This is a genomic window from Dyadobacter jejuensis (genome assembly GCF_003149085.1).
GTDB lineage: Bacteria > Bacteroidota > Bacteroidia > Cytophagales > Spirosomataceae > Dyadobacter > Dyadobacter jejuensis.
On the sequence record NZ_QGDT01000018.1, the window covers coordinates 1 to 57,671 of the forward strand.

Genomic DNA, 57,671 nt, shown 5'->3' on the forward strand with positions numbered 1-57,671 from the left:
GTAAGGGAGTCGATCAGTATCTTGGAGAATATCGCAGAGATCCGGCCCAACCTTCTGCCTAAATGGATACTGGTACGAATGAAGAAATTTGACGAATCCGGCCAACTTAAAGACCTGGTAGAATAACATGGAACTCGTACTCACAAGACGCTGGAAAGCGACTAGGTCGACTTTAGGCACGTTAAAAGTTGATGGTGAACCGCACCAATTTATTTTGGAAGACCTCGATCGAAGTCTGGACGCATCCTGGCCATTAGAGAAAATCAAAGAAACAAAGGTCTACGGCCAAACGGCCATTCCAACCGGCCGATATCAGGTTGTAATTACTTACTCTGCCAGGTTCAAACGGCAGCTTCCCATTTTGATTGGGGTACCAGGTTACAGCGGGATCCGGATCCACCCAGGGAACCGTCATAATAATACCGAGGGCTGTTTGCTCCCAGGTACGCACTACGGACGTGAAGATGGCCAATATATCGTCATGCAAAGCCGAATAGCCAGCGATCGTCTGCAGAATAGAATTGCTGCAGCTTTGGCAAGGGGGGAGCAGGTATGGGTGACGGTGGAGAGACAGTACTAGGTCAAAAGGCCTGATATTTCGATCGGGCCTTTTGCCGCAGGGTATGCCTTAAGGCATTAACTACCTTTGAGGAGGGTTAGGAGGCTTCTTTTAAGGCCGCCCAATTTTTCATGGTTTTGATCAGGCGCTTCTCTCGAACACGACCATAATTTTTGAGATATTTTGTGCTGGTCAGACCGAGGCATGCAGCAACATCGTCCTGGGTCATCATCATCTCATTAAGTGCAATATCACAAAAAGTTTTACGGGCAATCTTAGTTGTGAGCCTTAAGGGGATCCCCACATACATTGCAATCAACTTCAGGGTGGTATTCCGCTTTTGATTCGATTTTGTGGGAAGCTCCTTCAACGAATTATTATACAATTTCAGGATATTCACGGCGGGTTCCAACAACATAATAGAAAATGGTTTTTTGGTTTTCTTACGCCTTCCACGCAAAAAAAGACAGCCAGAGTAAGGTTCAATATTGAACTCCTTACTCGAATAATCACAATGATGCATACCGGTGAAGCAGTTAAATACAAACGCATTCCGCTCATGAGACAGCATTTGAGCGGTCTGCTCTGTGATCAGTCCACGTTTCTCCAATTCATAAAAGTCGAAGGAGTATAGTTTTTCAAGTTGCAAAATACTGAGGTGGGTGGTATCAATAAAATCCTCGGACTCAGCTGTCCCAGGCATATCATCGTCGAAACATTCTAAATGGGGACACATACCCGTTTTCTTACCCCATTTAAAGGTCTGTTTGGCAAAGGCTACCACCTTTCGCCCCATGCGTACCCCACATCTATTGTTCTCGATCAGAAAGCCATACAACTCAAAAAGGAAACCTGCGGGAATTTGCGTAGGTCTTATGATTCCAGCTTGAGCGCAATAAGCTTTGATATGCCGTGAATAGTTAAGGTTTACGTCATTGGTGCTGTCTGTCAAACCTCCCTGCTGGACCAGTCGCTCGCGAAATTCAAAAAAACGGGAAAAGATCTCGTCGATACTGTACACAAACTTCCGCTTCTGAAGGAAATATTCCTTAACGAGTTTGGGAGTTACGTAATCATATCGTGTGAGCAATAGATCATAGACCCTGGAGAGTGAAGTTCGCTGATCAAGCAGCTTTCGATTGGCCGCTTCATAATTAAAGCACGTGCTCCTAAAACTTTGCCCATGGGCATCCCATTCCGATTTTCGACATTTTAATTGGGTCGATCCAATTTCTAGTTCCAAGCCTTCAATCACAATTCGACATTGAATGGAACCTTGAGGGTTTCCCAGGTCGGAATTCTTAGATTCCGACTTTCGGAACCAGAACAAAATTTTCATGTTAGGGATAATTAACACTATTGGTTGTTTTTGGGTTACTTGGCAAAATCGCCGTAACCGGCAAAAATTGACGTAACCCAAGGCGTAACCTGTGTGATATTTAACTAAAATTTAGTCAAAAAAATAAGAGGATCAATCGGTTACGATTGATCCTCTTAATGAAGATTTTGGCATTTTAGGCCATTCGCAGAGAGGAAGAGATTCGAACTCTCGATGCAGTTACCCACATACACACTTTCCAGGCGTGCTCCTTCAACCACTCGGACACCTCTCTAATTGTGATCAGGGTGCAAATATAGAATTTTATCTCGACTAGGCAATAAAAAATTGCGGAATACCTAGATTTCTAGCGGAGGACTCATCTCTCCACGCAACGAATGCGACAGCAAATGGGTGGTATCGACCTTACCAGACTTGCCAAAAACGTACATCATTTTGGTGATGGCGGCTTCGGCGGTGATGTCTTCGCCACTGATCACCCCCATTTCCTGCATACGCCGGCTGGTTTGGTAACGTCCTAACGACACCCTCCCCCCATCGCACTGGGAGACGTTGAAAACGACGATCCCCCTATTCATGGCCGCTTCGAGTTCGTGCAGGAACCAATCTTCGGTGGTAGCGTTCCCTGCTCCAAAAGTCTCCAAAACGATGCCACGTAGGCCGGGGATATGGCATAGCGACTTCACTACTGGAGGGGTAATTCCCGGAAACAGCTTTAAAAAAGCTACGTTAGGGTCTAGGTGTTGCTGCACAGACAAGCGAGCGCCAGGATTTACTGGCATCATAAAGGGCAGGTTATAGTCGATGCTCACGCCTGCTTTGGCCAAATACGGATAATTTTCGGAATGAAAGGCATCAAAATCGGAGCTCTCTTGCTTCTTGGACCTGTTGCCTCGCAACAGGAAGGAATTAAAATAAACACATACCTCGGTGATCATGGGCCCACCGCTGCTGTTGCGTGCCGAGGCGATTTCTAGAGCAGTGAGGATGTTCTCCCGAGCGTCGGAACGGGCGACCCCGATGGGCAGCTGTGCTCCAGTGAGGATAACGGGTTTCTGTAGGCCTTCCAAAAGAAAACTTAGTGCCGAGGCGGTATAGGCCATGGTGTCGGTGCCATGAAGTACCACGAAGCTATCATAATGCGCATACTGGCTGTCTATGATGTTGGCGAGCTCTATCCATACCTCCGGCGTGATATTGGAAGAGTCGATCGGTTCTTTGAGGGAAAGAAATGTAATCTCTTGATTCAATCGACATATTTCGGGCACTTTGTCGATCAGTTGCTCGAAGTCGAAAGGTACTAGCTGTCCTTTACGGCTTTCGAACACCATACCCAAGGTACCTCCGGTGTAGATCACCAGCACCGATCCGCCTGACTGGTTGGGTGCTTCGGTATTTATTTTTATCGTTGCGTATTCCATATTCTGTGAGGATAGAAATCATTTGAATTATTGCCAGTCCGGCCCTAACATGGCCCGGGCCGTGGTGGTAGTCGTGGCGATTACCTCCTCCACCCTCCGCTGTTGGAGGTCGGCCACCCTAGTGGCCACCAGACTAGTATAGGCTACTTCATTGCGTTTGCCACGGTAAGGAACGGGGACCAGATAGGGGCAGTCGGTCTCGAGTACCAAATGTTCCAGATCCACGTGGGGTATCACCTTGTCGAGTCCGCCATTTTTAAAGGTGGCTACGCCGCCAATACCGAGTTTGAAGCCCAGTTCAATGGCCTTTTGCGCCTCTTCCAAAGTGCCTGTAAAACAATGAAAGATACCAGTAAGACGGGCGTCGCCAAACTTTTCGATCAGCGCCACTGTTTCCCAAAACGCATTACGGCTATGGATGTCTATCCACAAATTGTTTCGTACTGCCAGCTGGCATTGATGGAGAAAGGCTTCTTCCTGCTGTTCCCGGTAGGTTTTGTCCCAGTGCAAGTCCATCCCTATTTCGCCTATGGCCATAAACTTTTCTCTAGAGAGCCAGTCCTCCATGACCTGGAGTTCCTTTTCGAAGTCGGCCTTTACATAACAAGGGTGAAGCCCTATCATGGGCAAACATTGACGGGGATAGGCCTTCGCCATCTGCATCATCGCCGGGATAGTCTCACTGTCGCAGTTGGGCATCCAAATCTGTTCTATTCCTGCTTGCCAGGCCCTTTCCAACATGGCCTCTCGATCGTCGGCAAAGTCGTCGCTATATATATGTGCGTGGGTATCTATCATGATTAATTATCGTATCAATTATTTAAAATTTGAGTGGGGGTCAAGCAAATTCCCTCCCTTTCCAAGCGATGGTGTCGGACCTGAAATAATACAGAACCATCAGACTTAGGCTGATCAGGGAATAGCCCCAGAAAAAGGGGACAAGGCGTACCAGGTCCATTTGGCGCATTCGAAAAACCCCTACAGCTGCAAAACTAGTAAAGATTGTATAATGCAACAGAAAAAACAGCCCGCCTACTATGGGCGTCACCAGCGCCCATAGCAGCAACACAGGGAAAGAAAGTGCTACTACCAGTATGGTGGCTTGGAGGAGCCACGAAGCGTCCTTCACCCCGCGTATCCAACGGATACGCTGGCGTTTCCATTCCAGAAAGGAGGCTGGTGGGATAGAAGACGAGAGGATCGACGGCTGAAAAAGCATGCTAAAGCCGAAACCCCGGTCGACGATGGCCCTAAAAAGGGCATAATCCTCGACTACCGAAAAGCCTATCCGATCATAGCCGCCGACCGACTCATAGGCTCTCCTACTTACGCCCATATTATTGCCCAGGCCGGTGATGGCCACGCCACATAAGGCTGCCAGGTGCATCACAAAGAGGGCAAATAACCATTCTAGAGACAGAAAATCGACTAGGAAATTCCCTTTTTTCATTCGGGTTACCCCTACCACCACCCCCGCTTGAGGGCTAAAGCCAGCTAGCATGGCCTGGCACCAGCCGGGCTGTACGGCGATATCGGCATCGCAGAACAAAAAGTACTCCCCTTGGGCTTGCTGTGCCAGCTGAGCCAGCACATTGGCCTTGCCTTCCAAACTGGGTAGGGCCTGATCGATGCGAAAATATTTGAATTGCGCTTTGTCGCGGATAAAGGCCTTGGTGATAGCGGCTGTAGCATCACTAGAGGCGTCGTCGCCTATACATATCTCCAAGCGGTGCGTAGGATAGTCGAGGGCATCGAGGGCCTGTAAACAACGCAGCATATTGTCCTCTTCGTTGCGGGCTGCCAGAAGTATGCTCACCTTGACGCTTTCCATATTATGAGGCGTTCATGGGAATGGCTTCGAAGCGGTATCCCTTTTCCGAAAAATGGTCTAAATAAGCCGGCAAGGCATGTTGCATATTCCTTGAAGCCTTAATACTATCATGAAACAATACGATAGAGCCTTTTTTGGTATGCCGAATCGACTTCTCCAAACATTGCTGAGGACTTACGTTCGGCGAGAAGTCGCCGCTGAGCACATCCCACATTATAATGCGTTTATGCGTTAGGCTATCGGCTTGGCTACCCTTGATACGCCCATAAGGCGGGCGAAACAAGGAGGTGGTGGCTGGAAGCAAATCGTCGCAGAGGGCTACGTTGTCGAGATAGGCTTGCTTTTCATTTTTCCATCCATTCAAGTGGTTGTAGGTATGATTTCCTACGGAGTGCCCTTGGTCGAGTAGTTTCTGAAATACCTGAGGGTGTTTCCGTACATTATCCCCTATACAAAAAAACGTTGCTTTGGCTCGATATCCCTCGAGGGTGTCCAGTACAAATTCGGTAATATCGGGTATGGGACCGTCGTCGAAAGTCAGATAGATAATCTTCTCCGAGGTAGGAATATGCCAGGTATAGCCCGAGAAATAGGCTTTCAACCAAAAGGGAGAATAATGTAAAAACATAATTGCTATATGAAGTCAAGATGCCCTAGTGGCATCTTCAAAACCGTTTTTGATGGTCAAAGTTAGCAATTATTGTAGAGCCACTGAGTGAAACCCGTATTAAATAGAAGGAAGTCCTGGCTCGGAAGCAAAAAATGGGATCTCCTTTTCAGAAGATCCCATTTTTAATTTATTTATTCTTTAGTCTTATGCGTGAGCAAAAGCGGGGCTCAACATAGATACGGCTTTCGCTTCTAGGAAAGATTCTCCCATCAGATATTCGTCTACGGCACGAGCAGCCTCTCTACCTTCACTAATGGCCCATACTACCAATGATTGTCCACGGCGACAGTCTCCTGCAGCAAAAACTTTTTCGTTGGTAGTGGACTGGTACAAGTGGGTCTTGATATTGCCACGCTCGTCGTAGGCGAGCCCTAAGTCGTTAAGCAATCCCTCTTGCTGAGGGTGTAAGAAACCTGCGGCCAAAAATGCCAGATCACAAGGGATGGTTCGTTCACTTCCTACCACTTCCCTCATTTGCAAGCGGCCCGTTTCTGGGTCTTTTTGCCAATCTAGGTCCACGATCCGTAGTTCTTTCAGATTACCCTCTTCATCGCCTACAAATTCCTTGGTATTGATAGACCAATGCCGATCGGCACCTTCCTCGTGTGAGGTAGAGGTACGCAGCATCATTGGCCAGTTGGGCCAAGGGGTGCTGGCATCACGCTCCTTAGGCGGGATGGGCATCAGTTCGATCTGGGTTACCGACTTAGCGCCATGACGCCCCGAAGTACCTACACAGTCCGATCCGGTATCTCCACCACCGATCACGACCACATGTTTATCGGTGGCCAATATTTGACCATTCACATAGTCCATTCCACGGTGATCGACTACGGGCTCTATACCGGCCACGCGTTTATTTTGCTGACTCAGGAACTCCATAGCGAAATGTACCCCTTTGAGGTTCCGGCCTTCTATTTTCAAGTCGCGAGGGACGGTCGACCCCATCGTCAATACCACGGCGTCAAACTCATTAAGCAGCTCGTCGGCTTTCAGGTCTACCCCTACGTTGACATTGGTACGGAACTCGATGCCCTCTTCTTTCATCACCTCGAGGCGACGGTCTATCACTCTTTTGTCGAGCTTAAAATCGGGGATACCATAGCGCAACAAGCCACCGATCTGGTCGGCACGCTCGATGAGTGTAACGGTATGTCCCGCCTGATTCAGCTGGCTAGAGGCTGCCAGACCGGCAGGCCCTGAGCCTACCACGGCGATCTTCTTGCCGGTACGCTTTTGGGGGATACGAGGCTTCACCAAGTTCAGCTCAAAGGCCTTTTCGATGATCGACTTTTCGATAAACTCTATCGCTACGGCAGGTTTATTGATGCCCAATACGCAAGCAGCCTCACAGGGTGCCGGGCAGATACGCCCCGTAAATTCGGGGAAGTTGTTGGTCGATATCAGAATATCATAGGCCATCTCCCAGTTTTCGTCGTAGACGGCATCGTTAAATTCTGGAATAATATTGCCCAGTGGGCAGCCATTATGACAAAAAGGAATCCCACAGTCCATACAACGTGCAGCCTGCTGTTTCGAGCCGGCATCCGTTGGTGCCGCTTCTATTTCCTTGTAGTCCTTCAAACGTTCATCGACAGGACGTTTCTTGGGTAACTCCCTTTCAAACTCTAAAAATCCGGTTGGTTTTCCCATTATATTGTTTTGCTATAAATTCGTAAAAAATTGAAAAGTTGATCTGGGCCTACAAGTGGGGTACATCCACGACGATATCCTGGTATACCACATTTTTGTCGGCAATCTGCTGGGCAAGAGACACTCCCCTACTATCCAACGCATTCTTAAAGTCGGTGGGCAGCACTTTAACGAAATGCTTCACAGACTCTTCCCAGTTTTGGATCAACTGGAAGGCTACGTTACTAGTAGTATATTGGAAATGCTTGTCAAGATACTCTCTTAAAATCCCCTGATCTTCTTCATTCAATTCATTGAGTGTTACCATTTCCGTATTGACTTTGTCTTGGAAAGTGCCTGCAGCATCCCATACATAGGCTACTCCACCCGACATCCCCGCGGCGAAGTTCTGGCCTGACTCTCCGATGATTACCGCCAAGCCTCCAGTCATATATTCGCAACCGTGGTCACCTACACCTTCTACCACGACCCGCGCACCGGAGTTACGCACGCAGAAGCGCTCTCCTGCAGTACCCCTAATGAAGGCATCGCCCGAAGTGGCACCATAAAAGGCCACGTTACCAACGATGATGTTCTCTTCAGGGTTAAACTTAGAGTCTCTGTCTGGGTATACGATCAGCTCGGCACCACAAAGGCCTTTTCCGAAGTAATCGTTCGCATCACCTTCCAGCTCCAGCCTTAGTCCGGCGGTGTTGAAGGCTCCAAAGCTTTGGCCGGCAGTACCTCTAAACTTAAAGTGGATATTGCCTGCTGGCAGGCCGGCTCCGCCATGTTTCTTCGATATTTCGTTAGAAAGCATGGTACCAACTGAACGGTTCAGGTTGTTGATCACATATTCCTGATACACCTCTTCCTTGTTTTCTAGCGCTGGCGCTGCAGCTTCAATAAGCACCCGGTCGATGATGGTATCGATACCATGATCCTGCTCCTGCTGTTTGTATTGAGCCACCGACAAGTCATTAGATTTGTATAGGATGGCGTCGAAGTTCAGATTTTTATATTTCCAGTGCTTAATATCGTTCCGTAGTTCCAGATACTGAGCCTGACCTACCATTTCGTTGACGGTCCGGAACCCTAGCTGGGCCATAATTTCACGAAGCTCTTCGGCCATAAACCGGAACATATTCACCACATGTTCTGGTTTCCCCGAAAATAGGGCTCTCAGTTCTTTCCGCTGAGTAGCTACCCCTACTGGGCAGGTATTGAGGTGACATTTACGCATCATGATACAGCCTGCTGCTACCAGTGCAGCGGTGGCCACGCCCCATTCTTCGGCCCCCAACATGGCGGCTATGGCCAGGTCACGACCCGTACGAAGCTGTCCGTCGGCTTGCACCGTCACTCGGCCTCTCAACTTATTGCGCACCAAAGTCTGATGGGTTTCAGCGAGTCCAAGCTCCCAAGGCAATCCGGCATGGCGGATAGAACTTAACGGCGAGGCTCCAGTACCACCGTCATAGCCCGAAATAAGGATATGGTCGGCATGGGCCTTGGCCACCCCAGAGGCGATAGTACCTACTCCGGCTTCCGATACCAACTTCACGCTGATACGTGCATCTCTGTTGGCATTCTTCAAATCGAAGATTAGCTGGGCCAAATCTTCGATAGAATAAATATCATGGTGAGGAGGAGGCGAAATAAGGCCTACTCCAGGAGTCGAGTGGCGGGTCCTACCGATCCAGTCGTCGACTTTGGCACCCGGTAGCTGTCCACCTTCCCCAGGCTTAGCTCCCTGAGCCGTTTTAATTTGTAATTCATTGGCATTGCTCAGGTAATGACTCGTCACCCCGAAACGTCCCGAAGCCACCTGCTTGATCTTGGAGATCATCTGGTCGCCGTTAGGTAGCGTCTTATAGCGTAGCTCGTCCTCTCCCCCTTCTCCAGAGTTGGACTTACCGCCTATGCGGTTCATGGCAATGGCCAAGGTAGTATGTGCTTCCCAAGAGATAGACCCGAAGGACATCGCTCCCGTGGCAAAGCGTTTAAATATATTTTCTACAGGCTCTACTTCCGATAATGGAATGGAGCTGCCTTTCTTGAATCGTAGCAATCCACGCAAGGTTAGGGCCTTGTGGGTTTGATCGTCTATCAGCTTAGAGTATTTCTTAAACTGCTCATAATTATCGGTCCGGGTAGACTGTTGCAATAAATGCACCGTCTGAGGGTTGAAAATATGCGCCTCACCTCGTTGTTTCCATTGGTAAAAACCTCCCACTTCCAGTTTTGGATGCTTGTCAGCAGTTTTGTGGTAAGCGACCTTATGGCGTACCAGTATTTCGCGGGCGATCTCATTGAGCCCCATTCCGCTAATCCTAGAGATGGTACCTGTAAAGTAGCGATCGACAACGTCCTTGTTAAGACCTACGCATTCGAATATCTGGGCTCCCTGATACGACTGCAAGGTAGAGATCCCCATTTTCGAGAATATCTTCAGAAGTTCCTTGTTAACCGCCTTAATATAATTGTAGTGTAGTTTTTCGTCGGTAAAGGTACCATCGATCAGCCCCTTCTTGTTCATATAGCTAAGGGTTTCCAAAGCCATGTACGGGCACACGCCAGCGGCACCATAGCCGATCAGCGCTGCCAGATGGTGTGTTTCCCACACATCACCGGCCTCTACCAATATCCCAATTTTCCCTCTTAGTCCCTCACGTATCAAATGGTGGTGAACAGCGGCCGTAGCCAGCAACGATGGAATGGGGGCATGGTCGGAGTCGATAGAACGGTCGGAAAGGATGACGATTTCGAAACCATCTTCAATGGCGTCGACGGCATACCTACAAATACGCTCCAGAGCACGCTCCAGGGCCTCGCCTCCTTGGTCGGCACGGAAGAAAGTGTTCACCGTTTTTGCCTGAAAACCATCCTTGTCTACGAAACGTAGTTTATCAAACTCATGGACGGTCAGTACCGGCTGTGGCAAGGAGATCTGCCGACAGTGGCGGGGAGATTCCTTCAAGATATTATCGGTGGCTCCCACAAAGGAAATCAACGACATAATGGAGCGTTCCCGTATGGAGTCGATGGGTGGGTTGGTTACCTGAGCAAATAGTTGCTTAAAGTAGCTCGCCAGATGTTGGCTCTGGTCGGAAAGAACTGCCAAAGGCACGTCGGTCCCCATGGAGCCGATCGCCTCTACGCCCGTTTGCGACATAGGTGCCAATATCATCCGAAGATCTTCGGAGGTATAGCCAAAAGCCACCTGTCTCTTCACGAGAGCGTCTTCAGTATATGGACGATAGGTCCGGATTGGAGCATCGAGCTCCTCTAATTTCAATTTATTTTCGTCCAACCACTGCTGGTAGGGCTGTGCCGAGCAAATAGACGCTTTCACTTCTTCGTCGGGGATAATCCGACCTTGCTCCATATCGACTACGAACATACGGCCAGGCTGCAAGCGCCCTTTGGTAACGACTCTAGACTGGTCTACATCTAAAACTCCCGCTTCTGAGGCCATAATAATGGTGTCGTCGTCAAGAACCCAGTACCGCGAAGGACGTAAGCCATTGCGATCGAGGGTAGCACCTACCATTTTCCCGTCGGTAAACGAAATAGAGGCTGGACCATCCCATGGCTCCATAATGGCGGCATGGTATTCGTAAAAAGCCTTCCTTTCGGGGCTCATTTGCTCGTTGCCATCCCAAGCTTCTGGTACGAGCATCATCATCACATGAGGCAAGGAGCGCCCCGACAAGTGAAGTAGTTCGATGGCATTGTCTAAGTTGGCGGAGTCGGAATGATTGCGGTCGCAGATCGGCAGCAACATATCCATCTCTTCCTTGGTAAAGAACTCCGAAGAAAACGATGTTTGACCAGCGCGAATCCAGTTCACATTCCCCTTAACGGTGTTGATCTCCCCATTATGGGCGATGTACCGGAAAGGCTGAGCGAGCTCCCACGAAGGGAATGTATTGGTAGAGAAACGCGAGTGAACGACGGCCAATGCCGATACCACTGCCTCATTCTCTAAATCAGGGAAATAATATTTCAGTTGAGCAGTAGTCAACTGGCCTTTATAGGAAATCGTCCGGCACGAGAGTGAAGAAAAATAGAAGCCACCATTAATACCCTTTACGGTATCATTGATCAACCTTGCCGATACCTGACGTAAAACGTATAATTTTCTTTCAAACAGTAGATCGTCAACAATTTCTTCTGAAGTCTTCAAAAACACCTGCTCCACATAAGGTTCTACAGACAGAGAGCCCTCCCCTAGGGTTTCGTTGTAGGTGGGCACCTTCCGATACCCTAGCAATTGCAAGCCCAGTTTCTTAAGCTTACGGTTCAGAATGTCCCGACACTCTTCCCTGGTCTTTTCGTCCTGAGGGAAGAAGATCATTCCTACTCCATATTGCCCTGCATGGGGCAACTGAAAGCCTAATTTCAGACATTCATCTGCAAAAAACTCATGAGGTATCTGGATCAGGATCCCTGCTCCATCTCCTGTGTTAGGATCAAAACCGGTAGCTCCCCTATGTTCCATTCGCTCCAACATATGGATAGCATCAGCCACAATTTGATGTGACTTACGACCCTTAATGTTGGCGCGGAAACCTATTCCACACGCATCGTGCTCAAATTCAGGGCGGTAGAGCCCTTGATTTTCTACCATTGGTTCAGACATTTGCGACATATATCGAAGATTGTAGAGTAATTATAAAATCCTTGTATGGAATTTTTATAAATAAGCCTTTTGAAAAAATTGTAATACCCACCACTGATTACATATTGGGTAAAGTCTCGCAATTTAATCATAAAAAATATTTGGCGGAATAGTGATATGACAAAATTTTATTCCAACACCCTTAATTGGTCATAATTTCACACTTTTTCTGAAAATACTGATAATTTATCAATAATTTCGGCGATAAAATGAAAAATTGGCAACCGTGCCAATCCCTTACCAACTAAGGATATAAGGCTATTTTCAAGATGAAAACAAATAGGTAAGATACTACAAAATTTATTTTATTCCAAGTTTAAATTCTACAGTAGGCCAGTAAGCCAGGGAGAAATCCTTCAATAATGGCTAAAATAGAGCGGGCGCCTGCCTCGATGACCCGGTGTATGGTGCAGTGGCCACTGGAGCTTGAAACGAAGTAGGAGTATACGTATTCAAAAAAATAAAGTGCCACACCGAAGCGTGGCACTTTAAGGGGGCAAGGATACTTAACAACCCAGGATATGCCCGTCTCCTATCCTTATGATACCGTCTGAATTAGGGCTCCGAAGATTCGTTAACGCTATTATAGTCATCGTCATCGTAGTCATCGTCACCGGCACCGAACTCATTCTCCAAACTATGCATAAATACGGCATCTATCGCTTCTTCTTTGGTAGGTAGTATGGTGAGCCCGGGGATGTTCAAGGCCTCAATCATATCCATAAAATCATCGTCTCTGGTCACCAATACCAATAGTCCCAGGTCATTGCCACAGAGCCAGTTGATTTTTTTAATCATAGCAATTCCAGCCGCATCCACCGACTTGGTGATTTCCATATTGACGATCAGATTGTGCAGACCTTCTCGAAAAAGAGTCCGGGCCGTCTGTTCAAATGACCCAGCCACCCCTTCATCAAAGGAAGGCTCTTGCATATCGATATAGGCGTACTGTTCTTTTCTTTCGATTTTATGATTCATTATGATTCGCTTTTATATCACTAAAAAATGTTTAATTAGAGCCAATTAGGCTATGTAGCCAGCAATGGCCTTTTCTATTCGTTCTAATGGGTGGTCCAAATTGTTTTTCTGGAATGTATTTCCAGTAACCTTTTCAAAGAGCTCGATATACCGATCCGAGATCTCCTGAACCTTTTCATCGCTCATCTCAGGAACTTGCTGTCCATCTTTCCCTTGGAAACCATTTTCGATAAGCCATTCCCTAACAAACTCCTTGGAGAGTTGACGTTGAGGAAGCATTTTCTGTTGATTGTCGTCGTATCCTTCCGAGTAAAAATAACGAGACGAATCAGGAGTATGAATCTCATCGATCAGGTAGATCACCCCATCCAACTTCCCAAACTCATACTTAGTATCTACGAGGATGAGTCCTTGTTCGGCGGCCATTTCGGTTCCAACCGCAAATAATGCAAGGGCATAACGCTCCAGGTGCTCGTAGTCATCGAGGGCTATCAACCCCTGTTCCAATATTTGCTCACGCGAAATATCCTCGTCATGCCCCTCATGCGCCTTGGTAGTAGGGGTGATAATGGGAGCCGGCAGCTTGTCGTTTTCCTTAAGTCCTTCGGGAAGTGGCACTCCACAGAGCATTCTTCTTCCGGCAGCATATTCCCGCCAGGCGTGGCCCACCAAATATCCACGTACTACCATTTCCACTGGAAATGCCTGGCAGTTGATCCCCACGCTGACATTCGGATCGGGCACCTCTTGGAGCCAGTTTGGAACGATATCTCTGGTGGCGTTTAGGAAATGTGCGGCAATCTGGTTGAGCACTTGTCCTTTATAGGGGATGGCCCGGGGCAGTATGACGTCGAAGGCTGAAATACGGTCGGTAGCAACCATCACCAGTCGCTCTCCAAAAGCGTACACATCCCTTACCTTACCCTTATAAAAACTGGTCTGACCAGGAAATTGAAAATTTGTTTCGGCTATACTTTTCATCTATGTTCGTTAATTACCATTCTATTTTTTTATTGTCTTTGTTCTGGTCGGCATATTGCGCCCTTCTTAGCTGATAAATATACTGGGACTCATTGGTTTTCATCGCATCCAAAATCGCGCGTGCCTGGTCCTCGGTCATATTAATGGATTTAAGACTCTTTAACAATTGCTCTTTTTTGTTTTGGTGCGACATTTCTTGCTCCCACTGGGGTATACTATCGGGCAGAACCGTATTGTTTTTAAGGGTTTCTACCTGGCTTTTCTGTTTCCGGACTTGGCTTACCTTATCGGGTGTTCCCGCATAGCGTGCCTTCAGAAACATATAATTGGCCTTGGCATTTTTGTTGGCCGGGTCCAATACAATCGCCGCCTTAAAAGACTCCAATGCCGCAGAAGAGTCTGTCTCTAACAAACTAAGCACTCCGAGCTGGCTATTGGCCACCGAAGACAACCGTTCATCCTTTACGCTCTGCAGAAGCTTATATTGACGGATGGCTTTTTTATGCTGGCCATTTTTAAAATACGCATGGGCCAAATTTAACCGAGCCGATGGGCTGGAAAATATAGTCCCATACAGGATTTGTTCATATAGGTTAGCCGACGACTCATAATTTTTGTTCATAAAAGCCTCTTCGGCCATCACCTTTTGTTGGTTGGTTCTGGAAACCGAATCAAAAGATCGGTGGTCCCATACCCACAGCAATACATACAAAAATAAGGTAGTCATACTTACGCATTCACTTTGGCCACAAAAATAAGCATTGATCCTTACAACCTAAATGTCCCAATGGTAATTAACACGTCCATCAGTAGCAAAATAAGGGCTGCCCCCAAAAAATAATAGTATTTATTAGTATCGACCATCATGGTACGGGTATTCACAAACGACCCGGTGGTCGATTTAACGAGCTGAGACATAGTCTCCATGTCATTTTTCACATTATTTAGCGAAAAATACTGCCCTTTTAATTGGGTGCTTATATTTTGCAAAAATTTCTCATCCAGTTTCGCCACTACCAATTCCCCATCTTCGGTACGAAGCAAACCGTCGGCCGTTTTGATACTGGCTCCCGTAGCGGTGCCCACCCCCACTACATTTACTGTAACACCATAGCGTCTTAGGTTATTGAACACCCCACCCCCACAATAACTGGTATGATCCCCATCACTAAAAATCACCATCATTTTCGAACGTTCTTCGGGGCTCTCATTTTGTGACATTTTATCGAAAGCGAGCTCCAATGCCGAACAAACATTGGACCCTTGTCCAGGTACCAAGTCGGTTTGTAAGGACTGGATAAAAGTCTTAAGGGCATCCGAATCGTAGGTGAGAGGAACTTGCACATAGGCCTCGTTGGAGAAAACGATGATACTTATGCGACTGGCAGCTTGGGTGGCCACAAAACGGCTCAACTCAAATTTCACCTTTTCGAGCCTGCTCGGTGTGACGTCGCCCGCCTGCATAGACAGAGATAAGTCTACCAAAACATAGATGTCTTTCCCGATTCCCTTTACCTCCTTTTGAGAGTCCCCAAAAGAAGGCCCCAGCAGACTTACCAAGAGCAAGCCAAATGTTAGGGTACGTAAAATCACTTTTACGATCAGCGACCTAGCGGTGCTTTTTAGTTGATGCGCGATGCGAACCGTCCGTAAAATATACACCACATAGAGTGCGACGAAGAAAAAAATAAAAAAATATTCGGTGGTACCCGGCAAGTAATTCCAGTTCATAATGAACGCATTGTGTATTTTATTTAGGCCAAAAATAGGCATTAAACGATTCTATTGAATATTTTTTTTCTGATTTGTTTGCTTTATTAAATTTCAACCTGCTATATTTGCAACCCAGAACGCAAAGACGGAGGGATGGGTGAGTGGCTGAAACCAGTAGTTTGCTAAACTGCCGTACTCGCAAGGGTACCGCGGGTTCGAATCCCGCTTCCTCTACACGTTTTCTGTACCGGTCCTAGATAGCGATTTAGGTACTTATTTTTCGGGGAGTGGCGCAGCCCGGTAGCGCATCTGGTTTGGGACCAGAGGGTCGCAGGTTCGAATCCTGTCTCCCCGACCATTAGAATAGGCAGATAGCCGTATGCAGTATGATCTGCAATCTGCTGGCTGCCTATTTTTTTGTAAGGTCCCGTAGCTCAGCTGGATAGAGCAACTGCCTTCTAAGCAGTAGGTCTTTGGTTCGAATCCAAACGGGATCACTTGAAAATAAAGCACTTAGAGACTTTTCTAAGTGCTTTATTTTTTTCTTCACACACAATTTGCCCACAATTACGATTTACGGTTATTTTATGGGATCAAGGCAAAAATGTTGGCAAGATAGAAGTAAATTTCAAGGTTTGTACGACTTTGGTTCGACTGCCCTGCAGTCGGAAATTCATCGGTTTTCGGTTTTGCTACAAACGTTAGATGCCGATGGCATCTTTTCCGCAATATTTTCAAAATATTCAATTTGAATTAAAATCCATTGCAACATTATCCCAGCGGGATAAAATGTTTATAGAAATACAAACAATGATTCGTCTAGGACGATGCCGTAGGTATCGAACATCTCAGTTATTTGCTTAACCCATGTTACTCCACAACATTTAGTTTTGATCCGGTTACTGCAGAACGGGATCAATTGCTGGGGACTGCAAAAAAATGTTTCTTTTCGCTATTCAGACTCTTCAGACTGTATGCCTAATTCTATCAGATTAAGCCCCCATAAAAAATGGTTTGATCCCCGAAAGCCAATAGCCGATAACTGACAGCCGAAAGCCACCATACATTCCTTATATGACCGTTCAATAAAAATCCCCAAAGAAACAAGCTATAAAGTTCCATAACCGAATATTACTTAATAACTTATAGTCAGTTAAACTGACTAATCTTGGTGTACCATGGGGCATATTAACTGCATACCGATCGTCGTTTCGTTGTTCCTGCTTCCTATTTGGGTCAATGCACAGGTTTTTCGGGAAGAAAACATCGTAGAAGTAGACCCCATCATGGGCCTCCCCGACAGATCCTTACCCTTCGACCAGCCTTTTATTCTTAAAATACCGACCTCTTCGAGCAAAGTAATAGGCGTTTCCTATTTGAAGCATGTACGACAGCTCGATTTTGGTGCATCCTACCAGCATAGGTATCAAAAAGCCAGCCCACAGAATCGACAATCTAAAATAAAAGGACTGGAAAGCCTTGAGCCTTCCGACTATGAGGTCAAGACCATTGGCAAACAAAACTACCTGTTAATTAGCGTCCGCAACCCTATTTTACTAGATCCAGGAAGCACCTATACGTTTTTCTGGGCCGAAGATGTCTCCCCAAAAATAATGGGCTTATTCGATTTTTATGAAAACTGGAAGATCAACCACGACAGTGTTGGTATTGACAAAGCCCGCAAGGAGTACCAAAAGATAGGGGATCAGATAGAGGCCAAATTCTCCATGCCCTTAAACTGGCCCAATGAGCAGGAAGACATTAGGCAATTGACGCGAATAGCCATGGTTTTCGAAGACGGCAAATTGGGCTTGTATCGGGATTATGCGGCTTTGCGGTCGAAAAATAGGCAGTTGAATGATAAAATTTCTACCCAAACCGTACTTCATAACGACCCTTCTACGGGCTATCTTTTACAACTCATTAAAGCAATCAACCAAAAAGGCCCCCATTTTGACACTGAATTACGTGCCAAGTTTCTGACCGATGAAAGCCTGGCGATAAAACGGCTGTTAAGGCTTCATCAGGTATTCAGTCGGGATGCTTCCCAACGGTTAGGGCTAATGGATGGCACTATTCCCATCGACTGTGAAAGCTGCACCGTTACTCCACCCCAAAGCTACTCCGACAGAGCCGCGAACTTAACCGAGAGTATCGAGGCATTGGATGAACTCGCCTGGATGGCTAAGACACTAAATGTATCCGGACCAACGGACCTCAGTCAAAGTATTGCCCTGATCACCTCCCTAAAAACGGTCTTGGAACAAAACCATGAGGAGTTAACTCCGTTGCTAGCCATACGAGCGAACATAGAAAACAAAATCTACTATCAGGCCTTATCCAACCTCACTTATCTGGGTACCAGTACTTTTATTTATAGCTTCGACACCCGAACTAAGCTGAGTATCACGCCAGACTTTGGCCTGGTTAGCTCCCGCCTATCCGACAAGGGCAACAACCCCTACCCTTTCGTCCCGTATCTGGGCTTCCATATCAACTTCCGGCCCATCAACCGGGATTTGAGCTGGAAATCGTACAAACATAAATGGGGCCATTACTGTTCGCTGATGGTTGGCTACAGCATGGTGCCGCTGGCATCGGGCCCACTCCACGGACCATCCGTAGCGGCCGATTCACTGTCTGGCTTTTTTAAGGACAACTCAACCCTGCTTACAGGCTTAGGCTTCAGGCTCGGCAACGTAATCCGCATCACGGGAGGGAGCATGTGGCACTTCAAAACTACCTCCAACAGTCAACAGGTATACGACCAAAGAAAGTTAAGATCCTGGCTTTTCCTTGGCGTTTCGCTGGATTTGAGCCTAAAAAGCCTTATGAATGGACTATCGGACGCTTTGAAAGGAACCCGGCCCAGGTACCAACCTCCCATGCCCGCTGCAGCCTCCATAGCGGTATCTGAAGAGTAAAACCAACCCCAAACGACCATGAGCAAAAAAAAGAAACCCAAACCGGAGCTAATAAAGTCGCAGCTCACCGATAATGTGCATTCGATCAAGGATGCATTTATCGACAATGTCAATGAGGTCCTTGCTGGCCTGGATACGGACACCGACACCCCCTTGAAGCTCAGCCTGGTCCTCAATACCAAAGGCGTACAGTCGCAAACTACGCTGACTTACGGGCGAAATAAGGAAGGAAAATGTGGTTTCTGGCCCAAAGAACAATGGGTAGGCGCATGCCTCCCTCCCGAGTAGGCGCTCACTCTTCCTGAGTCGGCAATGAAAACAGCAGATGACCAATCGCCCCATTCCAGGCCATTTTTAAGCGATCCACACGCGACTTTTCTTTTATGATTACCGGCTTTTCTGGCACATCGGCCTTTTCTTCATCGGGAAAGAACCCTGCTAGGACTCTGGTAATAGCCCCTAACAAATACGAACATATCGCTATATTGAGCACATAGTTGATGGCCGGATGATAGATAACCGGTAGGGAGCTGGCAATATGGTAAGAGAATAGTCCTAGTAGTGAAAGGAATAGAAGAATCCCGAATAGCACCAAGACATAGGTAAGGCCATTTTCTTTTTTGAGCGAATACGCTACTATCACGTACACGAAGACGGCAATGCCATAGAGGATAAACCAAAAGCCAGACGTTATGACAGTCAGCAGCTTACTGCACGAAACGTGGCTGGTAGGTGGCGAATTAAGGCCTGGATCTTCAAGACTGAGATTCAGCATCACAATCTCTTTTTTGATCATCTCGTTCACAACCGAATCTTTAATAGCCGATTTGTCGGTGGTAGCAGCAAATGCATATAAGGTATTGAGCCGCTGATGAACCTCATCTTTTCTGAAATTTTCGGTGAGTTTCAACCGCTGATCGACGAAGAACAAGGCCACTATGAAAAGCAACAACGTGGTGATTTTATCGGAAACCTGGGATATCCCACTAAAACTTTGAAATAACGTAACCAGTGATTGCATGGTTTACATCTCTTTTAAAAATTCCTGAATATCGAAGGGTGTTGATGAATTCACAACTGTTTTGAGCGACTTAACGAGTCCTGCTCGCACTTCTTTCGAGAGCTTGACCTCTATTGCAGAGGCATCCAATCCCTGTTCCTGCATCTGTTTGGTAAGCAGGTCTATTATTTTTTTGATAATATCTCCCAAATCGGCCTTCTTAATAGCAGAATGAGGAGTCGATACTTTAAAGTTTAGTTTCGAAGGCGTAATATGTAGGTCTTTAGGCCCTAGCCCTTCCACCGACGATTCGGATGGTGGAGGAATAAAAATATCCTTAAATGCGGCTTCCCTACTGATCCCCTCCAAGGCGTTGGTGGAGTCCCCCAATCCCTTTAACTTGATATCGACAGACCATTGGCCGGTATTTACCTTTGTCATACGATAGAATGGTTACGGTTAATGACCACACCAAATTAACATAATTAATTAGATATCAACCCATAAGAAAAGAATAGTTAGTTAACGGTGGCCTATTACTAACTTGCTCTTCGTTAACAATCTGGCGCTGGCCTATAGGAATTAGTAAGCATGGGCCATTACCTCCTGGCAAACTTCATAAACAAATCGGGCAGGGCGTCGGGCTGTCCCTGAGGGAGGGCAAAATAGAAAAATCTGTCGATTGTAAGCCCCGTGACATCGACAATGGTACATTCATTATTCTCTAATTCTTTGATCACCGAATGAACCGACAAAAAGGCCATACTGTCGGAATGTAACATATAGAGCTTCATACTCTCGCTACTGCCCAGCTGCATGTCATGGTGTAAATCGGCGATGCTCAGTCCTATGTCTTTGAGGGCACGGGCTATCACTTCCAGGGTTCCCGATCCCGGCTCACGCAAGAGGAGTGGGATGTTTTTTAATTGATCGGGGCTAATTTCCCCGGTTTTGGCAAGGGGATTGTGCGTACGAGATACCAGGACGATTTCATCCTTTAAAAATTCGGTATACCGGATCGTGTTATTTTTAGAATAGCCTTCAATGAGTGCCAAATCTATCTCCTTCTGCTGCAAGGCCGATTCTATATCTTCCGAATTTCGGATCATGAGGGTCACCTCTATTTCAGAATACTGCCTACGGAAAGCGGCCAAAATAGGGGGCAAAATATACTGGGCCACTGTGGTGCTGGCTCCAAGGCGTAGCTTACCACTATGCCTTTCATTCAGGCCGTTAATCTCGAACTCCAGATTACGATACAACTCAAAGATGGCGTCGGAATATCGGAGCAACAATTCTCCAGCAGCAGTAAGCTTCAAATGAGGGCCGCTCCTATCAAAGAGTTTGGTTTTTAGCTGAGCCTCCAGCTCATGTACATGGCGGGTAATGGCGGGTTGCGATATAAATAGTTCTTCGGCAGCCCGGGTAAAATTAAGTCTTTTGGCTGCCGTATGAAAAACTTGTAGTCTGAAGTCGAATATCATTCTTAATATAGATGAAGGGAAACAGCCTGGGCTTTAGGCCGGAGCTAACCAGAATATCTGGGGTTATTTTACTTCAATATAAGCATATAAAGGTCAATTTCTAATGATTGGCTAGCTTAGGAATATAAATATGAAATTCGGCCCCCTCTCCCAATTGGCTCTGGGCACGGACGTGCCCATCATGGTTGTCTACAATTTTCTTTACAATCGCCAGCCCAATACCCGTTCCATAATATTGGCTGTTAGGGTGAAGGCGTTGGAAAACTTCGAAAATACGATTACTAAATTCTGGCTCGAACCCGATCCCATTATCCTTGATACAGATATGTACGTAGTCGCAGGAGGGCAAAAGCGCCGAGTCGTTTATTTCCAAATAGGGCAGCTCCTCACTGAGTATATGAATGACAGGAGCTTGGTCGGCTTTACAGAACTTAAGGGCGTTGCTTAATATATTATGGAGCAACTGCTTAAATTGGAACACGATAACCTCCATGGAACTAGCGCCAGTCACAACCAACGCTGCCCCTTTTTGGACGATCTCTTCTTTTAGTTCGTTTTCTACTTCCTGTACAAGGTCGTTAAAAATGATAGACTCAAATACCCTTTCTTCCCTATTGGTTCTGGAATAGGACAGCAGATCTTGGATGAGTGTTTGCATTCTATGAGCCGCTCCTTCTATTCGTTGGAAGGCATTTTGACCCCTGACCGACAGCCTGTCGAACTCTCTTTCTCTAAGTTGCGAGGCAAAGGCTTGAATTTTGCGCAGGGGCTCTTGTAAATCGTGACTCGAAATATAGGCAAAGGACTGAAGTTCGGCATTAATTCGTTCCAGCTCACGATTTTTGGATTGAAGTTCCATGGTCCTATCGGCGACTTGTTTTTCTAGTTCTGCCGAAAAGGCCTTTTGATCGTGAATATCCATACAGGCTCCAATAAAGCCTTGAAAGATCCCATCGGCCGTAAAACGCGGGACGCCATTATCAGAAATCCATCGATAATCGCCATCGTGACGCTTGAGTCGGAATTCTACATAAAAAGCCTGTTTTTTATCGAAAGCATTCTGATAGGTATCCAGCAAATGTGCCAAGTCGTAAGGGTGGACCCCGTCTTCCCATCCGCTGCCCAGTTCTTGTTCGGGGCTTCGGCCTGTAAAGTTAAACCATGCCTTGTTAAAGAATATGGACTCCCGGTTGGCCCCCGTCATCCAGATCAAAGCCGGAGCACTATCGGCCACCTGTCGAAAGCGCTGTTCGCTCTCTTCGATTTTCTTGCGGGCCTCTACGCGCTCGGTCACATCCTTAACGGTAATCATAATCCCCGAAACGGTCTTATTGGCGGCCAGTAGGGGCATATACTCATAATCGAGATAGAACTTTTTTGTCCCATCGTCCCCCGAAACATAGGCCAGGGATTCTATTTCCTGATGCCGTTCACCTGTTTGGTATACCCTATTTAGTATCTCCGGATATTTTTGCTGTTCCAATTCTGGAAATATTTCCAGCAAATGCTGTCCCAAAACCTGTTGTTCGGTACGGCGCCAAATATTGGAGAACATAGCCCTGTTCGCCATCTCGATTTGGAATTTTTCACCCCGAACGATCGTCATGGGAATAGGTGAATCCATGACCAAGTCTCTAAACTTTTTCTCACTTTCTAATATAAAATGCTTCGCTTTTACATAGTCCGTCACCTCGGTAGCAGTGGCAATAAGTCCGGATATAGAACCATCTTCCTCAAATAGAGGATGATACGAGAAATTAAAATAACATATACTACGAATCCCATTCCGGATCAGGGGAATGGCGTAATCAACCCCTTGATAAGGAACGCCTGTATTGTACACGGTTTCAAAAAGCCCTTCTACTGACTCTTTCACTTCGGGCAGGGCGTCAAAAATAGGCCTACCGACAAATTCGGCTTCCGATTTCTCAATGATATTCAGATAGGCGTCATTGGCCATCTCAACGATATACTCAGGACCTCGTAATATTGTAATCGCAATAGGGGCCTGTCGGACGGTAGCTCTAAATCGTTTTTCGCTCTCCTGATATTGTGCGCCCGACACCTTCTGAAGCTGGCATAAAAGACCACCGATACCTCCCGACTCCCCCCGTATGGGGCCGGCAAGCAGTTCATAGGCAGACACTTCCAAAATCGGGCTTTCTAACAGATATGGACTAGGAGCCTTATTTCCTGCATATAGGCTATCGAGATAGGGCTTTAAGCTGGACCATTGGGTAAAGAAAACCCTGTCGATAGATTCGCCTAAAGCGGCTTCTGCATCTCCGGTGCCAAATATATCCCAAAAAACATCATTAAATAAAAGCCCGTATTTCGGCCCCCACGCTATGCACATGGGCACGGGACTCTCCAATAGGGTGATGGCGACCTGAAATAAGGAAGGATCCCAACCATCGGGATTACCCAATAATGTCGAACTCCAATCCTTAGCGAGAAAAGTTTTCCCCAATTCCCCGGTTTCCTTCAAAAACTGGAATCTTTTGCCTAATAACTCCATGAAACGGAATGTTATAAAAATATTCAAAAATAAGCACCAATAGACCTATGAATGAATGTATTACAAAGAGGAAAGCATGGGCAAATAGTCCCTAAAGCATTACAGACAACCAGATTACTTCTATGGCTACATGACCAATATTAACAAGACTATGCCAAAGCAATACCGGCCATTCCACAATGTGGAATGGCCGGTATTGCTTTTTTACGCTTATTTGTTATCAGCGTCCCGTCATGGCTGCGCTGTTAGGATTCTCCGAAGGCATGCGGGCACCCGTTTCCTTACGCCAGTCGTCGAGGAGTTTGAGCAATTCTTGAACTTTCTCGGGGTTTGAAGCGGCAAGGTTATTGTTTTCTCCCAAATCATTTTTAAGATTATACAGTTCCATTTCCCTGCCCTTTTCGAACCATTGGATAAGCTTCCAATCGCCTAGGCGTACCGAAGAGCCAGGGGAGCTACCTTGGTTGCCATAATGGGGATAATGCCAAAATACGGCTCCCCTATCCATTTTTTCGCCTTGAAGCAATGGTACCATGCTTTTGCCGTCGACATGCTGCTCTGGCAGCAGAGGCAAGCCAGCCATTTCTAATAAGGTAGGATAAAAGTCGGTACTTACTACATACTGATCGGTCTGTATACCGGCTTTGGTAACCCCCGGCCAAAAGATAACCATGGGCTCCCTTACGCCTCCTTCGTATAACCAGCCTTTACCAGCCTTAAGGGGCAGGTTGGACGTAGGGTGTCCTTCTGAAGTAGACAAACCCCCGTTGTCGGACATAAAGACGACAATCGTGTTCTGATCCAAGTTCTTTTCTTTAAGTGTTTTCAGGACCTTTCCCACGGCGTTGTCCATCGACTCCACCATGGCACCATATACGGGCAGGCATTGATTAAGGCGCACCTTATTATTCCCTTGTTTGCCCCAGGCATCATCCAAGGCCAACCGTTTCTTTTTCTCGGTATATTTGTCTATCAAATCCTGCGGAGCTCCCAAGGGGGTATGCACGGAATAAAACGACAGATAGGCTAAGAAAGGCTTATTGCCGGCCTGTTCAATAAATGAAATCGTTTCGTCTGCGAGGCGATTGGTCAAGTTCTCATTAGGCGGCCCATCCTGCAATTTTGGGTTATTATAGGGAGTAAAATAATGATTGCCACGAGGAGAGCCTGCGTGGTACCCTCCTTTATTGATGTCGAATCCCTGATCTTCGGGATAGTAACCTTCATCGCCCAGGTGCCATTTGCCAGCAAAGAAAGTGCTGTAACCATTAGCCTTAAAAGTTTCGGCTAGGGTTTGTTCTTCGAGGGCCATAAATTCGTTATAAGGAGCCGGCAATAATGGCTTATCCTTGGTCCAATGCTTCCCTACGGTTTCGGGCTGTGGAGCTCCAAACCAGTCGGTGGTACTCGTACGTGCCGGATATTTTCCGGTCAGAATACTCGCTCGAGTCGGTGAGCATACAGGACATGCCGCATAGGCGCTTGTAAACTTCATCCCTTTTTTAGTAAGGGCATCTACATTGGGCGTTTCGTAGAAGCTACTACCAAATTCACCAATGTCGGTCCAGCCGAGATCGTCCACCAAAATAAAGAGGATATTGGGCTTTGAGGCAGTACCCTTTTTCTTCATCCCCCCACAGGCAGTTACTACCAAGGCCAGGATAACGATACCCCAATTAAGTCTTACTTTCATTATAATCTTGTTTATACTTAGAAACATTATTTCTCAATACCTGCTTTTGAACGTACGAGGTCCATGGGCAGGCAAAGGACTATCCTTATAATTTTTACTCAATCAATAACCGTCATTTTGCTTCAAATTAGGATTAGCATCTATTTCGGACTGAGGCAACGGATACAGTACTTGGTGCGGTTGTGCGTTTTTGCCTCTAGCCACTGCATTAGAAATAAATTGCCCCATACGGATCAAATCTTCACGCCGCTTCCCTTCTGTAAAAAATTCCCATCCTCTTTCTTTTAACAAATGGTTCCTTAAGCTTTCTTTCGTTGAAAAATCGGACAAATTCAAATCCAGAATTCCCGCTCTCTGCCTAACCTTATTGATAAGCGCAATGCTCTCTTCGTTTGGACCGTTCATTTCATTCAATGCTTCGGCTCGACTCAATAGTATGTCGGCATAGCGAATCACGGGAATATCATTACCATTATTCTGCGAAATGGCATTGGGGTCGGGCCGGTACTTAAAACTCCGGGCGTTATCCAACGCTTTCCCCGACTCATCTTCCAAGAGTTTCTGCAATACGCCCTTGGTATCTGTATATTCGGTAACAAACATTTTCAAGCGTCGATCCTCAGGAAGAAAAGATTTCACAAAAGCCGTATAGGTTCTAAATTGAGCCCCATAATTGATCCAATTACTCTGAATAGGGTAATTGGGTGGAAAGGCATGGGCCATATATGCATTTCCGGGCCCTTGAGCCAGGCAAGGATAAACATAAATATACTCGTCATTCAATTCGTTCTCGACCGCAAAAAGATCTTCTATGGCAGGAAATAGTTTGTACTGGTTCAGTTCCATGACCTGTAGACTCGTAGCGGCGCTTTTTTCCCATTGTTTGGTGTTCAGATAGAACTTTGTCAATACTGCCAGCGCAGCTCCCTTAGTCGCCTTTCCATACAAATCCTGCTTTACCGGCAAGTCCTTAGCAGAGGCTTCCAACTCAGAAGCAACAAAGCTAACGAAGGCTTCGTCGGTGGGTCGGCTCGGCTGCAAATCGTCGGTCCCAGAGGATACGATCAAAGGGACTGGACCAAAATAACGATACAAATGCGCATATGCTTCGGCTCTTATGAAAGTTCCTTCTGCCTTATATTGAGCCAATCGATCGGCAGGTATGGAGGTGATGTTGTCGATATTTTCAAGTAATACATTCGCATTACGAATAGCCGTATACATATTCGCCCATATAGCCCTTAAAAAGCTCGATGAAGCATCCCATTGAAAGTTAATATAAGGCAGGGCATCCTTTTCAAACTGCCCGCCACTTTCTAGAGTAAGGTCTGTTGGGAACTCCGAAAGCGTAAACTGATCTTCACGCATGCCTCCATTGACTTGCAACTGACTATAAGCACCGACTAAAACCTTTTTTATCCCATCCTCAGTATTCAAAAAGTTTTCTGGATCATACTGGGTATACACCTCTTCTTTTAAAAACTCAGTACAGCTAGTGGGCAATAAACAACCTGTGAATAGTATACAGGCTAATAAATATGTTCTAATATTTTTCATATTGATGTGGAATATTTGAGTTAAAAACCGATATTGACTCCGATACGAACAGTTTTGTTTAGAGGATAACTGTTGTAGCTAGCCCGTTCAACGCCCGTTCCAGATGCATTGGCATCGGGATCGTAGCCCAAGAAATTGGTAATCGTCATCAGATTATCGGCAGCCACATAAAACGATGCCGAATGAAGCGCACGTTGATTTTTGAACTGAAAGTTATACCCCAAATTAACCGTCTTTAATCGGACAAAGGAAGCGTCGGAGATGGTCATCGAATTGATCGCCAAAGCTCCCCCATAGGCACTGGGGTTGACCCCAGATGGGTATTTAGCTCCAGGATTAGAGGGGGTCCATCTATCTAAATAATGCTCCGCAATTCGGTTCCTTTCAAAATTGATCGGATACAGAGACTCCACAATATTATTGTCCAGGGTACTGATTCCGTCTACGGCCGTTACAAGCACGCTCAAATTAAACCCTCTATAAGAAAAATTATTATTCAGGCTGTACAGTCGTTTTGGAAAGGGGCTACCGAGTATTACCCGATCGTTAGGGTCAATTTTACCGTCTCCATTCTCGTCAACAAAACGAGGGTAGCCTGGCTTGGCTGTAGGCTGCGCAGAGTTGGCGATATCATCGGATTCTTGAAACAGACCATCAACTTGGTATCCGTAATAGGACCGCATAGGAGCGCCTTCCCGCACTATGGCATATTGGGCCGTATAACCCACGCCACCCGTGAGCACCTGAGAGATAAAGTCAGGTAATTCCCGTACTCTATTCTTCAAGACAGAAAAGGTGAGGGTAGTATTCCATTTGAAGGCGTTTACCAAATTCCTTGATTCCAACATTAGGTCAAGACCTTGATTTCGAACCTCTCCAAAATTGACTCTAATACTTGAGAAGCCTGAAGTGGTAGGTAAGGGTTTATTAAACAACTGATCACTAGTCGTTTTGATATAATATTCCAATGACCCATTCAATCGACCTCGAAGCACGCTAAAGTCGACGCCTAAGTCCAGCTCCTCGGTCGATTCCCAGCGCAAGTCACTATTTGCAATTCGAGCTGGTTCCACTCCCTGCACGAGTCCGCCCCCCAAAATAGCCCTCCCACCTGCTATAAATGTCTGCAAGGTCTCGAAGTTATTTATTGCCTGATTACCACTTTTCCCATAACTCATCCTTAGCTTAAGATCATTAAAGATTCCAGTCTGTTTGACAAAATCCTCCTCAGACAGGCGCCACCCCAGTGCAAAGGATGGAAAAAAGGCAAATTTGTGAGCATCTGAAAACCTAGATGTGCCGTCCACCCGCATAGATGCCGTAAGCAAGTAGCGGTCTTTTAGCGTGTAATTCACCCTGCCCAAATATGAATTCAATTTATTCGTAAATCGGCTACTGCTTACATTGTCCCCCCTGTCGCCATCGCCACTCGCCAATAAATTGGTAAGGGTAACATCCGATAGGAAACCCATGGATGTGGCACCTACTGAATTAATATCGTACTTTTCCAAAGTTGCTCCTCCTACAAGCGACAATTGATGGATATCGCTAAAGGTGTGGTTATAGGTCGTAAAAAATTCTGAAATCCAGTGTAAATCTTCTGAAGATTGAATGCTTCCATTACCACCGGAAGCCAAGCCGCGTTGCGTTATGGTACTTATATAATTATCGTTTCTATTGTTTGCAATATCCACCCCAACCCGTAAGGTGGCTGTCCAGTCTTTTAGAATGGTATAATCAGTACTTAAAGTACCAAAACTCCGGTTAGATACTTGCTGTTGATCGACTCCATTGATCAACGCAAGCGGGTTCTCCAGGGATATGAGCGGGTTGAAAGGGTACCGACCCGATGCATCAAGACCAACGGGGATGGTAGGATCAAACTGTAATGCCGCATTAATAGGACCGGCATTTTCATTCCCTGAATTGGTTGTTAAAATTTGAGTGTTTCTGCTCCGATTAGAATTCAGACTGAGATTAACCTTTAGTTTTTCAAATGGTTTTACCTCGTAGTTCAATCTTACATTGTACTTTTTAAGGCCCGAGCCCTTCACGACGCCATCCTGATTAAGGAAATTGACCCCCATATAAAAACTAGTTTTTTCGGCTCCTCCAGAGATCGATATTTGATGATTTTGTGCCAAAGCGGTACGGAATATCTGATCCTGCCAATCGGTTCCAGAACCAATGGAGCTGATCTGCTCAGGAGTAAACTTCGGTGCATTTCCTAAATCTGCTGAAATATCATTTAATGTTTGCAAATATTGAGGGGTACTCAGCATATCGATTTTTTTGGCTACCTTTTGCACCCCTAGGTAGGCACTGTAATTGACTCGAGTCTCTCCTTTTTTTCCTTTTTTGGTGGTAATCAATACCACTCCATTTGCCGCCCGAGAGCCGTATATAGCAGCGGCAGAGGCATCTTTTAAGATCTGAATCGACTCAATATCATCAGGACTAATGGCCGTAGCAGAGGCCCCTGGAAGCCCATCGACCACAATAAGGGCACCATTATCACTATTAATGGAACCCGCCCCGCGTATTCTGATCGCTATGCCACCACCGGGTGCTGAGCTCGACTGACTGATTTGCACCCCAGAAGCTTTGCCATTTAATAATTGCAAGGCCGAATTGTTGACCCCTTGGGTAAAATCCTTCTCACCGACCGAAACCACCGATCCAGTCAGATCCGACTTCTTTTGGGTGCCATAGCCTACCACTACCACTTCTTCAAGTGCTTTGGTATCGGCCTTCAGAACGACATCGACCAAGCTTTGATTTTGAAGAACGATTTCTTGGGTGAGATACCCCACATACGAAAAGACCAAAATGGTGTTAGGATCTCCAACAGACTTCTCTGGAACCGACAAACTATACGTACCCTCTAAATTGCTCACCGTGCCTCTTTGGCTTCCTTTCACCACGATACTTACTCCAGGAAGCGCTTCTCCATGCTCACCGACTATCTTACCTTGAATGGTACGGTCAAGCGACGACGTAGGCCGTCCATTCTTGGTTTCCCCTTTTGGGGCCATCGGCTCCTTGGGACTTATGACGACTTGGTTGCCCACCAGCCTATAGTTTAGGTCCAGGGATCCGAGCAGTCCATTCAAAATGGCCGATAAAGGTTCGTTACTGACCTTCACACTAGTTAGTCGGTCAGCTTGAGTAGCCCTGGGGCTATAGACAAACCGGAGTGTGGTTTGTCGCTCCAAATTCGACAATATTACTTTGAGAGGCTGATCTTGCATTCGGACGGTCAATCGCTTGTCCAACAACTCCTGCCCCGAAACCTCCGTAGCATACGTTGCTCCAGCCAACAATATCGCCAATAAACATTGCACCAAGGATATTCTCATAATACGAATTAAAAGACCTTGCGGAATAAAAGGTTTTTCCATAAATTTAGATTGCTGTTTAAACAGCGGTTTTTGTTTAAAAATTGACCAAGAATGAGCAAAAACTCCGCCTTCGCAGCTATGGGGATAGCTGCATTTCAGGCAATTTTGTCGATGGTGTTTGCAGCACCATCGATATTTTTTAACTTATATTGTATTCGCTTAGATGCACCCTCGGGCAGTTATTAAGATTTGCCCATCAACAATCTGATATTTGGCATGGATAGTCTCACAAATCAATTCTAATTTGTCATATAATGATTCGGACGAAAGCGTCGCCGTCAGATTGCATTTCTTCAGCAAATCCTCATCATATAAAATCGTCACCCCGTAAGCCATTTCAAGGTCTTTTAGGACTTGATTCATGGGGCTTTCGTTATAAATGCTAGAGATATTAAGCTCTTCGGGCATCCGGAGAGGCTTCTCGACTAGGGTTTTAACTAGTTTTTTTTCCGTCTTAAAGAAAATGGCCTGCTGGTTAGGCTTCAGTATCAGTTCGTCCGATAGCTCAATTTCTTTATTCGGCTTATCCTGGTATACAGTAACTTTTCCGCTACTCACCGATACTGACACCTTATCCTGGTCATAGCTAACGACCTTAAAAGTGGTCCCTAATACTTTTGTGGTCAACCCATTAGCATACACATAAAAGGGCCTTTTCACATCACGCTGTACCTTAAACTCCGCTGCTCCTTCCAAGATGACTTTTCTTACACTTTGGCCAAAACTTTCATCGACTCTTAAGCTACTTGCCTTTTGAAGCCAGATCTCACTTCCATCCGACAATAATACATACATAGGATCCTGCGCAGTATTCTCGTAATTCTTAACTCCTGCATCGGTCTTCCAGCTATCTACAAGGTAAGTTGGCTGACGGTCTTTCCCATCGGTCAACAGTAAAAAGGATAAGCCAACCGCAAGTAAGGTTACAGCAGCAACAGACAACCAATTTCTAACCCAAAGTTTCCGTTCAGCGGGTAGGTTTATCGCCGCCATGATCGAATTTATACTTTCGGCATCCGCCTGCGGGTTCACATATCCTGGATCGCACTGAAAGGTCTTGATGACCAATGCAGCTTGTTCCAATAAACCCTTTTTCTCAGGATATTTTTTTTGCCAATTTGTCCAAAACTCATCCTCTGGCTCCAGCTGACCTAGCACCCATTGGCGGAAATAGATATCTTGGACGAAATCTTCTAATTGAAATAAATCATATGCTTTCATGATGTGATCATCCATATTTTAGTAACTACCCAGGGTCATGTTGAAAATAAATTCGGGAAGGACCGACATCGAGGCTAAAAACCAGTTCTTTCTCAATAATTTTAATGCCTCATAAATCAAATTAACAGCAGAATGTCTATTGATCTCCATGATTTTTGAAATCTCATCATAGTCCAATTCTTGATAAAACCGCAGGTAAATCACTTCACGTTGCCTTTTTGTCAGCCGATCTAGATTGACTTTTAATTTTTTAAGTGACTCATGCTTGATCTCATTATTGATTAGATAGTGTTCAATTGTGAATTGAACCTCAAAATGATAATCGTCGTTGAGCTCCCTGGCTTCCTTAAACCACCGCAAGCGCTTCGACTCCCGAATTACCCTTCTACGCAAAGAAGCCAAAAGATAGGATTTTAAGTTATGCACCGAATCCAGTTGATATCTTCTGTTCCATATCTCAACAAAAAGGTCGTGCAAACAATCTTTAATAAATTCGGGGTCATCCTTAATTCTAACACCATAGTTCATTAAAACAGGATAATAACGCTCTAATAGGATGCCAAAGGATGCTTGGTCCCCTTCCTTTACCAGCAACCAAAGGGCTTGATCCTCATCATTTCCCATTTGCGAGGGAAGATTATCAAGAAACTTTATCGGCTTACCTAAATGCGTCATCCAATTCTTTATATTTATTCATGATAAAACAAACTTTTCAACCAAGCTACCTAAAGGAGACAATGGCGTGAGAATTATCCTGACTTTTTTTGATTTATTTATAATAACACAGAAAAAAAGCAGCTAAATCACTGATTACCCAGACTTTCACCCACAAAAAAACCTCTGGGTTACCCAGAGGTTGAAGCCTATTAGAAGGTTTCTCGCTTATTTGTCCGTACTAAATACGACGAAAGAGCTCGGGTAACGTACGTCTTCGTCCTTTTCGGCCGTGATAAAAATCTTCTTAGGCTCCTGAGCCGATACCGTACTCAAAGAACCCTTTAGGCCTTTGGAGGAAATCCGCATCAGACCAAGCTTTTTGGCAGAGACATTCTGAGCATCCATCCATACCACGTAATGCGACCTGGAAGGCGTTAGCTGGTCGGGCTGAGCCAGATTCCTGACTTCAACCTCGATCCCATAATTTTTATTCTTATCCTGCTTAACCTTCACCGAGCCTGTAGCGGCCGGAACCACCGATGAGTTGATCAGCTTCATTTGTGATGAACAGGCAAAGGTTAGAAGTGCTACCGTCACTAGGAGTGCCAGTTTGTTGAAAGTTTTCATGTTTGTATTTCGTTTATTGAATACTGCCTGACGATACCATGAATCATCAGAACTACGTCCTCATAAGCCATGCGAAAACCATGCCATGGGGTGTTTTTCTGATGATTATTATAACCTAAATATACCTCTTTTTTCGAATAGATGATGAGTAGGTACAGCCTAACTATTTTGCCCGTGGATTAGGCCGTCATCTTGCCCGATTTTTTAAGATACCTCACGATCAAGTACAAACTTCCAAATACGATCACTGAGGTTATAAAAACCCGCTGTCTGTGGTCGTCCCCTTCAAATAATTCTGGATATCTAAGGCATATAATAGCGGAGATTCCCACCAGCCATACCAAAAGCGTGTTGTACTCTTTGAGAATCCAGCGCTTATAATTGAATTTCATGGCTTGTACGGATTGACCAATGCCCCGAAAATCGATGATCCAACGATTCACTCTTTGGGTATAATTGTCAAAATCCTTACCAAATTTGCCTCTTAAAAAGTTTTCTTCGGCAAGGACAATGGCTTGATATATAAACAAGAATCCAGGGATAACCACCAAAACATATAAAAGGGAATTAGAGAGAATGCCGACGCCTGCTAGCATCAAGATGTTTCCAACATACAGGGGGTTCCGACCATGGTTAAAAATACCTTCGGTGACCAGCTTTTCGGCATACACCTTCTTATCCTTTCCTCCCCTAATGATATACGCCAGGCCAATTGTAATGCCTCGAATAAGCTCCCCAGAAATGGTAACGAATAGCCCGATGAGTAAGGGATATACGTAATAGTTTTCGCCAAAGGCTTCGGCCGTAAACAAGGAAGGAGAAGGGGCAAAAAGTAACAGATACAGGAATATAAAGAGGAAGTTCCTGTATTTAAAAAAAAAGTTTCCTATAGCAATCATTTTTTATATGCGATTAATCCTGAGAAATTATACCATTTGAAGAACATTTCGCAGCCTTCAAATCCTGCGTCCTTAAGCAAACTGTTATTCTCCGAGACGGTGTAGGGTATTAATACATTTTCTAACGCCTCTCGCTTTTGAGATATCTCTAGTTCGCTATATCCATTTCTCCGTTTATAATCGTAATAATATTTGATAAAGTCCCTGTTAAACAGTTGGTGATCGGTCAGCACCTTCTCTACCAAAATAAAACATCCTCCGGGATTTAGGCCTTCATATATTTGTTTCACAATTTTGCTTCGCAGGGTAGGTCTTACGAATTGAAGCGTTAAGGACATGATTACCACCGAGGCATTCTGTACTTGATTCCATTCATTAATATCCCCTACTAACAGCTGATGCGGGCGGCTGATACCCGCCTTTTCAAATTTCAATTTACATCTTTCTATCATTTCGGGTGAGTCGTCGATCCCCACAAAAGTGACATCGCTGGGTACTAAGGGGTCTATGGCAATCATAGAAGTTCCGGTGGAGCAGCCCAAATCGAAAACCGAGGAATTAGGCTTTGCATGGCTGGCGGCCAGCTCGGTGATCATACGCTGAATTTCATCGTAAAAGGGTACGGAACGATTGACCATATCGTCGAATACGCTCACTACTTTTTCTTCAAACTTGAAGTCGGATACTTGTTGAATTTCGGAATCAAAAACTTTATCTACTCGGGTTTCTTCCATCGAATCGTCGTTATTATAAATTGAAAAACTGGGGCATAATTTATAAATAATTTCGATATTTATGAAACTATATTTTACATAATCTCGGAAAAACCAATTTAAACCAAATTCATAACAAGTTTTGGCCAACTTGGTACCCCTATCTCTCGACACTTTCTATTACTCTTCTCCTATACTCCTTTTGAGTTTATCTAAATCCTTAAGTTTTCCATCGATGATCAAGTTCATCTTACTTCCCATAAAGACCTCATTTTCGGATTCCATGGTACTCTTTATATACAAGGTAAAGGGCAGGTCTTTACCTTGACCAATGAGCTGTCCCGCAGTTTTTAATATTTTCCCAAGGTTGACCTCAAAGGGCAATTCATACAGGGAGTCGCTCTTAGCTGGGATAACGGTGAGGCCCGGCTTATGTCCTTCACCAAGGCGTTTCTGATCGCCTACGTCTAATACAAAATAGGGGTCCCGTAATTGGACCGGAAAAACATTTTGATTATTAATCTGAATTTTCAGGCGAATATCTGAATCCCCAAGTCGGAACTTCTCGATATCATAGTCGGCCACCTTTATTTGCAACACCCTATAAAGCGGCATCCGATTGTTACGAACCAGGTGAAGGGTATCTTTGCCTAGGACAGGTTTGGATAGGGTTACGATTGCTTCAAAACGATAATCAGCACTATCGGCTCCTTTCTCGGCTTGGTCCTTGCTTTCCTGTGCCAAATCTCCCAGATTAAAACGGGAAGGGAGTTCTAACATACTACTGTCTCTAGGCAATACCTTGAACCCCTTACCATATCGATCCTCCAACACCGCTACTCCGTTCATATGAATAGAAAAGTCGAACTTTTCCACATCCAGCCCCACGGGCAAGGGGTTATGTATCATTAATCGGAGCGTAAGATCCACCGACTTACCAGTGATATTGTTGATCTTCCCTATCCCCATTTCTATACGGGGTTTAAGGCCCGAAATGGGGTTAGCATATTTCTTTTTATAGTAGACGAAGGCCAAGATGAGTATAACTACAAGGCCCACAATCCACCAAATGATTTTATTACTCTTCATAAAACAGGCGATTTTGCCGGAATGGGCTAGCGGCGATGGAGGATATGAAGGGCCCTGTTTGGAGGACCCTCACTCAATGTAATTCTATGGTACCGTGCTCCCCTTCAGCAGGCTGCTTCCCGGTCACCATCGACTTAAGGAGGGAGAGAAAAACGACCATTTTGGAAGAAGAGGAATCCCAATACGAAGCCTCCTGCGGACATACGCGGATCATCACCAAAGAGGGATCTTCCTTACCAGCCGGAAACCACGCCTTGGAGATGGGATTCCACAAAGATTTCTTTTTTTCCTCATCCTGTACTTGGTGGTAGGACCCCGACACGCTTAAGTAGCTATTTTCCTCGGGGCTAGCGAAAAGTAAGGTAACCTCCTCTTCCCTCATTTGTGAGCCAATATCGGTATCTTTGCTGGTAAAGAACCATATATTCCCATCATCGTCTGTTTCTAAGGCCGTCATAGGGCGCGACACGATCTTTCCCTTCTCGAGGGTGGTGAACATGCAAATTTTTATCTCAGAAGCCAATTCTTTTAACTTCTCTATTCCTTGGCGATCTATTAGGTTCGTTTCCATATTATTATAATGATTTAATAAAATGTAACTAACCTATCAAAAACCGTTCCTTAGGCGCCAACTTCTCCTAGCCTTGGATAAATCTGGATGCATTCGACCCTATCAGAACTTTTTTGGGTTATACCGTCGGCATTCAACTCATGCAACCATGCAAAAAACGGTTGTCAGGCAGAATGGTGATTTCTTTTTCGACATCAAAAATCTACCTGAAAAACCAGGCCTAGTAAGGTCTATTTTATAGGCATAAAATCAATTTAATGACTATACCGGCCATTTCTCCAAGTGGTAGGCACTGTCCCAAAACATATATTCATATTGGGTGGCTTTTCTATAAGCCTGGCGCATGGAGTCGCGCTCGGCAACGGTACTCTGAGCGGCAATGCCATCGACGAGGGCCAGCATTTGGGACACAGATTGGGCAAATTCTTCGCCAGCGTAAGTATTTATCCAGTTCTGGTAGGGATTATTGGCTGCCTGATGGGCCAAAATATGATCGCCGACCCGCTTATAGATCCAAAAACAGGGCAATAGGGCCGCCGCCGATACGGCATAGGGCTTCAGGCTGCTTGTTGCTAGCAAATACTGGGTATAAGCCAAGGCCGAAGGAGACGCCCCCTTCTGATCTTGCTTCGGAAGAGAGTCCATATAATTTTCGTGAAGCAGTCCCTCCACCAATAGGGCATTCTGAGCGAAACTAAGGAAGGTCAGCTTATCTTTTGACACAGGCGCTTTGGTGCCCGTTACGGCCAAGGCGGTCGCAAATTCGTTCAAATAGAGTGAATCTTGATAAATATAGAAGGAGAATCTATCGATAGACAAGCTTCCAGAAGCCAATTCCAAAATAAATGGGTGCTTCAATATTTTTTCATAAATGTCGGCATTTTCCTGCCATAAGGATTCGGTAAACTTCATTATTTCAAATACATTTTTTGAGGTGAGTAGCTATGATTTAATGGTCCGAGGCCATGGCCTGTCACCACATTTTTCCCCGCCTGAATGGCATCAGCAATATAATTTTTGGCCATCAATACCGACTCCATCAAGGACAAGTCTAAGGCCGAATAAGTGGCAATAGCCGAAGAGAGGGTGCAGCCAGTACCATGCAAATTTTTGCTGTCGATATAGGGCGTTTCCAACACCACCGGCTTGCTGTCTTTTTGGGCAAACACATCGTAGAGCTTGTCGGCCACCAAATGCCCGCCTTTTAACAAAACGGCCTGACAGCCCTTATCAATCATCTCTTGCGCCGCAATTTCCATTTCCTTTTCACTATTTATCTTCCTACCCACCAATATTTCGGCCTCATCAAGATTGGGAGTGATTAGATGTACCTTAGGAAAAAGTAAGGCCCATAGGGCTGCCACTGTCTTATCTTCTATGAGTTTGGAGCCACTTGTCGATACCATCACCGGATCGAACACCACGAAGCGGGGAACGTACTTCTCTAAGGCCGCGGCAATTACCTCGGCAGATTCTATGGTATTGACCATCCCAATTTTCACCGAATCGATCAAGAAATCCTGAAAAACGGCCTCTAATTGGCTTTTCAAAAAAGCCCCAGGCACCTTCATGATATCACTTACACCCATGGTATTTTGAGCGGTAAGGGCCGTGATGGCCGACATCCCATAGCCACCCAGAGCGGCCACGGTTTTCAAATCGGCCTGTATACCGGCCCCTCCTCCACTGTCAGACCCTGCTATGGTTAATACAGTTGGATATCGTTTCATAAGTAAAAGTCAGATTAATTTGATGTTAGTTGAGTTTCCTTGCTTCTATTCCCTTATCGAGGGCTACCATCAAGCTTTCGGCAGCCTCCTTGGGGGACTGTGCACTACATATGGCCGAAATTACCGCCACACCGCTAGCTCCCAAGCTAGCACATTGGGTGGCCGTAGGGGGATCTACCCCCCCTATCACCAAAAGGGGGTGTTTGCTATGGGCCTTCACCCACGCTAGCCCCTGTAGCCCCCAGGGCGGGGCAGTATCCGTTTTGGAAGCCGTGGCATACAAGGGACTGACGGCCAAGTAAGTCAATTCAAATGCGTTGGCTTCCAATACATCGGCCTCCGTTTCGGCCGAAAGACCAATAATTTTCCCTTTGGGCAAAAGCTGGTGCAGCAAAGGAATAGGCATATCGGACTGCCCTACGTGCACGCCGTCGGCGTCTACCGCCAAGGCTACGTCCACCCGATCGTTAATCACCAAAGGGACATTCAGTGGCTTTAACATACCTTTCAAGAGTAGGGCCAATTCTATAAATTTCCTAGTCGATAGCGATTTTTCTCGTAGCTGAACCATGGTAACTCCACCCAGCACGGCCTGCCGAACCACCCATTCCAATTCGCGGCCCTTACAAGCCTCCCGGTCCGTAACCAGGCATAGAGGTAAATGCCGCTCCATTAGCCGTTATTTTCAATGGTTATTTGGACCCTTTCATCCAACTCCGCCGGAGAAAGGCTCGATAGCTTGTCGAGAAAGGACATCTGGAAAGACCCCGGCAAATGGGCTCCTTCATAGGCCAGTTCTCCACAAACCCCCATGACGGCGGCTGCAGCCACTGCCGCTTCGAAGGCGTTGGGTGCAATAGCGGCAAAGGCTCCGGCCAGGGCCGAGGCCGTACAACCCATTCCTGTGATACGGGTCATGATCGGGTTTCCATTAGAAATGTAAGCGACACTTTCTGGCCCCACTACCACGTCGGTCTCCCCACTGATGCTCACCACACAGCCAAGCTGTCGGCATAGCATTTGGGCCGACTCCAATCCTTCGGTCGAAAACTGAGTACTATCTACGCCCCTGGTCTGTCCTTGCTGACCGGCCAAAGCCATAATCTCGGAGGCATTCCCTCTAATAATGCTAGGAGTACCAGCAGCTAATAGGCGCAGCAAAGTATCGTTGCGGAAGGTAGTAGCTCCTGCTCCCACCGGATCCAACACCACAGGTTTACCCAGCTGGCAAGCTGCCACCATGGCCTTCTCCATGCCCTCGACCCAGGTAGAGGAAAGGGTGCCAATATTAATCACCAATGAACCGGCCAAACCTACCATCTCTTCGACTTCCTCGGGAGCGTGGGCCATCACGGGTGAGGCCCCAACGGCCAGTAAAGCGTTGGCAGTGTAATTCATCACCACAAAATTCGTGATATTATGAACCAATGGTTTTTGGTTGCGAAGAGACAAAAGGGTAGTTCCTAAGTTCATTTCGATCATTGAGCTACTATTTATAAAAGATTGTATGGAATTCGAATATTACAAAAACAATACCATCAGGGATTCTTTTGAGGAAGTACATGCCTGGCAAACCTCGGAAAGAAACACCGTGGACGGTCTTCTAAACCACCATTCGTGAAATTTGAACGATCGGTCTGCATTTATTAATTGCTAATGTAGTAGATTTGAAAACATAAAAAAACCCAGTCAAAATATATTGCAGCTCATACCACAATTTCCCGCTGTGGTACGGGTAGTTTTAGAAGTTTTAATCCCAAAACGCTACCAGCAGAATAGCATGCTTGTAGCACCTTTGCCATATCTACCCACATGATACAAGCCATAATATTCGACATGGACGGACTGCTGATCGATTCTGAGCCTATATGGCTCGAGGCTGCGCAGCATACCATGAGAAAGATAAATTTTAAACTCACAGAAGAGCTCAAACAACAAACGACTGGATTGGCCTGTCAATTATTTTTGGAGTATTGCCACAAAATTCAACCTTGGGATACCCCCACCTTCGACGAAATGGAGGCCGAGATCATCAGCTATGCCCATGCCAAGATTTTGTCCAGCGCCACCGCTATGCCTGGCGCTATAGACTTGGTGAAAGATCTGCATCGAAGAGGAATGCCCTTAGCAGTGGCTTCGGCATCCCATATGGAGCTGATCGAGGGTGTCTTGGATAGGCTCAGCCTGCGACAATATTTCACAACCTGGCACTCGGGCACTTTAGAGGAATTCACCAAGCCGCATCCAGCCGTATACCTGTCTACTGCTCTAAAACTGGGCGTGCCACCCCAGGCCTGCCTGGCTATAGAAGACTCCCATGCCGGCTTACAATCGGCCCGTTCTGCAGGTATGACTACCATTTCGGTGCCCGCACCGGAGGTGTTCCACCACTCAAAATTCGAAATTGCAGATTTTAAGCTGGCTTCTTTAGCCGAATTTGACTTTGCTTCTTTAGTAGAAGTCGCCTCCAACCGACCCTAGGCTGCAGGACTATTGCCGTCTATTATTTTTATTAAGGCTTGGCAAGTTTGCTCTTACGGTATCCGTAACTAAAATAAATCACAAGACCAATGACCAGCCATATCATAAAAATAAACCAGTTAGAAGAACCTAGCTCGGTCATTAGATAGAGGTTGGTGAGTATTCCCGCTACAGGAAGTAAGGAGAAATTGTATTTAAAGCTAAGTACGGAAAGGGTAATCCATGTCAACCAAAACACGATGGTCAACACTTTATGTTCCAAAATATCCATAAAGGTAAACCCAGCCCATTCGGAGAGCGTGTCTTGCCCATATTGTACCAAAGCCCAAATAGCTACCAAGAGCAGTAGGCCTACTATATATTTACCATTAATATAAGGGACCTTAAATTTGGACTGCTTCGATAAGCCCGAATGATCGAGATACAACACGCCACCACATACCAAAATAAAGGCGAAGAAAGTCCCCACACTAGTAAGGTCTACGAAAAAATCCATCTTAAAAAACAGCGCAGGAATACCGACAACGAAGCCCGTAACGATGGTAGCAAAGGAAGGCGTATGGTATTTGGGATGAATTTTCGAAAACCTCTTCCATAGCAAGCCGTCGCGGCTCATGGTCATCCAGATCCTCGGCTGGCCAAGCTGATATACCAACAAGGCGCTGGTAATGGCGATCACCGAACTTACTGAAATAAGCCCCGCCATAAAGTCGAGCCCAACATACTCAAACACAAAGGCGAGTGGATCACTCACATTCAGCTCTTTATAGTTGACCATACCCGTAAGCACCAGGGTTATAAGAACATACAGGACAGTACAGATAATTAAGCAGTAAATCATGGCCTTAGGCATATCTCTCTGGGGATCCTTACACTCTTCGGCGGTGGTAGAAATAGAATCGAAACCAATAAAAGCGAAGAAAACAGCCGCTACCCCACTCAGCACCCCTTTCACTCCATTGGGAGCGAATGGAGTCCAGTTTTCGGGTTTTACATAAAAGGCTCCAGCTAGAATGACCAATAACACCACCCCAATTTTCAGGACGACCATCAGGTTACTGGCGGTTCTCGACTCCTTGATACCCAAATAGACCAACCAAGTCACTAAGGCGGTAATGATACCGGCAGGCAGGTCAAAAATGATGGGAATACCCGCGATTCGGGGTGCTGCCTCGAAAGCCGCAGCCGCAAATTGTTCGCTGGTCGTTAAGGCCTCGAGCCCTAGGAGTTGCATTTTGGAAAATGCCTCCGAGGCCGACCCCGGATCCATCGTTAAATAACCTGGGATATGGATCCCAAAACCACTGAGCATGGATACGAAATACTCGGACCACGATATGGCCACCACCATGTTAGAAACGGCATATTCGAGGATGAGCGCCCATCCGATGATCCAAGCGAAAAACTCACCAAATGCAACATAAGCATAAGTATATGCACTACCCGAAACGGGAACTGTGCTCGCAAATTGGGCATAGGACAGGGCCGTAAAAACGCAGGCTATCGCCGTAAAAACGAAGAGTAAGGACACTGCCGGCCCTCCGTTATAGCTTGCCAGCCCGATGGTGCTAAAGATTCCCGCTCCTACTATGGCTGCTATTCCGAGGGAGACCAGGTCTCGAACCCCCAACACCTTTTCGAGTCCACTATCAGCATCATGCGCATCTTTTAAAATTTGATCTACTGATTTTTTTCGGAATAGTGAAGAGCTTGGTTTCATTTAATACGAATTCGGTTTACGACTGGTCGCCTTAATTAAAACTTAAAAGTAATTATAAAATTGAATTGATCGTGTGATAGTTTTTAATTTTTAAAAATACCAACCCCATTTTATTCACTTTCACCATAGATTATTTGGCGGCTATCGTTTAAACTTCAATAAGTCATAAATCACCAATATATGATGCAAACCCTATTAGGCAAGGCTGGTCTGGATAGTACTCTGATAAGCATCGAGGTGATCCCACTTGCCCCCCAATGACGCTTAATCACCGAGCGGGATTCGCAACTGGTGCTCCGGCATGATCAGTTAAAAGTGCGGTGCATTGCGATCGAAGCGAATTAAACTTAACTTTACGTATACTATTATCCAAAGACAAATGCGCCCCATTTTTGCCGTAATGCTGCTATACTGGTCTATAATGGCTTGCCCTCATCCGAGTCTGGGGCAACCGGGGCGGAGTTATAGCCCAGCGCAGGGGCTATCAGAAAGGGATCATCTTCAAAAACACCCCTTTACAGAGGCGCATCAACAAGGATTTAAGGCCGTAGAAATGGATCTATTCTACTTTCAAGACACGCTCTACATCGCCGAAAATGAGTCACAGATTAAAGAAGGCCGTACATTGGATAGGCTCTACCTAAAACCACTCCAACGCGCTTTCCCACAGCAAGGACAGCGCTCCACTACGGCTCATTTTCAGTTAATATGTCGTATTCGAAGCCCTTTTGAACCGACTATTGAGGTCCTTACACGGCTGTTGACCTCTATGATTGATCAACTCTCCCCTCAAGGAGGTATTACTATCGTACTAGGAGGAAATATCCCCGATCCCAATGCCTTTCAAAAATACCCCTTATATTTTCATTTCGAAGGCAGGCCCGAAACGAGCTATACGCAGTATCAATTAATGAGAATTGCACTGTTTAGCCCTAACCTTAAGGATTATAGCCGCTGGAACGGGGAAGGGGAAATGTTAAGAAAGGACCGGAAACGTCTTTCCAAAATCATAGAACAGGCCCACCGAATTCAAAAACCGATCCGGTTTAGAAATACACCGGACAATATTAACACCTGGAAAAAACTAATGGACCTACAGGTAGATTGTATTAGCACCCAACGGGTCGTTGAACTGGCTGATTACCTGCGAACCGGACCTTTATAAATTAATTTCAATATATTTTCACTCTAAGCCCACCATCTTACATGTCAGAACAAAGTAAAACCTCTCTAAAAAAAGTACTTAAACCAATTCATTTATGGGCCATAGCGGTCGGCTTGGTCATCTCAGGAGAATATTTCGGATGGAATTATGGCTGGGGCGTTTCCGGAACGGTAGGTTTCCTCATAGCCACCCTGATCGTCACAGTATTGTACATCACCTTCATATATAGCTTTACTGAACTGACTACCTCCATACCCCAAGCGGGGGGCCCTTTTGCATATGCCCATCGCGCCTTTGGCCCTTGGGGAGGGCTGGTGGCCGGCTATGCCACCTTGGTCGAGTTCCTGATAGCCCCTCCGGCCATAGCCTTCGCCCTGGGCAGCTACACCCACTTCCTGTATCCGCAGCTAAGCGTACTTCAGGTGGCCATTGCTTGCTATGTAATCTTTATAGGCATCAATATGCTAGGTATCAAGGAGTCAGCCACTTTTTCCTTGTTTGTCACTATACTGGCGGTTGTGGAGCTGCTCGTTTATATCGGGATTGTCTCCCCGCATTTCTCCTACGACACCTTCGTACAAGATCCTATGCCCTTTGGCTGGCAAGGGATATTTGCCGCTCTGCCCTTTGCGATATGGTTTTACTTGGCCATTGAGGGGGTAGCCATGGTAGCCGAGGAGGTAGAGAACCCCAAAAGAACGATTTCGCTAGGGTATATTTATGGTATCCTGACCTTGGTAATTCTGGCCCTAGCCGTCATGATTGTAACGGGAGGAGTGGCGCATTGGAGTACCCTCAGCACCATAGACTACCCACTACCTGCGGCCTTGTCCATCGTATTGGGCGAAGATAGTGGTCTTACCCATCTTTTCGCTAGTTTAGGCCTTTTTGGACTCATTGCCTCATTCCATGGCACCATCATAGGCTATTCCCGGCAGATCTATGCCCTTGCGCGGGAGGGTTTTTTACCCAAGTTTTTGGGACAAGTCAACGGCCGTTTCCAAACGCCCCATTGGGCCCTATTAGCAGGTGGGGCCATCGGCTGCCTCGCGCTGGTATTGGGCACCACCGACCAGGTCATTATCATTGCGGCCTTGGGGGCCATCGTTATGTATATTGTCAGCATGTTTGCTCTATTCGTTTTGCGCAAGAAAGAACCCGAAATGGAACGCCCCTTTAAGGCTCCATGCTACCCCTACTTTCCGGCCGTTGCCCTTTTATTGTCACTACTATGTCTGGTGGCGATCATCTACTACAATTTCGTTTTGAGTCTCTATTTCTTTGCCGGATTAGCAATTCTGGGTAGTATTTTTACCATAAACCAAAAGTATTTTGCAAAAAATTAATCAATTATAGACTATATTTGAAATCTGATACAAAGCTATCTGGGGTAGTAATTACCCAATACCCGCTACAAATGGTAATATAAATAAGTTGCCTATTCTATCAACTAGGTGATTTTTTTCAGAATCCGACGGATCACCTTTAAGAGTCTTAGGCTCCTTATTGCGAATTAATTGGAATTTAAGAATCTTCTAATTCTAAAGAATGAAAATTTTAATTGTAGAAGACGAGGTAGTTATTGCGAAACATTTGCAGTACACCTTAAAGGGATTTGGATATTCCAACTTTTTTTTGGCCGGCGACTATCACCAAGCCTTAGAAATACTCAATAAGGAGGTGATTCATCTGGCATTATTGGATATCAGCTTAGGAGGGTATAAGACGGGCATAGACCTGGCCGAATACATTCGTGCCAGGTATAATTTCCCCTTCATTTTCCTGACTAGCCACGAAGAGCTTGCCATCGTCAATGCCGCATTGAATACCTCTCCAAATGCATTTTTGAACAAGCCCTTCAAAAATGTATCGGTATATACAGCAGTGAGCTTGGCCATGAAAAACTATAAGGAGAATAGCACCCCCGCTCCCGTCGAACAGGATCAGCCAGCGAAAGAAGAGTCTATTGTGATTCAAGACGCCCTTTTCATCAAGGAGAAAAATATCTTTAGCAAAATCTTCCTCGATCAAATCCTTTTTATACGAAGCGATGACAATTATCTGGAGCTACATACCCCTGACAGGAAGTACACGATTCGGGAGACTCTTAAAAACATGATCAGCCAATTGCCCGACAATCAATTCTTCAGAACGCACAAGTCTTATATCGTCAATCTGAATGCCATCACAGGCATTAACCACATCCATTTGATGATCAACGACATAGAGATCCCCATCACTGCCGACAATCGCTCCGAACTCTTTAAAAAGCTTAATACTTTTACCTAGGTTTCTAATTTCAATAACCCCTCCTTTTAGGTGAGCTTGATAAGGGCCAATCCAACTAACCTCGTTCCAGTTATTGAGGAAATATCGGCTATGCCCTATATAATTCTGCTAAGGATGTTATATTTTGCATCCCTATAGCATTTCGAATATTCAAATTGAAGAGTACAAAAAATTTATTGGTAGGCTTTTGCATTAGCCTAATCGGCTCCTTACCCTTAGGATATATTAACCTAATTGCCTCCGAAATAAACCAAAAACGAGGAAGTGAAGCCTTATATGCCTTTTTATTGGGTGTTGTTGTCGTTGAATTTGTACTCATACTACTAACCCTCCAAGCAGCAGAATGGCTGCTGGCTCAAAAAAAAATGGTTCGCAATATTGAGGTGATGTCTATCATTTTCCTCATCTTCCTGGCGATCTCCTTTTTCTTCAATTCCAAGCCTATCCAGGGAACAGAGCCATCCTTACTCACCAATGATTTTCTGACACAGTATTCTCCGTTTACCCTGGGGCTTATGTTCAACGCCATCAATCTGATGCAAGTACCCTTTTGGGCTGGGTGGAACTTGTACCTGATCAATGAATCCTATATCGATATGGGGCGATATCGAAAATATTGGTATGTAATCGGAACCTCCATAGGCACCTTTAGCGGGATCTACCTATTTGTGCAGTTTCTCAATTACCTGCTTACTGTTCCTATAGGTGCTACCCCTGCCGCAAGCCAATGGATTATCCCAGGTATATTCCTACTTTTGGCCGCCTTTCAAACCTATAAATTTTATAAAAAATACCGTTAGGGGTATAGCAAATACTTCTTCCTTAGTTGTTTGAATGCTTGTAAACCTGGCTCCCACGATTGGCGAATTTCGGACTCGGACTTACCGGCAATAATTTGCTCTCTTAAGTTTTCGGTCCCTGCCAACTTATCGAAGTCTCCCATTTGCCGACTTTGGGTCTTATCAAAAAATTTATTTTTCTGAGGATAGGCCTTATATAGCTCAATTAACCAAGCTATGTTCAGTTGCCCACTCTTGCGGATTTGTTCCACATCGTATTTTCGGAGATCGATTCCATAGCAAGTCTCATTCATATGCAAAGGAGACTCGCTCATCCCTTTGATACTTTTGGGTTCAAAAGAAAAGGAATATTTCCCTTTTAGCAATGGAGCCCCCAACACCGAAAAAGGCATGTAGGTGCCTCGCCCTTGACTAATAATGGTGCCTTCGAACAAACATAAATGGGGGTACAGCATAACCGACTGCTGGGTGTTCAGATTGGGCGAAGGCAGTACCGGCAAGGTATACGCTGAATCGTGGGTATAATGCTCCACTTTTATGATTTTAAGCGCACATTTCATCTTCTGCGGTAACATTCCTTCTCCATTGATCATCTGGGCAAACTCCCCCATCGTAAGACCATGCCCAATTGGAATTTTGTACATGCCTATACCCGAATGCAAATGGTCCTCTAATATCGGTCCATCGACAAGAAATCCATTGGGATTGGGCCTATCCAATAGGAGCAACTCTTTGTTGTTCTCGGCACAGGCTTCCATAACATGCCCCAGGGTATTGATATAGGTATAGAACCGTACCCCTACATCCTGTATATCGAATACCATCAGGTCTATGGAGGCCATCTGCTCCTTGGTTGGCTTTTTCAATTTGCCATACAGCGATATGGCAGGAATCCCCGTTTTGGGGTCTACGCTGTCGGAGACCTTGTCGCCATTGCTGGCTGTCCCTCTAAACCCATGTTCGGGGCCAAAAATAAGTTTAATATCGACGCCCAAGCTCACCAGACTGTCTACCAGGGGCGTATTGCCGATAATAGAGGTCTGATTAACGACCACCCCTACTTTTTTGCCCTTCAGGTACGATAAATATGCTTCCGTTCGGTCGGCTCCTGTCTTAATGGGCCTCACGACCTGCTGCTTCTCCTCTGAAGCCCCCGCCTGTTGATTCGACGTACTCTGGCACGGCCCTTGAAATAAGAGCACTAAACTCAATCCGATCGAAAGATTAAAAGTCATATTCATAAAAATGAGGTAAATATTTTTTATTCGGGCCTCGAGCCTGTTTAAATTTTAATGATTGAATTGTTTATCACTTATTTTTTGTGCGAAACAAGGCAAATTTTGCAGTGATAGCTTAAGCTATCACTAAAAATTTAACGAAGTTGTAGCCAAAAAATAGCATAAACAATCAATTGGTTAATTTTTAAACAGACTCTAAGAATAAGGGAGCGAAATTCCTTCGCCCCCTAGTCGTTTTTTATTTAATATACCTAAAGTCCTCATCGCCTTTCAGACTCAACAACACATCATACATCAATTGTATTACGTTTTGTACGTCGTCCTTATGCACCATCTCCACGGTGGTATGCATGTATTTCAAAGGCAGGGATATCAAGGCAGTAGCTACCCCTTCGGCCGAATATGCAAATGAGTCGGTATCCGTCCCGGTAGAGCGGCTTACGGCTTGTCTTTGGAACGGAAGCGACTTTTGCTCCGCCACATCGATGAGCAGGTCTCTCAAATTGTTCTGAACCGCTGGTCCGTAGCATATCACCGGTCCTGCCCCGCTTTTAAGGTCGCCTTGTTCCTTTTTGTTGTACATGGGCGACTGCGTATCATGGGTTACATCGGTACATATCGCCAAGTCGGGTTTCAATCTTCTTGAAATCATTTCGGCCCCACGAAGCCCTATTTCTTCTTGAACTGCGTTGACCACATAGAGGGTGAAAGGCAATTTGACATTATTCTCGTGCAACATTCGTGCTACTTCGGCAATCATAAACCCACCCATACGGTTGTCCAGGGCTCTTCCGACATAATATTTATCGTTAAGCTCGTCCAAGCCGTCGGCAAAGGTGACCACCGTGCCCACATGAATACCCATTTCAAGCACCTGATCTTTATTTTCGGCGCCTACATCTATAAAAAGCTCGTGTACCTTCGGGGTTTGGTCCTTGGAGGTGTCCCGCACATGGATAGCCGGCCAGCCAAACACGCCCTTCACTACGCCCTTAGCGGTATGCAAGTTTACACGCATTGAAGGTGCTATAGAGGCGTCGGAGCCTCCATTACGGCGCACATGGATATATCCTTCGTCGGAGATATAGTTAACAAACCAGGCTATTTCATCGGAATGAGCTTCAATAACCACTTTATAGTCCTGCCCGGGGCCAATAACCCCAACAGCGGTACCATAAACATCCACGATTTGTTCTTCAATATAGGGCTTAAGGTAGTCTAACCAGATTTGTTGGCCGGTAGACTCGAAACCCGTTGGGGAAGCATTATTCAAATACTTATACAAAAACTCCTTACTCTTGTCAGTCATATGAATTGATTTATAAAAAAAATGCTTGATAAAAAATGGAAAATTTCATTGCCCTACGAACCCCTACTTTAGCGCAGGGTGTGGCCGCCTTTAAGATATCTTAAAAAGGCCCACCGCTTTCGCTGGCTCAAATACCTGGGGTTGGACTCATGTAGGTAGGCTTCCTGCTCAAAAGAGATACTTCTGTAGGCCCTATCATGGTTTCTGAGCGTGATAAGCCTAACCAAATATTCCAAGAGATACCATAAATAAAAAAGAACGATCCCCATTTCTAATTGTTGTACCAAATGTATGCACTCATGATGGAGCAAGGTCTTGTTGGGAGCCTTATGCCGAGTAAAAACGAAAGGGAATATAGCCATCCCTTCCACCCACAAAAAGGAAATACTAACAATGATACCCTTGAACTGCATTTTGAGTCGTCCTTAAAGTAAAACAGCTCACAATATACAGTTAATACTGCTTATTGTGAACTGTTGTATGCAACTAGGTAGGCCTATGCCTTATAACCTACTAATATCCAGGACTTCAAACTCCATAATACCTGCAGGAACCTTAATTTCGGTTGTTTCACCTACTTTTTTTCCAAGCAGACCTTTGCCAATTGGCGAACCTACCGATATTTTCCCGGCCTTAAGGTCCGCTTCCTCTTCCGATACCAGAATGTACGTTACTTCCATTCCGTTCTTACGGTTTTTGATACGTACTTTCGACAGTACCGCCACTTGCGAAGTATCAATAGAGGATTCGTCTATCACACGGGCCGTAGACAATATTTCCTCCAACTTGGCGATCTTCATTTCGTGCATTCCTTGAGCATCCTTGGCGGCATCGTACTCGGCATTCTCACTCAAATCCCCTTTATCTCTGGCTTCGGCTATTTGTTTGGCAATGTCGGTACGGCCCTTGGTTTTCATATCATTTAACTCGGCCTTGAGTTTATTTAAACCTTCTTCTGTATAGTATGAAAATTTAGCCATGATTTAATAAATGGTTTATATATTTTATAAAATTAACAACGGCGTATAAAAAAAAAGAACGGCTCTAAGACCGTCCACATGAGTTTGACAAAACGCATTGCAGAAGGCTAGGAACCCAGATCATTTCGGCACATATGAATAGTTTTCTTTCTCATAATTCTAAAGATGAACGACAAAAATAGCAATATTTGTAAACGCTAACAAACCATTCGCTCAAAAGGATTCAATTAAGATATCAAATATGCTGAGAATAATTTTCATGGGCACACCCGATTTCGCTGTAGCTAGCCTAAAAAGTCTAGTGGAGGCAAAATCTAATATTGTGGCCGTAATTACGGCACCCGACAAACCCGCCGGCCGTGGACGAAAACTCCTGGCCTCTCCCGTTAAAACCTACGCTCTACAGGAAGGCCTGACAGTACTCCAACCCGAAAAACTTAAAAACCCAGATTTCCTAAAGACCCTCGCCGACCTGAAGGCAGACCTCCAGATTGTCGTGGCTTTTAGGATGCTCCCCGAGGTGGTGTGGGCCATGCCTCCTTTGGGCACCTTCAACCTCCATGGATCCCTACTTCCCCAATATCGCGGGGCCGCTCCCATCAACTGGGCGGTGATCAACGGAGAAACTCAAACAGGAGTAACGACTTTCTTTATAGAAAAAGATATAGACACTGGTAAAATTATTTTTCAAGACACGGAGCCTATCCATCCCGACGACACCGCCGGCACCCTCTACGACCGCCTCATGGAAAGAGGTGCCGACCTAGTGGTACACACCGTAAAGGCCATCGAACAAGGACAATATCCACAACAAGCCCAGCAGGAGACCAATGACTTAAAGCTGGCCCCGAAGATATTTAAGGAAACCTGTGAGATAGATTGGCAAAAACCCGCTATCGACTTGGTTAATTTCGTACGGGGACTTTCCCCCTACCCAGCCGCATGGACCGTACTAAACGAGCTAACCTGTAAGGTTTTTAATACACAAATCGTCGATCGACCTGACACGGCTACTCCAGGTTCCTATTTGAGCGATAACAAAACTTATCTGCATTTCCGAGCCGGTGACGGCTGGCTGGCGATTCTCGACTTACAGTTGCAAGGCAAAAAAAGGATGCCTATAGCTGATTTCCTCCGAGGCTATAAATTATAGGTAAACAACGGTTACCCATCAAAATATTTCAGGTGCTAGCCGTTTTTATAAAATTATTTCAAAAAAAATAACCCGATTTTATTCGGTAGTATCGAATAAAAAAACTGCCCATTATGAAACTATCGATCATCGTCGCCGTATCCGAAAATGGTGTAATAGGCCGTGAAAACGCACTTATTTGGAGGCTCCCCGCCGACCTAAAAAGGTTTAAAGCCCTTACCATGGGACACCCTATTATTATGGGAAGAAAAACCTTCGAGTCCATCGGCCGACCGTTACCAGGGCGTAGTTCTATCGTCATTAGTACTCAAGTCGACTATCGACCTGAGGGAGTTTTTATGGTAAAATCAATAGAGGAGGCCATAGCCAAAGCACGAAGTCTGGAAACTGATGAGTCGTTTATTATAGGAGGAGGGGAGATTTACCGACAAACCATGCCGATGGCCGATAAGCTTTACCTCACCAAAGTAAAGACTACAGTAGAAGGAGACACCTTTTTTGAAATTCCTACCAACGCTTCATGGGAAGAGGTATTTTCGGAGAAGCACGTCGCCGACAGCACACATGAATATTCCTACGAATTCGTTGATTTAGAAAAAACCTGATCCGAACTACCGTTTATAAGAACCCATTTTTTTAAGTGAATAAATATAATGACCGCTTCAACGTTAACAGAAACCTTAGTTTTTGAATTAATAACCCCAACTACCGACCCCAGACCCATTTTTATTTCTGGGGCATTTTGCAAATGGCTTCCCGACGTAGAGGATTTCCGAATGACAGAAACCAGCCCTGGCCATTATACCCTTCGATTTCCAGAATCCACCCCCCTGACTTTCCCTCTGGAATATAAATATACCCGAGGAGGCTGGGACCAGGTAGAGCTCGATAGATACGGACAGGAGCACCCCAACCGCGTCGTATACAGCGAAACCGACCTGGTTCAGGACAAAATTACCCGCTGGCGAAGGAATATGAAGGTCATAGAGGACCGGAGCCCTATCATTGAAGTATTGTCTGAGGAGTTTTATATCCCTCAATTGGACAAAAATCGGCGGATTCACGTCTTACTTCCTTACAATTATTACGAACAACCCGATAGGCATTACCCCGTGCTCTACATGACCGACGCCCAAAATCTGTTCGGTGATGGGTCGCCCTATGAAAACTGGAGGATAGACCAAGAGCTCACCAAATTGGCCGCCGAGGATAAATCCAACGTCATCATCGTGGCGGTCGACCATGCCGATGAAGAGGATCGTTTTCAAGAAATATCTCCTTACGACACCCCAAAAATGGGAAAAGGCCAAGGCGCCCTATACCTTAAATTTATAACGGATACCCTCAAGCCACAAATTGACCGACAATACCGAACACTATCCGATAGGCTTCATACCGGAATGGGAGGTAGCTCGGTAGGTGGCCTGCTGACCATCTATGCAGCCTTGATGTACCCGCATGTGTTTGGCCGACTCATGATTTTTTCTCCTTCTCTATGGATATCCCGACGGATTTACTTCGATGCCATCCATTTCTTCGAACCCTTTGAGATGAAAATCTATTTGTACGGCGGAGGTAAAGAAGGGCAGGTTTCGGACCATGGTAATATGATCCCAAACATAGAAAAGTTAAAACAAACACTGATTAACCAAGGATTTGGCTACTCCCGAGTAGAAATAAAGACAGAAATAGACCCTCTTGGAAAACACGCTCAGGGCCGCTGGGGCCAAGAGTTTCCAAAAGCACTCGACTGGCTCTACAATGGTTAGCCCATAAAAAAACGCCCGTCAGAAACCAATGCTCTGACAGGCGTTTTTTTTTATTAGTTCATTACAAAATAAACTGACTCAAGTCTCGGTTTTTGACCAGATGAGACAATTTCTCCTGGACCATTTCAGAGGTAATGACGATCTGGGAATCGGCCCCAATCACGTCGGGGACATCGAACATCAGGTCGTTAAGCAAATGACTCATCACAGTCTGAAGCCTTCTGGCCCCAATGTTCTCCACCTCGCTATTCACCTCGAAGGCTATTTTCGCGATTTCGCGAATGGCCTGCTCTTCAAAGTGAAGTTCTACCCCCTCCGACTCCAGCATCGCTACGTACTGTTTGGTTAGGGCATTTTTTGGTGCCTGTAATATTTTATAAAAATCGCCTTCCGTAAGGCTATTCAACTCCACCCGGATGGGGAATCGTCCTTGAAGCTCTGGAATAAGGTCGGACGGCTTGGCTACATGAAAGGCCCCAGCGGCGATAAATAAGATATGATCGGTATGTATCACTCCGTGCTTCGTATTCACGGCACTCCCCTCCACGATGGGGAGTAAGTCGCGCTGCACGCCTTCCCTACTCACATCGGGACCGCTCCCTCCAGAGGCGCGGCTAGAGGCAACCTTGTCGATCTCATCTATAAAAATTATCCCTAGGTTTTCGGCCTTTTGAATGGCTTCGATTTTCACCTCATCCATATCGATAAGCTTAGAAGCCTCCTCATCCAATAATAACTTTTTGGCCTCCAGTACCGTCACCTTCCGTTTCTTACCACGGCGAGGAACCATATTTCCGATCATCTCCTGAATATTCATCATCGAGACATCGTCGATCCCCCCACCGATCATGCCCACGTTAGGCGCCTGATTCTGCTGTACTTCGATCTCAATCTTCCGATCGTCCAAATCGCCATTACGGATCTTTTCCCGGAAACGCTCCCTGGTCCGTTGATTGAGCTCGGTGTCGTCTTCAGGGACCGACTGGTCGTCGGAGGTATTGGTGGAAGCGTTGGAAGTATAGCTGGCTCCACGAACGGGGGGAATTAAGGCATCCAAAATAATGTCCTCAACGGCCTGCTCCGCCTTTATCTTCACCTGCTCCTTCTTATCCTGTTTCACCATCCCGACGGCCTGCTCTACCAGGTCCCTTACCATACTTTCTACATCCCTACCCACATAGCCCACTTCTGTAAACTTAGAAGCTTCTACCTTCACGAAGGGCGCATTGGCCACCTTAGCCAGTCGACGGGCAATCTCCGTCTTACCCACTCCGGTGGCACCGATCATCAGGATATTATTAGGTATGATTTCATTTTGGATATCCACTGGACTATTCATACGCCTCCAACGGTTGCGCAGGGCAATGGCTACATTTCGTTTGGCGTCATTTTGTCCGATAATATATTGATCTAATTCAAAAACTATCTGACGCGGAGTCAATCGGTTTAAGTGTTCATTCATGTTCGACGATATCAATTCTAAATATATGTATTTAATTTCAGAATGTTAGCAGACAAATAAGCCTTTTCATTCTTTTGAGTTCTTGCCACCATTAGGTAACCAAAATAACCATGCCTTGCCATAATGGCAGAAAAAAATCGAAATGTTGTGGGGTTAAAACCAAATTATTCAATTTAAAATCATACATTTGCCATTGATTGCTAAACCGATTTTCCTTAATGAAAACACCCTTAATACTCTCTATTCTATGGCTATGCAGCCTTTCGGCTATGAGCCAACCCGCTTACAATCCCACCGACCCGGTGGCCATGGTAAACCCGTTGATGGGCACCCAATCGAAACCAAGTCTCTCGACAGGCAACACCTATCCCGCCATTGCCCTGCCCTGGGGGATGAACTTCTGGATGCCTCAAACTGGCAAAATGGGAGATGGCTGGAGCTATACCTATCAGTCCGACAAGATCAGGGGCTTTAAACAGACCCACCAACCTAGCCCATGGATTAACGACTATGGCCAGTTTTCGGTACTTCCCATGACCGGATCTATCAAAATCGGCGAAGAGGAAAGAGCCAGCTGGTTTTCACATAAAGCCGAAATAGCCCAGCCGCATTATTATAAGGTATACCTGGCCGATTATGACGTGACTACCGAGATAGCACCTACCGAGAGGGCCGCTCAGTTTCGTTTTACGTTTCCGAAAACCGACAGTGCCTATGTTCTCGTAGATGCCTTTGACAAGGGGTCTTATGTCAAAATTATCCCATCCGAAAATAAAATTATAGGCTATACCACCAAAAACAGCGGTGGAGTACCCGCCAATTTTAAAAATTACTTCGTCTTACAATTCGACAAAGCGTTCGAATTTAAGTCTGTTTTTCATGGAAAGACCCTTGCCAAGGATACCCTAGAGATAAAAACGGGGCACGCCGGAGCCGTAATAGGTTTCAAAACTAAGAAAGGCGAAAAAGTGGGAATGAAGGTCGCATCTTCATTCATTAGCCCCCAACAGGCGCAGCTGAACTTAGACAGAGAGGTAGGCAAGGATAGCTTCGACCATACCATGGAGCAAGGCCGCAAAATCTGGAACAAAGAACTTTCGCGCATACAGGTAGAAGGCGAAAACATCGACCAAATACGTACCTTTTACTCCTGTCTTTATCGGGTACTCTTGTTTCCTAGGAAGTTCTACGAATATGATGCTGACAATAAAATAGTACATTATAGCCCCTATAATGGAGAAGTTCGGCCTGGATATATGTTTACCGACAATGGCTTTTGGGATACCTTCAGAGCGGTATTCCCTTACTTTACCCTGATGTACCCGACCCTTAATGGACAGATCATGCAGGGACTTGCCAATGCTTATGACGAAAGTGGCTATCTACCCGAATGGGCCAGCCCAGGGCATAGAGACTGTATGATAGGCTCCAACTCCGCTTCGCTCATCGCCGACTCCTATGTAAAGGGGATTCGGGGGTATGATATCGAGAAACTATATGAAGCAGTCATAAAGAGTACAGAGAATGCAGGCCCTGTAAGCTCAGTAGGCCGCTTTGGACATGAATATTATAATGACCTGGGCTATGTTCCTTACGATGTAAAGATCAATGAAAACGCGGCCCGAACCCTCGAATATGCCTATGCCGATTTTTGTATTAGCCAGCTTGCCAAAGAGCTAAACAAGCCTCAGGCCGAAATAGACCTGTACCTCAAGCGTAGCCAAAATTACAAGAACCTTTTCGATCCGGAGACTAAATGGATGAGAGGAAAAAACCAGAATGGCCAGTTTCAGAAGCCTTTTAATCCTTACAAATGGGGCGATGCATTTACGGAAGGTAACAGCATGCATTACACTTGGTCGGTATTTCAGGATATCGATGGACTAGTGAACCTGATGGGCGGAAGAGACGCCTTCGTTCAAAAGCTCGACACGGTGTTTAGCTCACCTCCCATCTTTGAGGACAGCTATTATGGATTTCCGATACACGAGATTAGGGAAATGCAGATTATGAATATGGGTCAATACGCCCATGGCAACCAGCCGATCCAACATATGATATACCTGTACAACTATGCCGGAGCGCCTCAAAAGACGCAATACTGGCTGCGCGAAGTCATGAACCGCATGTACCAGCCCACCCCCGACGGCTATTGTGGCGATGAGGATAACGGCCAAACATCGGCATGGTATGTATTTTCTTCCCTGGGCTTTTATCCGGTAACTCCAGGCACTACCCAATATGTGCTCGGGTCTCCCCTTTTCAAGAAAGCCACGCTTACCCTTGAAAATGGCAAAAAGTTTGTAGTAGAAAGCCCTAGCACCAGCAAGACGAATAAATATATCCGGGAGGTTAGCATGAATGGAAAAAAGCAGTCTCGCACCTATATAGACCATCAGGACATCATGAAAGGAGGAAAGCTAAAAATAGACCTCCAGGAGCAGCCCAACTCGGGTTGGGGAACCAAGCCGGAAGACACTCCGTTTTCAATGAGCAAATAAGTCTCACTACTACTCGATACAGCATGAAGATGAATTCTAATACGAATGTATGGCGCAGGTCTTTAGGCCAAGGACTGGCGGCTATCACGGTAAGTCTAGGGCTCGCCAGCTTTCAAAATATAGATACGGCAGCAGCTAGCGAAAAATCTATTGAGGAACGCTATCAGGTCGATACCGTTGCCACGGGCTTAACCATGCCCTGGGCCTCGGCCCTGCTTCCCAACGGCGACCTCTTGGTAACAGAAAGAGTGGGTAAGCTGCGCCTAGTTAAAAATGGGGTTCTCGATCCTCAGGAAATCACCGGCCTTCCCGAAATTCTTTACAAGGGGCAAGGTGGGTTACTGGATATCAACTTGCACCCCGACTACGCCAAAAATGGTTGGATATACCTGAGCTACTCCTCGCCTAAGAAAGCCGGAGAACCTGGCGACGACGCTGGCGCCAACACCGCCTTGCTCCGTGCCAAACTAAAGGGCCATGCCTTGGTGGAGGTTCAACATTTGTTTAAGGCCCTCCCCAATGTGAAGTCCAACCCACACTATGGTGGGCGCATCGTCTTCGATGGCAAGGGATATGTTTTCCTTTCATTGGGTGAAAGAGGCCAAAAGGAGAAGGCACAGGATCTGAGTAAAGACCAGGGAAAAATCGTTCGCTTGCATGACAATGGTAAAATCCCTACCGACAACCCATTTGTAAAAACCAAAAATGCGGACCCGGCTATCTGGACCTATGGACACAGAAACCCCCAAGGGCTTATCTATAATAAGAAAACCGGCGTACTCTGGGAACATGAACACGGCCCACAGGGAGGTGATGAACTTAATATCATCGAAAAAGGGAATAATTATGGCTGGCCGGTGATTACCTATGGCATCGACTACGACAATAGTATCATCTCCGAAGATACCGTCA

General features: G+C 45.7%; 48 protein-coding genes and 4 tRNA genes (1 of these 52 running past the window's edge). 16 read left to right on the top strand and 36 right to left on the bottom strand.

What is annotated here, in order from left to right; all coding sequences use genetic code 11:
* Positions 1–127: 127 nt before the first annotated feature.
* Complete coding sequence (locus tag CLV98_RS21320) at positions 128–580, top strand: DUF5675 family protein (RefSeq protein ID WP_109677841.1); 453 nt, start codon at positions 128–130, stop codon at positions 578–580.
* A 76-nt stretch (positions 581–656) separates the two neighbouring features.
* Here the strand turns inward: CLV98_RS21320 and CLV98_RS21325 are convergent, their stop codons facing one another.
* The 12 genes from CLV98_RS21325 to CLV98_RS21380 form a co-directional block, all read right to left on the bottom strand.
* On the bottom strand, positions 657–1,898 hold the full coding sequence (locus CLV98_RS21325) for a site-specific integrase (protein WP_109677843.1): 1,242 nt from the start codon (positions 1,896–1,898) through the stop codon (positions 657–659).
* 187 nt (positions 1,899–2,085) lie between these two features.
* Positions 2,086–2,172 (bottom strand) — tRNA-Ser (locus CLV98_RS21330).
* Positions 2,173–2,236: 64 nt separating this feature from the next.
* On the bottom strand, positions 2,237–3,319 hold the full coding sequence (locus tag CLV98_RS21335; RefSeq protein ID WP_109677845.1) for an asparaginase: 1,083 nt from the start codon (positions 3,317–3,319) through the stop codon (positions 2,237–2,239).
* Between the two features lie 27 nt (positions 3,320–3,346).
* The gene (locus CLV98_RS21340; protein ID WP_109677847.1) at positions 3,347–4,117 is read right to left on the bottom strand and encodes a TatD family hydrolase; all 771 of its coding nucleotides are present in this window, start codon (positions 4,115–4,117) and stop codon (positions 3,347–3,349) included.
* Between the two features lie 40 nt (positions 4,118–4,157).
* The gene (locus CLV98_RS21345; RefSeq protein ID WP_109677849.1) at positions 4,158–5,150 is read right to left on the bottom strand and encodes a glycosyltransferase; all 993 of its coding nucleotides are present in this window, start codon (positions 5,148–5,150) and stop codon (positions 4,158–4,160) included.
* A gap of 1 nt (position 5,151) precedes the next feature.
* Positions 5,152–5,778 carry a polysaccharide deacetylase family protein gene (locus CLV98_RS21350; RefSeq protein ID WP_109677851.1) on the bottom strand — a complete coding sequence of 209 codons (627 nt, stop codon included), beginning with the start codon at positions 5,776–5,778 and terminating at the stop codon, positions 5,152–5,154.
* A gap of 186 nt (positions 5,779–5,964) precedes the next feature.
* Entirely contained in the window at positions 5,965–7,473 is a 1,509-nt protein-coding gene (locus tag CLV98_RS21355) for a glutamate synthase subunit beta (protein ID WP_109677853.1), read from the bottom strand.
* Positions 7,474–7,522: 49 nt separating this feature from the next.
* Positions 7,523–12,106, bottom strand: coding sequence for a glutamate synthase large subunit (gene gltB, locus CLV98_RS21360; protein ID WP_109677855.1), 4,584 nt, complete (start codon positions 12,104–12,106; stop codon positions 7,523–7,525).
* Between the two features lie 585 nt (positions 12,107–12,691).
* Positions 12,692–13,114, bottom strand: coding sequence for an STAS domain-containing protein (locus CLV98_RS21365; RefSeq protein ID WP_109677857.1), 423 nt, complete (start codon positions 13,112–13,114; stop codon positions 12,692–12,694).
* A gap of 45 nt (positions 13,115–13,159) precedes the next feature.
* Positions 13,160–14,095: a phosphoribosylaminoimidazolesuccinocarboxamide synthase gene (locus CLV98_RS21370; protein ID WP_109677859.1), complete on the bottom strand. Its 936-nt coding sequence runs from the start codon at positions 14,093–14,095 to the stop codon at positions 13,160–13,162.
* A 13-nt stretch (positions 14,096–14,108) separates the two neighbouring features.
* A complete protein-coding gene (locus tag CLV98_RS21375) occupies positions 14,109–14,822 on the bottom strand; it encodes a hypothetical protein (protein ID WP_109677861.1) in 714 nt (237 codons plus the stop codon).
* A gap of 41 nt (positions 14,823–14,863) precedes the next feature.
* Positions 14,864–15,826 carry a vWA domain-containing protein gene (locus CLV98_RS21380; RefSeq protein WP_109677936.1) on the bottom strand — a complete coding sequence of 321 codons (963 nt, stop codon included), beginning with the start codon at positions 15,824–15,826 and terminating at the stop codon, positions 14,864–14,866.
* A 129-nt stretch (positions 15,827–15,955) separates the two neighbouring features.
* Between CLV98_RS21380 and CLV98_RS21385 the strand changes: the two genes are divergently transcribed.
* The 5 genes from CLV98_RS21385 (at position 15,956) to CLV98_RS21405 (ending at position 19,020) form a co-directional block, all read left to right on the top strand.
* Positions 15,956–16,042: transfer RNA gene (locus CLV98_RS21385), tRNA-Ser, on the top strand.
* 47 nt (positions 16,043–16,089) lie between these two features.
* A tRNA-Pro gene (locus CLV98_RS21390) sits at positions 16,090–16,166 on the top strand.
* Between the two features lie 65 nt (positions 16,167–16,231).
* Positions 16,232–16,305: transfer RNA gene (locus tag CLV98_RS21395), tRNA-Arg, on the top strand.
* 681 nt (positions 16,306–16,986) lie between these two features.
* The gene (locus CLV98_RS21400) at positions 16,987–18,732 is read left to right on the top strand and encodes a hypothetical protein (protein ID WP_109677863.1); all 1,746 of its coding nucleotides are present in this window, start codon (positions 16,987–16,989) and stop codon (positions 18,730–18,732) included.
* An 18-nt stretch (positions 18,733–18,750) separates the two neighbouring features.
* On the top strand, positions 18,751–19,020 hold the full coding sequence (locus tag CLV98_RS21405) for a hypothetical protein (RefSeq protein ID WP_109677865.1): 270 nt from the start codon (positions 18,751–18,753) through the stop codon (positions 19,018–19,020).
* Between the two features lie 4 nt (positions 19,021–19,024).
* Here the strand turns inward: CLV98_RS21405 and CLV98_RS21410 are convergent, their stop codons facing one another.
* The 18 genes from CLV98_RS21410 to thiM form a co-directional block, all read right to left on the bottom strand.
* Positions 19,025–19,753, bottom strand: coding sequence for a hypothetical protein (locus tag CLV98_RS21410; RefSeq protein WP_109677867.1), 729 nt, complete (start codon positions 19,751–19,753; stop codon positions 19,025–19,027).
* A 3-nt stretch (positions 19,754–19,756) separates the two neighbouring features.
* A complete protein-coding gene (locus CLV98_RS21415; protein WP_109677869.1) occupies positions 19,757–20,173 on the bottom strand; it encodes a hypothetical protein in 417 nt (138 codons plus the stop codon).
* A gap of 158 nt (positions 20,174–20,331) precedes the next feature.
* Complete coding sequence (locus CLV98_RS21420) at positions 20,332–21,216, bottom strand: LysR family transcriptional regulator (protein ID WP_211320098.1); 885 nt, start codon at positions 21,214–21,216, stop codon at positions 20,332–20,334.
* A gap of 100 nt (positions 21,217–21,316) precedes the next feature.
* Positions 21,317–23,734, bottom strand: coding sequence for a PAS domain-containing sensor histidine kinase (locus CLV98_RS21425; protein WP_109677871.1), 2,418 nt, complete (start codon positions 23,732–23,734; stop codon positions 21,317–21,319).
* A 220-nt stretch (positions 23,735–23,954) separates the two neighbouring features.
* A complete protein-coding gene (locus tag CLV98_RS21430) occupies positions 23,955–25,427 on the bottom strand; it encodes a sulfatase (RefSeq protein ID WP_229203521.1) in 1,473 nt (490 codons plus the stop codon).
* Between the two features lie 102 nt (positions 25,428–25,529).
* Positions 25,530–26,984 (bottom strand): RagB/SusD family nutrient uptake outer membrane protein, encoded by a 1,455-nt coding sequence (locus CLV98_RS21435; protein WP_109677875.1) that lies wholly within the window; start codon positions 26,982–26,984, stop codon positions 25,530–25,532.
* Between the two features lie 20 nt (positions 26,985–27,004).
* Positions 27,005–30,343, bottom strand: a complete 3,339-nt coding sequence (locus CLV98_RS21440) for a TonB-dependent receptor (protein ID WP_158281305.1) — start codon at positions 30,341–30,343, stop codon at positions 27,005–27,007.
* 201 nt (positions 30,344–30,544) lie between these two features.
* On the bottom strand, positions 30,545–31,621 hold the full coding sequence (locus CLV98_RS21445; RefSeq protein WP_109677879.1) for a FecR family protein: 1,077 nt from the start codon (positions 31,619–31,621) through the stop codon (positions 30,545–30,547).
* Between the two features lie 3 nt (positions 31,622–31,624).
* Positions 31,625–32,230: an RNA polymerase sigma factor gene (locus CLV98_RS21450; protein WP_158281306.1), complete on the bottom strand. Its 606-nt coding sequence runs from the start codon at positions 32,228–32,230 to the stop codon at positions 31,625–31,627.
* A gap of 258 nt (positions 32,231–32,488) precedes the next feature.
* A complete protein-coding gene (locus CLV98_RS21455) occupies positions 32,489–32,890 on the bottom strand; it encodes a hypothetical protein (RefSeq protein ID WP_109677882.1) in 402 nt (133 codons plus the stop codon).
* Positions 32,891–33,069: 179 nt separating this feature from the next.
* Positions 33,070–33,789 (bottom strand): methyltransferase family protein, encoded by a 720-nt coding sequence (locus tag CLV98_RS21460; protein ID WP_109677884.1) that lies wholly within the window; start codon positions 33,787–33,789, stop codon positions 33,070–33,072.
* The gene (gene cmoA / locus CLV98_RS21465; protein WP_109677939.1) at positions 33,786–34,523 is read right to left on the bottom strand and encodes a carboxy-S-adenosyl-L-methionine synthase CmoA; all 738 of its coding nucleotides are present in this window, start codon (positions 34,521–34,523) and stop codon (positions 33,786–33,788) included. The genes CLV98_RS21460 and cmoA overlap by 4 nt, the downstream gene beginning before the upstream one ends.
* Before the next feature lie 159 nt (positions 34,524–34,682).
* Complete coding sequence (locus CLV98_RS21470; RefSeq protein ID WP_109677886.1) at positions 34,683–35,591, bottom strand: LEA type 2 family protein; 909 nt, start codon at positions 35,589–35,591, stop codon at positions 34,683–34,685.
* A 73-nt stretch (positions 35,592–35,664) separates the two neighbouring features.
* Positions 35,665–36,162 (bottom strand): pyridoxamine 5'-phosphate oxidase family protein, encoded by a 498-nt coding sequence (locus tag CLV98_RS21475; RefSeq protein WP_109677888.1) that lies wholly within the window; start codon positions 36,160–36,162, stop codon positions 35,665–35,667.
* A 261-nt stretch (positions 36,163–36,423) separates the two neighbouring features.
* Positions 36,424–37,074 (bottom strand): thiaminase II, encoded by a 651-nt coding sequence (gene tenA, locus CLV98_RS21480; RefSeq protein ID WP_109677890.1) that lies wholly within the window; start codon positions 37,072–37,074, stop codon positions 36,424–36,426.
* On the bottom strand, positions 37,074–37,892 hold the full coding sequence (thiD, locus tag CLV98_RS21485; protein ID WP_109677892.1) for a bifunctional hydroxymethylpyrimidine kinase/phosphomethylpyrimidine kinase: 819 nt from the start codon (positions 37,890–37,892) through the stop codon (positions 37,074–37,076). The genes tenA and thiD overlap by 1 nt, the downstream gene beginning before the upstream one ends.
* Before the next feature lie 25 nt (positions 37,893–37,917).
* Complete coding sequence (thiE, locus tag CLV98_RS21490; RefSeq protein ID WP_109677894.1) at positions 37,918–38,565, bottom strand: thiamine phosphate synthase; 648 nt, start codon at positions 38,563–38,565, stop codon at positions 37,918–37,920.
* A complete protein-coding gene (thiM, locus tag CLV98_RS21495; RefSeq protein ID WP_109677896.1) occupies positions 38,565–39,374 on the bottom strand; it encodes a hydroxyethylthiazole kinase in 810 nt (269 codons plus the stop codon). Before thiM ends, thiE begins: the two co-directional genes overlap by 1 nt.
* A gap of 330 nt (positions 39,375–39,704) precedes the next feature.
* On the opposite strand from thiM, the gene hxpB reads away from it, so the two are divergent.
* A complete protein-coding gene (hxpB, locus tag CLV98_RS21500; RefSeq protein ID WP_109677898.1) occupies positions 39,705–40,373 on the top strand; it encodes a hexitol phosphatase HxpB in 669 nt (222 codons plus the stop codon).
* Between the two features lie 31 nt (positions 40,374–40,404).
* Here hxpB and CLV98_RS21505 read toward each other — a convergent pair whose 3' ends face one another.
* Positions 40,405–42,093: an amino acid permease gene (locus CLV98_RS21505; protein WP_109677900.1), complete on the bottom strand. Its 1,689-nt coding sequence runs from the start codon at positions 42,091–42,093 to the stop codon at positions 40,405–40,407.
* A gap of 379 nt (positions 42,094–42,472) precedes the next feature.
* Here CLV98_RS21505 and CLV98_RS21510 point away from each other — a divergent pair, with 379 nt between their 5' ends.
* The 4 genes from CLV98_RS21510 to CLV98_RS21525 all read left to right on the top strand — a co-directional run bounded on the left by CLV98_RS21510 (position 42,473) and on the right by CLV98_RS21525 (position 46,347).
* Positions 42,473–43,258 carry a PI-PLC domain-containing protein gene (locus CLV98_RS21510; protein ID WP_109677902.1) on the top strand — a complete coding sequence of 262 codons (786 nt, stop codon included), beginning with the start codon at positions 42,473–42,475 and terminating at the stop codon, positions 43,256–43,258.
* Between the two features lie 41 nt (positions 43,259–43,299).
* Positions 43,300–44,604: an ethanolamine permease gene (gene eat, locus CLV98_RS21515; RefSeq protein ID WP_109677904.1), complete on the top strand. Its 1,305-nt coding sequence runs from the start codon at positions 43,300–43,302 to the stop codon at positions 44,602–44,604.
* A 202-nt stretch (positions 44,605–44,806) separates the two neighbouring features.
* On the top strand, positions 44,807–45,547 hold the full coding sequence (locus CLV98_RS21520; RefSeq protein ID WP_109677906.1) for a LytR/AlgR family response regulator transcription factor: 741 nt from the start codon (positions 44,807–44,809) through the stop codon (positions 45,545–45,547).
* 155 nt (positions 45,548–45,702) lie between these two features.
* Entirely contained in the window at positions 45,703–46,347 is a 645-nt protein-coding gene (locus tag CLV98_RS21525; RefSeq protein WP_158281307.1) for a LysE family transporter, read from the top strand.
* Here the strand turns inward: CLV98_RS21525 and CLV98_RS21530 are convergent.
* From CLV98_RS21530 to greA, 4 genes are all read right to left on the bottom strand, one after another.
* Complete coding sequence (locus CLV98_RS21530; protein WP_211320099.1) at positions 46,344–47,588, bottom strand: exo-beta-N-acetylmuramidase NamZ family protein; 1,245 nt, start codon at positions 47,586–47,588, stop codon at positions 46,344–46,346. The genes CLV98_RS21525 and CLV98_RS21530 overlap by 4 nt on opposite strands.
* A gap of 235 nt (positions 47,589–47,823) precedes the next feature.
* Positions 47,824–48,894, bottom strand: a complete 1,071-nt coding sequence (locus CLV98_RS21535) for a M42 family metallopeptidase (RefSeq protein ID WP_109677910.1) — start codon at positions 48,892–48,894, stop codon at positions 47,824–47,826.
* A gap of 68 nt (positions 48,895–48,962) precedes the next feature.
* On the bottom strand, positions 48,963–49,307 hold the full coding sequence (locus tag CLV98_RS21540; protein WP_109677912.1) for a hypothetical protein: 345 nt from the start codon (positions 49,305–49,307) through the stop codon (positions 48,963–48,965).
* 90 nt (positions 49,308–49,397) lie between these two features.
* Entirely contained in the window at positions 49,398–49,874 is a 477-nt protein-coding gene (gene greA, locus CLV98_RS21545) for a transcription elongation factor GreA (RefSeq protein ID WP_109677914.1), read from the bottom strand.
* A 232-nt stretch (positions 49,875–50,106) separates the two neighbouring features.
* Here greA and fmt point away from each other — a divergent pair, with 232 nt between their 5' ends.
* From fmt to CLV98_RS21560, 3 genes are all read left to right on the top strand, one after another.
* The gene (gene fmt, locus CLV98_RS21550) at positions 50,107–51,027 is read left to right on the top strand and encodes a methionyl-tRNA formyltransferase (RefSeq protein WP_510185940.1); all 921 of its coding nucleotides are present in this window, start codon (positions 50,107–50,109) and stop codon (positions 51,025–51,027) included.
* Between the two features lie 113 nt (positions 51,028–51,140).
* Complete coding sequence (locus tag CLV98_RS21555; protein WP_109677916.1) at positions 51,141–51,632, top strand: dihydrofolate reductase; 492 nt, start codon at positions 51,141–51,143, stop codon at positions 51,630–51,632.
* Positions 51,633–51,680: 48 nt separating this feature from the next.
* The gene (locus CLV98_RS21560; RefSeq protein WP_109677918.1) at positions 51,681–52,796 is read left to right on the top strand and encodes an alpha/beta hydrolase; all 1,116 of its coding nucleotides are present in this window, start codon (positions 51,681–51,683) and stop codon (positions 52,794–52,796) included.
* Between the two features lie 61 nt (positions 52,797–52,857).
* Here the strand turns inward: CLV98_RS21560 and hslU are convergent, their stop codons facing one another.
* Positions 52,858–54,258, bottom strand: coding sequence for an ATP-dependent protease ATPase subunit HslU (gene hslU / locus CLV98_RS21565; protein WP_109677920.1), 1,401 nt, complete (start codon positions 54,256–54,258; stop codon positions 52,858–52,860).
* Between the two features lie 218 nt (positions 54,259–54,476).
* Here hslU and CLV98_RS21570 point away from each other — a divergent pair, with 218 nt between their 5' ends.
* Together CLV98_RS21570 and CLV98_RS21575 are read left to right on the top strand one after the other, a co-directional pair.
* Positions 54,477–56,759 carry a GH92 family glycosyl hydrolase gene (locus tag CLV98_RS21570; protein WP_109677922.1) on the top strand — a complete coding sequence of 761 codons (2,283 nt, stop codon included), beginning with the start codon at positions 54,477–54,479 and terminating at the stop codon, positions 56,757–56,759.
* A gap of 29 nt (positions 56,760–56,788) precedes the next feature.
* Positions 56,789–57,671, top strand: partial view of a PQQ-dependent sugar dehydrogenase gene (locus CLV98_RS21575; RefSeq protein ID WP_109677946.1) — the 5' portion only. The gene runs 290 nt beyond the window's last position; only the first 883 of its 1,173 coding nucleotides appear in the window; it begins with the start codon at positions 56,789–56,791; its stop codon lies beyond the right edge, outside the window.

Coding starts and splice junctions, on each gene's coding strand:
- CLV98_RS21410 (WP_109677867.1), bottom strand. CDS start 19,753: ATGCAATCACTGGTTACGTTATTTCAAAGTTTTAGTGGGATATCCCAG.
- CLV98_RS21450 (WP_158281306.1), bottom strand. CDS start 32,230: ATGGGAAATGATGAGGATCAAGCCCTTTGGTTGCTGGTAAAGGAAGGG.
- CLV98_RS21420 (WP_211320098.1), bottom strand. CDS start 21,216: ATGATATTCGACTTCAGACTACAAGTTTTTCATACGGCAGCCAAAAGA.
- CLV98_RS21325 (WP_109677843.1), bottom strand. CDS start 1,898: ATGAAAATTTTGTTCTGGTTCCGAAAGTCGGAATCTAAGAATTCCGAC.
- CLV98_RS21505 (WP_109677900.1), bottom strand. CDS start 42,093: ATGAAACCAAGCTCTTCACTATTCCGAAAAAAATCAGTAGATCAAATT.
- CLV98_RS21470 (WP_109677886.1), bottom strand. CDS start 35,591: ATGAAGAGTAATAAAATCATTTGGTGGATTGTGGGCCTTGTAGTTATA.
- CLV98_RS21350 (WP_109677851.1), bottom strand. CDS start 5,778: ATGTTTTTACATTATTCTCCCTTTTGGTTGAAAGCCTATTTCTCGGGC.
- gltB (WP_109677855.1), bottom strand. CDS start 12,106: ATGTCGCAAATGTCTGAACCAATGGTAGAAAATCAAGGGCTCTACCGC.
- CLV98_RS21440 (WP_158281305.1), bottom strand. CDS start 30,343: ATGAGAATATCCTTGGTGCAATGTTTATTGGCGATATTGTTGGCTGGA.
- CLV98_RS21340 (WP_109677847.1), bottom strand. CDS start 4,117: ATGATAGATACCCACGCACATATATATAGCGACGACTTTGCCGACGAT.
- CLV98_RS21540 (WP_109677912.1), bottom strand. CDS start 49,307: ATGCAGTTCAAGGGTATCATTGTTAGTATTTCCTTTTTGTGGGTGGAA.
- CLV98_RS21370 (WP_109677859.1), bottom strand. CDS start 14,095: ATGAAAAGTATAGCCGAAACAAATTTTCAATTTCCTGGTCAGACCAGT.
- thiM (WP_109677896.1), bottom strand. CDS start 39,374: ATGATCGAAATGAACTTAGGAACTACCCTTTTGTCTCTTCGCAACCAA.
- greA (WP_109677914.1), bottom strand. CDS start 49,874: ATGGCTAAATTTTCATACTATACAGAAGAAGGTTTAAATAAACTCAAG.
- CLV98_RS21555 (WP_109677916.1), top strand. CDS start 51,141: ATGAAACTATCGATCATCGTCGCCGTATCCGAAAATGGTGTAATAGGC.
- CLV98_RS21425 (WP_109677871.1), bottom strand. CDS start 23,734: ATGGAGTTATTAGGCAAAAGATTCCAGTTTTTGAAGGAAACCGGGGAA.
- CLV98_RS21560 (WP_109677918.1), top strand. CDS start 51,681: ATGACCGCTTCAACGTTAACAGAAACCTTAGTTTTTGAATTAATAACC.
- CLV98_RS21475 (WP_109677888.1), bottom strand. CDS start 36,162: ATGGAAACGAACCTAATAGATCGCCAAGGAATAGAGAAGTTAAAAGAA.
- CLV98_RS21535 (WP_109677910.1), bottom strand. CDS start 48,894: ATGACTGACAAGAGTAAGGAGTTTTTGTATAAGTATTTGAATAATGCT.
- hslU (WP_109677920.1), bottom strand. CDS start 54,258: ATGAATGAACACTTAAACCGATTGACTCCGCGTCAGATAGTTTTTGAA.
- CLV98_RS21335 (WP_109677845.1), bottom strand. CDS start 3,319: ATGGAATACGCAACGATAAAAATAAATACCGAAGCACCCAACCAGTCA.
- CLV98_RS21405 (WP_109677865.1), top strand. CDS start 18,751: ATGAGCAAAAAAAAGAAACCCAAACCGGAGCTAATAAAGTCGCAGCTC.
- CLV98_RS21510 (WP_109677902.1), top strand. CDS start 42,473: ATGCGCCCCATTTTTGCCGTAATGCTGCTATACTGGTCTATAATGGCT.
- CLV98_RS21570 (WP_109677922.1), top strand. CDS start 54,477: ATGAAAACACCCTTAATACTCTCTATTCTATGGCTATGCAGCCTTTCG.
- CLV98_RS21520 (WP_109677906.1), top strand. CDS start 44,807: ATGAAAATTTTAATTGTAGAAGACGAGGTAGTTATTGCGAAACATTTG.
- CLV98_RS21460 (WP_109677884.1), bottom strand. CDS start 33,789: ATGATTGCTATAGGAAACTTTTTTTTTAAATACAGGAACTTCCTCTTT.
- CLV98_RS21375 (WP_109677861.1), bottom strand. CDS start 14,822: ATGACTACCTTATTTTTGTATGTATTGCTGTGGGTATGGGACCACCGA.
- CLV98_RS21430 (WP_229203521.1), bottom strand. CDS start 25,427: ATGAAAGTAAGACTTAATTGGGGTATCGTTATCCTGGCCTTGGTAGTA.
- CLV98_RS21355 (WP_109677853.1), bottom strand. CDS start 7,473: ATGGGAAAACCAACCGGATTTTTAGAGTTTGAAAGGGAGTTACCCAAG.
- thiD (WP_109677892.1), bottom strand. CDS start 37,892: ATGAAACGATATCCAACTGTATTAACCATAGCAGGGTCTGACAGTGGA.
- cmoA (WP_109677939.1), bottom strand. CDS start 34,523: ATGGAAGAAACCCGAGTAGATAAAGTTTTTGATTCCGAAATTCAACAA.
- CLV98_RS21380 (WP_109677936.1), bottom strand. CDS start 15,826: ATGAACTGGAATTACTTGCCGGGTACCACCGAATATTTTTTTATTTTT.
- eat (WP_109677904.1), top strand. CDS start 43,300: ATGTCAGAACAAAGTAAAACCTCTCTAAAAAAAGTACTTAAACCAATT.
- hxpB (WP_109677898.1), top strand. CDS start 39,705: ATGATACAAGCCATAATATTCGACATGGACGGACTGCTGATCGATTCT.
- CLV98_RS21445 (WP_109677879.1), bottom strand. CDS start 31,621: ATGGATGATCACATCATGAAAGCATATGATTTATTTCAATTAGAAGAT.
- CLV98_RS21530 (WP_211320099.1), bottom strand. CDS start 47,588: ATGAATATGACTTTTAATCTTTCGATCGGATTGAGTTTAGTGCTCTTA.
- tenA (WP_109677890.1), bottom strand. CDS start 37,074: ATGAAGTTTACCGAATCCTTATGGCAGGAAAATGCCGACATTTATGAA.
- CLV98_RS21365 (WP_109677857.1), bottom strand. CDS start 13,114: ATGAATCATAAAATCGAAAGAAAAGAACAGTACGCCTATATCGATATG.
- CLV98_RS21455 (WP_109677882.1), bottom strand. CDS start 32,890: ATGAAAACTTTCAACAAACTGGCACTCCTAGTGACGGTAGCACTTCTA.
- CLV98_RS21400 (WP_109677863.1), top strand. CDS start 16,987: ATGGGGCATATTAACTGCATACCGATCGTCGTTTCGTTGTTCCTGCTT.
- CLV98_RS21320 (WP_109677841.1), top strand. CDS start 128: ATGGAACTCGTACTCACAAGACGCTGGAAAGCGACTAGGTCGACTTTA.
- CLV98_RS21435 (WP_109677875.1), bottom strand. CDS start 26,984: ATGAAAAATATTAGAACATATTTATTAGCCTGTATACTATTCACAGGT.
- CLV98_RS21415 (WP_109677869.1), bottom strand. CDS start 20,173: ATGACAAAGGTAAATACCGGCCAATGGTCTGTCGATATCAAGTTAAAG.
- thiE (WP_109677894.1), bottom strand. CDS start 38,565: ATGGAGCGGCATTTACCTCTATGCCTGGTTACGGACCGGGAGGCTTGT.
- CLV98_RS21345 (WP_109677849.1), bottom strand. CDS start 5,150: ATGGAAAGCGTCAAGGTGAGCATACTTCTGGCAGCCCGCAACGAAGAG.